39 protein-coding genes and 1 pseudogene are annotated in these 43,147 nt (G+C 73.2%); 8 read left to right on the top strand and 32 right to left on the bottom strand.

Annotation, left to right across the window (positions count from 1 at the left end; all coding sequences use genetic code 11):
* Positions 1 to 2,301 (top strand): hypothetical protein (locus GB864_RS07995; RefSeq protein WP_160423854.1); only part of this gene is annotated, 2,301 nt, incomplete at its 5' end.
* Here the strand turns inward: GB864_RS07995 and GB864_RS07990 are convergent.
* A complete protein-coding gene (locus tag GB864_RS07990; protein ID WP_160423852.1) occupies positions 2,298 to 3,305 on the bottom strand; it encodes a tocopherol cyclase family protein in 1,008 nt (335 codons plus the stop codon). The two genes, GB864_RS07995 and GB864_RS07990, sit on opposite strands and share 4 nt — an antisense overlap.
* 136 nt (positions 3,306 to 3,441) lie before the next feature.
* On the opposite strand from GB864_RS07990, the gene GB864_RS07985 reads away from it, so the two are divergent.
* Positions 3,442 to 4,587 carry an epoxide hydrolase family protein gene (locus GB864_RS07985; RefSeq protein ID WP_160423850.1) on the top strand — a complete coding sequence of 382 codons (1,146 nt, stop codon included), beginning with the start codon at positions 3,442 to 3,444 and terminating at the stop codon, positions 4,585 to 4,587.
* Between the two features lie 94 nt (positions 4,588 to 4,681).
* Here GB864_RS07985 and GB864_RS07980 read toward each other — a convergent pair whose 3' ends face one another.
* The 5 genes from GB864_RS07980 to GB864_RS07960 form a co-directional block, all read right to left on the bottom strand.
* The gene (locus GB864_RS07980) at positions 4,682 to 7,303 is read right to left on the bottom strand and encodes a phosphoenolpyruvate carboxylase (protein WP_160423848.1); all 2,622 of its coding nucleotides are present in this window, start codon (positions 7,301 to 7,303) and stop codon (positions 4,682 to 4,684) included.
* On the bottom strand, positions 7,303 to 8,487 hold the full coding sequence (locus GB864_RS07975) for a UDP-N-acetylmuramate dehydrogenase (RefSeq protein WP_160423846.1): 1,185 nt from the start codon (positions 8,485 to 8,487) through the stop codon (positions 7,303 to 7,305). Before GB864_RS07975 ends, GB864_RS07980 begins: the two co-directional genes overlap by 1 nt.
* A gap of 7 nt (positions 8,488 to 8,494) precedes the next feature.
* On the bottom strand, positions 8,495 to 8,914 hold the full coding sequence (locus tag GB864_RS07970) for a MaoC family dehydratase (RefSeq protein WP_160423844.1): 420 nt from the start codon (positions 8,912 to 8,914) through the stop codon (positions 8,495 to 8,497).
* Complete coding sequence (locus GB864_RS07965; protein ID WP_160423842.1) at positions 8,914 to 9,360, bottom strand: FAS1-like dehydratase domain-containing protein; 447 nt, start codon at positions 9,358 to 9,360, stop codon at positions 8,914 to 8,916. Before GB864_RS07965 ends, GB864_RS07970 begins: the two co-directional genes overlap by 1 nt.
* 165 nt (positions 9,361 to 9,525) lie before the next feature.
* A complete protein-coding gene (locus GB864_RS07960) occupies positions 9,526 to 10,134 on the bottom strand; it encodes a PDDEXK family nuclease (RefSeq protein ID WP_160423840.1) in 609 nt (202 codons plus the stop codon).
* Positions 10,135 to 10,877: 743 nt separating this feature from the next.
* On the opposite strand from GB864_RS07960, the gene GB864_RS07955 reads away from it, so the two are divergent.
* Positions 10,878 to 11,660 carry an SGNH/GDSL hydrolase family protein gene (locus GB864_RS07955; protein WP_160423839.1) on the top strand — a complete coding sequence of 261 codons (783 nt, stop codon included), beginning with the start codon at positions 10,878 to 10,880 and terminating at the stop codon, positions 11,658 to 11,660.
* 15 nt (positions 11,661 to 11,675) lie between these two features.
* Here GB864_RS07955 and GB864_RS07950 read toward each other — a convergent pair whose 3' ends face one another.
* From GB864_RS07950 to GB864_RS07920, 7 genes and pseudogenes are all read right to left on the bottom strand, one after another.
* Positions 11,676 to 12,860, bottom strand: a complete 1,185-nt coding sequence (locus tag GB864_RS07950; RefSeq protein WP_160423837.1) for a hypothetical protein — start codon at positions 12,858 to 12,860, stop codon at positions 11,676 to 11,678.
* Between the two features lie 47 nt (positions 12,861 to 12,907).
* Positions 12,908 to 13,420, bottom strand: a complete 513-nt coding sequence (locus tag GB864_RS07945) for an FBP domain-containing protein (RefSeq protein WP_160423835.1) — start codon at positions 13,418 to 13,420, stop codon at positions 12,908 to 12,910.
* A 301-nt stretch (positions 13,421 to 13,721) separates the two neighbouring features.
* Positions 13,722 to 14,363, bottom strand: a pseudogene (locus GB864_RS07940) (bile acid:sodium symporter family protein); the annotation flags it as partial.
* Positions 14,364 to 14,512: 149 nt separating this feature from the next.
* Positions 14,513 to 15,889 carry an LLM class flavin-dependent oxidoreductase gene (locus tag GB864_RS07935; RefSeq protein WP_160423834.1) on the bottom strand — a complete coding sequence of 459 codons (1,377 nt, stop codon included), beginning with the start codon at positions 15,887 to 15,889 and terminating at the stop codon, positions 14,513 to 14,515.
* Entirely contained in the window at positions 15,886 to 16,515 is a 630-nt protein-coding gene (msuE, locus tag GB864_RS07930) for an FMN reductase (protein ID WP_160423832.1), read from the bottom strand. The genes GB864_RS07935 and msuE overlap by 4 nt, the downstream gene beginning before the upstream one ends.
* A gap of 140 nt (positions 16,516 to 16,655) precedes the next feature.
* Positions 16,656 to 17,183 (bottom strand): hypothetical protein, encoded by a 528-nt coding sequence (locus tag GB864_RS07925; protein WP_160423830.1) that lies wholly within the window; start codon positions 17,181 to 17,183, stop codon positions 16,656 to 16,658.
* Positions 17,184 to 17,279: 96 nt separating this feature from the next.
* Entirely contained in the window at positions 17,280 to 18,473 is a 1,194-nt protein-coding gene (locus GB864_RS07920) for an MFS transporter (protein WP_160423829.1), read from the bottom strand.
* 201 nt (positions 18,474 to 18,674) lie between these two features.
* On the opposite strand from GB864_RS07920, the gene GB864_RS07915 reads away from it, so the two are divergent.
* On the top strand, positions 18,675 to 18,956 hold the full coding sequence (locus tag GB864_RS07915; protein WP_160423827.1) for a hypothetical protein: 282 nt from the start codon (positions 18,675 to 18,677) through the stop codon (positions 18,954 to 18,956).
* 99 nt (positions 18,957 to 19,055) lie between these two features.
* Here the strand turns inward: GB864_RS07915 and GB864_RS07910 are convergent, their stop codons facing one another.
* From GB864_RS07910 to GB864_RS07880, 7 genes are all read right to left on the bottom strand, one after another.
* The gene (locus GB864_RS07910; RefSeq protein ID WP_160423825.1) at positions 19,056 to 19,481 is read right to left on the bottom strand and encodes a DUF2255 family protein; all 426 of its coding nucleotides are present in this window, start codon (positions 19,479 to 19,481) and stop codon (positions 19,056 to 19,058) included.
* A 98-nt stretch (positions 19,482 to 19,579) separates the two neighbouring features.
* The gene (locus tag GB864_RS07905) at positions 19,580 to 20,779 is read right to left on the bottom strand and encodes a YihY/virulence factor BrkB family protein (protein WP_160423823.1); all 1,200 of its coding nucleotides are present in this window, start codon (positions 20,777 to 20,779) and stop codon (positions 19,580 to 19,582) included.
* Between the two features lie 64 nt (positions 20,780 to 20,843).
* Positions 20,844 to 21,653 carry a hypothetical protein gene (locus GB864_RS07900; RefSeq protein WP_160423822.1) on the bottom strand — a complete coding sequence of 270 codons (810 nt, stop codon included), beginning with the start codon at positions 21,651 to 21,653 and terminating at the stop codon, positions 20,844 to 20,846.
* A 183-nt stretch (positions 21,654 to 21,836) separates the two neighbouring features.
* Positions 21,837 to 23,354 (bottom strand): L-arabinose isomerase, encoded by a 1,518-nt coding sequence (gene araA / locus GB864_RS07895; protein ID WP_160423820.1) that lies wholly within the window; start codon positions 23,352 to 23,354, stop codon positions 21,837 to 21,839.
* 45 nt (positions 23,355 to 23,399) lie between these two features.
* On the bottom strand, positions 23,400 to 25,028 hold the full coding sequence (locus tag GB864_RS07890) for a xylulokinase (RefSeq protein WP_160423818.1): 1,629 nt from the start codon (positions 25,026 to 25,028) through the stop codon (positions 23,400 to 23,402).
* Positions 25,025 to 25,756, bottom strand: a complete 732-nt coding sequence (locus tag GB864_RS07885) for an L-ribulose-5-phosphate 4-epimerase (protein WP_160423816.1) — start codon at positions 25,754 to 25,756, stop codon at positions 25,025 to 25,027. Before GB864_RS07885 ends, GB864_RS07890 begins: the two co-directional genes overlap by 4 nt.
* A gap of 223 nt (positions 25,757 to 25,979) precedes the next feature.
* Positions 25,980 to 26,999, bottom strand: a complete 1,020-nt coding sequence (locus GB864_RS07880; RefSeq protein ID WP_160423814.1) for a LacI family DNA-binding transcriptional regulator — start codon at positions 26,997 to 26,999, stop codon at positions 25,980 to 25,982.
* Between the two features lie 224 nt (positions 27,000 to 27,223).
* On the opposite strand from GB864_RS07880, the gene GB864_RS07875 reads away from it, so the two are divergent.
* Genes GB864_RS07875 through GB864_RS07865 form a run of 3 tightly spaced genes read left to right on the top strand, consistent with a single transcriptional unit; the run spans position 27,224 to position 29,584 of the window.
* Positions 27,224 to 27,628, top strand: coding sequence for a globin domain-containing protein (locus GB864_RS07875; protein WP_160423812.1), 405 nt, complete (start codon positions 27,224 to 27,226; stop codon positions 27,626 to 27,628).
* A 4-nt stretch (positions 27,629 to 27,632) separates the two neighbouring features.
* Entirely contained in the window at positions 27,633 to 28,835 is a 1,203-nt protein-coding gene (locus GB864_RS07870; RefSeq protein WP_160423810.1) for a globin domain-containing protein, read from the top strand.
* Positions 28,832 to 29,584, top strand: a complete 753-nt coding sequence (locus tag GB864_RS07865) for a DivIVA domain-containing protein (protein ID WP_160423809.1) — start codon at positions 28,832 to 28,834, stop codon at positions 29,582 to 29,584. The genes GB864_RS07870 and GB864_RS07865 overlap by 4 nt, the downstream gene beginning before the upstream one ends.
* A gap of 60 nt (positions 29,585 to 29,644) precedes the next feature.
* Here the strand turns inward: GB864_RS07865 and GB864_RS07860 are convergent, their stop codons facing one another.
* The 12 genes from GB864_RS07860 to GB864_RS07805 all read right to left on the bottom strand — a co-directional run bounded on the left by GB864_RS07860 (position 29,645) and on the right by GB864_RS07805 (position 42,713).
* Entirely contained in the window at positions 29,645 to 31,393 is a 1,749-nt protein-coding gene (locus GB864_RS07860) for a beta-galactosidase (RefSeq protein ID WP_160423807.1), read from the bottom strand.
* Between the two features lies 1 nt (position 31,394).
* On the bottom strand, positions 31,395 to 32,024 hold the full coding sequence (locus tag GB864_RS07855) for a bifunctional 4-hydroxy-2-oxoglutarate aldolase/2-dehydro-3-deoxy-phosphogluconate aldolase (RefSeq protein WP_160423805.1): 630 nt from the start codon (positions 32,022 to 32,024) through the stop codon (positions 31,395 to 31,397).
* Positions 32,021 to 33,007, bottom strand: coding sequence for a sugar kinase (locus tag GB864_RS07850; protein ID WP_336603921.1), 987 nt, complete (start codon positions 33,005 to 33,007; stop codon positions 32,021 to 32,023). The genes GB864_RS07855 and GB864_RS07850 overlap by 4 nt, the downstream gene beginning before the upstream one ends.
* Complete coding sequence (kduI, locus tag GB864_RS07845; RefSeq protein ID WP_336603920.1) at positions 33,004 to 33,849, bottom strand: 5-dehydro-4-deoxy-D-glucuronate isomerase; 846 nt, start codon at positions 33,847 to 33,849, stop codon at positions 33,004 to 33,006. Before kduI ends, GB864_RS07850 begins: the two co-directional genes overlap by 4 nt.
* Positions 33,850 to 33,874: 25 nt before the next feature.
* Entirely contained in the window at positions 33,875 to 34,639 is a 765-nt protein-coding gene (gene kduD / locus GB864_RS07840; RefSeq protein ID WP_160423803.1) for a 2-dehydro-3-deoxy-D-gluconate 5-dehydrogenase KduD, read from the bottom strand.
* Positions 34,636 to 35,532: a fumarylacetoacetate hydrolase family protein gene (locus GB864_RS07835; RefSeq protein ID WP_336603919.1), complete on the bottom strand. Its 897-nt coding sequence runs from the start codon at positions 35,530 to 35,532 to the stop codon at positions 34,636 to 34,638. Before GB864_RS07835 ends, kduD begins: the two co-directional genes overlap by 4 nt.
* Positions 35,529 to 36,713 (bottom strand): glycoside hydrolase family 88 protein, encoded by a 1,185-nt coding sequence (locus GB864_RS07830; RefSeq protein ID WP_160423801.1) that lies wholly within the window; start codon positions 36,711 to 36,713, stop codon positions 35,529 to 35,531. Before GB864_RS07830 ends, GB864_RS07835 begins: the two co-directional genes overlap by 4 nt.
* Positions 36,714 to 36,751: 38 nt before the next feature.
* Entirely contained in the window at positions 36,752 to 37,423 is a 672-nt protein-coding gene (locus GB864_RS07825) for a ferredoxin-NADPH reductase (protein ID WP_160423799.1), read from the bottom strand.
* A 3-nt stretch (positions 37,424 to 37,426) separates the two neighbouring features.
* Complete coding sequence (locus tag GB864_RS07820; protein ID WP_160423797.1) at positions 37,427 to 38,353, bottom strand: carbohydrate ABC transporter permease; 927 nt, start codon at positions 38,351 to 38,353, stop codon at positions 37,427 to 37,429.
* Positions 38,353 to 39,303, bottom strand: a complete 951-nt coding sequence (locus tag GB864_RS07815) for a carbohydrate ABC transporter permease (protein WP_160423789.1) — start codon at positions 39,301 to 39,303, stop codon at positions 38,353 to 38,355. The genes GB864_RS07820 and GB864_RS07815 overlap by 1 nt, the downstream gene beginning before the upstream one ends.
* Positions 39,304 to 39,374: 71 nt before the next feature.
* On the bottom strand, positions 39,375 to 40,661 hold the full coding sequence (locus GB864_RS07810; RefSeq protein WP_160423788.1) for an extracellular solute-binding protein: 1,287 nt from the start codon (positions 40,659 to 40,661) through the stop codon (positions 39,375 to 39,377).
* 69 nt (positions 40,662 to 40,730) lie between these two features.
* A complete protein-coding gene (locus GB864_RS07805) occupies positions 40,731 to 42,713 on the bottom strand; it encodes a DUF2264 domain-containing protein (protein ID WP_160423787.1) in 1,983 nt (660 codons plus the stop codon).
* 191 nt (positions 42,714 to 42,904) lie between these two features.
* On the opposite strand from GB864_RS07805, the gene GB864_RS07800 reads away from it, so the two are divergent.
* Positions 42,905 to 43,147, top strand: a 243-nt coding sequence (locus GB864_RS07800) for a hypothetical protein (RefSeq protein ID WP_419672779.1), incomplete at its 3' end; no start/stop codon positions are given.

The following is a 43,147-nucleotide window of genomic DNA, read 5'->3' as shown; positions in this document are numbered from 1 at the left end:
TTCGCCATCCCCGTCGCCGTCGGCGATCCCGATGCGCCCACCGAGACCTACCGGGTGCGCATCCGGATCGCCGACGGCGACGACCTCGTGCGCAGCCCCGACGAGCCGGTCGACACCGAGTTCGCCGTCATCGTCGATCGCGCCGACCACGTGCTCACGCGCGTGCTCCCGCCGGAGAGCTTCCAGAGCGGCGAAGGCTGCACGATCGACGGCGAGTTCGTGCCGATGACCGACCCCCGGAGCGAACCGTGCCGCACGATCGAGGACTCGCCGGTCTCCCTCACGACGATCAACGACCCGTCCGAGGCCGGTGCGACGAACTCGGGCACGACGACGGGGACGCGCATCGGCGACTGGATCTTCTTCGACCTGCTCTTCCCCCCGGGGTTCGGCGGGACGACGACCTTCGTCGATCCGGTGTCCGAGGCCGAACTCCTCGGCGACGCCGGGTCGTTCCTCGAGCCGCTGCTCGAGTTCGCCGACGCGGCGCACTCGGCCGCTCCGACGATCGTCGACCTCGATCGCTGGGCCGTCGAGCATCCGGATGCAGTGGAGCCGCTGCTACAGGACGAGCTGACGGCCCAGCGTCGGGCATTCGAGATCCAGGCCTGGTACACGCAGTACGGCTCGTACCGCGCCGCCCCGGTGAGCACGGGCGAGCGGACCCTCGACGAGATCCGCGACGCGCTCGCCGCGGTCGATCTCCCGACGGAGAACGGCGGGCTCGCCGGCTTCGACGGCTGGCTCGCGCAGCCGACGCTGCCGCTGCTCGCGGTGGCGGAGCCGATGCCCGCTGCGCGCGTCTCCGTCGAGATCACGGCCTTCGGCGCCGCCCCTGCGGCCGACCCCGACCAGCCCGGACTGCTGCACGGGGTCCCCGATTCCCTCCTCGCCGGGGAACCGGGCTCGGCGCTGCCGTCGCTCGACCTCGATCTCGGCGGACGCAGCGTGTTCGCCAGTGGGCCGACGACGATCTGGCCGGGTTTCGAGGACGTCGGGACCGGCGCACTGCCGACGAACCCGCCGGCCTTCCGCAACCTGTACAGCTTGTCGCTGCCAGTGCCCACCATCGGCACCGCACGCGAGCCGCAGGCCTCGACCTCGACGGCCGGATGGTCGGACCAGCTCAGCGGCGGCATGCGCTCGGAGCTCCGCTTCGGAAAAGTCGAGTCCCTCGACACGACGCGGACGATCATGATGGGCGGCGTCGCGACGCAGACCTCCCTCACCTCGGTGTTCCTCGCCGAAACCGATCGGATCGACGTCACGGACCTCGGCAGTGCGCCGCTCGGTGCGTACGGCGCGGGCACGACCACGTGGGTGCGCGACTCGGACGGCGGGGCCGTGGAGCCGGCCGTGCTCCCCCGCACGCTCACCGGCAGCGGAGTCGCCGACTCCGGCACGCGGTTCGTCGGACCGATCGACGCGCTGCTCGGCTCCGGCGGCGGGCTCCGGCTCGATGGGGCGGACCGCGACGACGATCGGCCGCTCATCGACGCGGTCCGCGTCCGGGTGGATGCTCCGGGCGGGAACGCCGAGGCTGCCGGGCGCATCGCCGCCGTCGCCGCCGAACTCGAGGCCGCGGGCTTCGAGGTCGTCCCGGTCGCCGGGGCGCAGACCGCAGAGGTCGAGGTGTCCGTCGCCACAGGGCCGATGGTCAGGGAGACGCAGGCCGCGGGCCGGCCGCCGTTCGGCACCGTCGTGCAGCAGTGGACCGTCATCCCGGCGGCGAGCCGCGCCGCGGTCGACCCCGTCGCCGTCGTCGCGATCCGCGCCGCCGCCCTCGTCGCCACTGTGCTGCTCGCCATCGCGGAGCGGGCGGGGCTGTCCCGACGCCGACGCGAGTCGGAGGTGCTCGTCGCGCGCGGCTGGAGCCGCGGACGCGTGCGCCGCCGCCTCGTGCTGCGCGGGATCCCGGTCCTCCTCGTCCTGGTCGTCGGACTCGAGCTCGCGCTGCTGCGCCCCGCGTCGGCCGGCCCGGCCGCGTCCGTTGCGTCGGCCGCGCTGCTCGTCACGGGCGCGATCCTCGCCGCCGGCGTCATCCTCGCGACCCGCGCCCTCCCCGCGCCCGCCTCCGCTTCCCGCGAGTGGGCAGGTCTCGCGGGTGCGGACCGCCCGGCACCCGCCGCACCTACCCACTCGCAGGAGGAATCGGGCGACGGGCCGACCGAGCCGAGCGGGGACGGCGAATCCGGCACCGACGCGTCCGACGGAACCGACGCGTCCGACGGAACCGGCAGTGCCGCACCCGACGGCATCGATCGCTGGGAGGCCTACCGCCGCCCGGAGGCGAAGGGTTAGAGCGCGAGCAGGCGGTCGGTGTCGCCGACGACCTCGAGGCCAGCGCACGCCGCGGTTCCCTCGAGCAGCACCCGGCCGTCGCGGTCGACGTGGCGCAGCACGACGGTCGCATCGAGGGTCTCCTCGACGCGCTGGTGCATCTGCGTGCGCACCGGCGCGTGCAGGAGGCCGCCGCGGACGCGTCGGGCATCCAATTGCAGGATGCCGTCGGGCCCTTCGAGGCTCCACCGGATGCGGTCGTCGTCGATCTGCAGCGTTCGCTCGCGTGCGCGGTTCCACGTCGCCCAGCGGTAGAGGCGACCGCCGTGCCGGAACCCGACGATGAACCCGCGGAACGCCGTGCCGAGCCACGGGATGATCGCGACGGACGCGACGAGCGACGCGTCGGACCCGTCGCCGACGCCCGCGTCGACGTGGTTGCTCGCGAGCCAGACGTAACCGGACGGGAACGCCGAGCCCCAGTCCTTCTCGACGTACCCGCGGCCGCCGTCGAAGGAGACGGGCGCGCCCTCGACGTCGAGGGTGCCGGTGAGGCCGTGGCCGAACGAGACGACGCCGTGGAAGCACTCGAGGAAGGGCACCATGCCGTACCAGCCCATGATGCCGGGCTCGCCGAACGTCACGGGCCACGGTTCGAGCGGACCGGCGAAACCGACGCTCCCGCGCAACTGCGGCAGGTCGAGTTCCGCCCCGGCAGCGGAGAACCGGTTCGCGCCGACGCACACGTCGAAGCCGCGCTCGGCCGCGTCGAACTCCTCGATCGGGAACCGGTGGTACCAGGAGCGCCCGGTCAGCCCGTCGAGCACCTGCACGAAGGCCTCGTCGCGCTCGCCGCGGGCATCCGCGAGCCCTTTGAACACCCCCGGGATGACGGCCCAGCGCGCCGCGCGATCCTCGCTCACGAGCTTCACGTACCAGCCCTCGAAGAACCCGTGCCGGACTCCGCGCCCGTGGAACCCCTCCGGGTGGCGCACCCCGCGCAGCCACGCAGCCGGCGATCGCATGCTCGCAGGGTACTCCCCGCCCGTACTGCGGCCGGCGCCGCGCCCGGCGGGCCGCCAGACGCCTGAGCCGGATGCCTCCCGCCGCGCCCCCCGCTGCCTACACTCGCCGGCGGGAGCGGAACGGAAGGAACCGAGCATGGACCTCGAACCGTACGAACTCGCGATCCCCGACGCCGAGATCCGAGACCTCGCCGAGCGGCTGTCGCGCACCCGATGGCCGGCCGACCTCGTCGACGACTGGTCGCGCGGCACGCCCGTCGCCGAGGCGAAGGCCCTCGTCGACCGGTGGCTCGACGGCTTCGACTGGCGGGCGCAGGAGGCGCGGCTGAACGCCCTCCCGCAGTTCCTCGCGCACGTCGACGGGCAGCCGATCCACGGCTTCCACGTGCGCTCGCCGCGCGACGACGCGACGCCGCTGCTGCTCTGCCACGGCTATCCGAGCAACTGCGTCGAGTTCTCGCGGATCCTCGCGGACCTCGCCGATCCGATGGGCGGAGCGACGGGTGGGGCGACCGCGTTGCACGTCGTCGCGCCCTCGATCCCCGGTTACGGCCTCTCGACCCCGCTCGTCGGCACGGGCTGGGACATCCCCCGCGTCGCGCACGCCTTCGACGACGTCATGCTCGCGCTCGGCTACGACCGCTTCGCCGTCTTCGGCGAGGACGTGGGCGCCGGCGTCGCCGAGCAGCTCTGCCTGGATGCCGGCGAGCGCGTCGTCGGGATCCTCGGCGCCACCGACCCCGGGGCGATCGCGACCGAGTACACCCCGCCGACCGACCACCTCACCGACGAGGAGCATCGCCGCCACGACGCCGCGAAGGCGGCCCGCGCCGAGGACTTCGGCTATCTCGCACTGCAGACGACGCGGCCGCTCAGCGTCGCGTTCGGGCTCGCGGATTCACCCGTCATGCAGCTGACGTGGATGGCCGAGAAGTTCCACGAGTGGACGGATCCGGTCGGCGCACCGTCGGCCGAGGGCGTCGACGTCGACGACCTGCTCGCGCTCGTGAGCGTGTCGTGGTTCGGCGGCGCGGGCGACGGTGCCGCGAACCAGCTCTACGACACCGCGCACTCGGCGGCCGCGTGGGGCCGCCACCACGACCGGCCCCAGGGCATCACCGCCTTCGGGGACGAGCCGCTCATGCGGCGCATCCTGAACGGCGACGACCACCTGACAGGCTGGTACGAGCATCCGAAGGGCGGGCACTTCCCCGCGATGGAGCGCCCCGCCGAGCTCGTCGGCGACCTGCGCGCGTTCTTCGGCTCGCTGCAACCGGCGTGAGACGACGGCGCCCACCGGTCGAGTAGCGACGCAGGAGCGTATCGAGACCGCGCCACCGGGTCTCGAGACGCTGCGCTACTCGACCGACGACGGATCACCCGGTGTTCTGGAGTCCGGCCGCGACGCCGTTCACCGTGAGGAGCAGCAGTCGACGCGACTCGTCGGTCGGCACCTCGGGGTCGATCGTGCGGAGCCCGCTCAGGGCGCGCAGCTGCAGCAGCGACAGCGCGTCCACGTAGGGGTTGCGCACGCGCACCGTGCGCTGCAGCACCGGACGGCGCTCCAGCAGCTCGGTCGCGCCGTGGGCGCGCAGCACCTGCTCGCGGGTGAGCGCGAGCTCGCTGCGCACGAGGTCGGCGAGGTCGTCGCGGTCGCCCAGGGCGAGATAGCGCTCCGCGATGCGGGCATCCGTCTTCGCGAGCGACATCTCGATGTTGTCGACGAGCGCCCGGAACAGCGGCCACTCGGCGTACGCCTCGCGGAGCAGTTCCTCGTCGTCGATCGCGGCGAGCGCGGAGCCGACGCCGTACCAGGCGGCGAGATTGATGCGCGCCTGCGTCCAGCCGAACACCCACGGGATCGCCCGCAGATCCTCGAGGGACTCGAGCGAGAGGCCGCGGCGCGCGGGCCGGGATCCGAGCGCGAGCAGGCCGAGCTCCTCGACGGGCGTGACCTCGGCGAACCACGGCGCGAAGCCGGGCGCGTGCACGAGTTCGTGGAACTTCGCCCGGGAGACCCGGTCGAGTTCGACCGCGAGGTCCGCGAAGCGGGTGCGGCCGTCGCGGTTGACCGCCTCGTTCGACGGGCTGCCGGCCAGGAGCGCGGCCGTGCCCATCTGCTCGAAGTGGCGGGCCGCGATCGACGGGTCGCCGTAGCGGGCGAAGATGACCTCGCCCTGCTCGGTGATCTTCAGCCGGCCGTCGACCGTGCCCGGGGGCTGCGCGAGCACCGCCTCGTTGGCGGGGCCGCCGCCGCGGCCGAGCGAGCCGCCGCGGCCGTGGAAGAGCGTGAGCTCCAGGTCGTGGCGCTCCGCCCACTCCGCGAGGCGCGACTGCGCGGCATCCAGCGCGAGGATCGCCGACACGGGGCCGACGTCCTTCGACGAGTCGGAGTAGCCGAGCATGACCTCGAGCTTGCGGCCGGTCGCCTCGAGGCGGGCCTGCACCTCGGGCAGCGTCAGGTACTGCTCGAGGATCTCCGTCGACGCGTTGAGGTCGTCGAACGTCTCGAACAGCGGGATGACGTCGAGCGTCGGCGCGGAGCCGTGCTCGGCCCGGACGATCTCGTTCAACGCGTACACGTTCGCGAGGTCCTCGGGGGACTGCGTGAACGACACGATGTAGCGGCGCGACGCGTCGACGCCGTAGCGGCGCTGCAACCGGTCGATCGTGCGGAAGACCGAGAGCACCTCCTCGGTGAGCTCCGAGCGCTCACCGCCGGAACGGATCTCCTCCAGTGCTCCGCGGTGCACGGCCGAGTGCTGGCGCACCTCGAGTTCGGCGAGGTGGAACCCGAAGGTCTCGACCTGCCAGATGAGGTGCTGCAGCTCGCCGTACGCGCTGCGGCGGGCGCCGCCGGTCGCGAGCGAGTCCTGCACGACGCGCAGCTCCTCGAGCAGCTGCGACGGGTCGGTGTAGGCGAGTTCGTCGCCGAGCCGGGTCGACGCGATGCGCGCCGCGATGAGCAGCACGGCCCGGCGGTGGGGTTCGTGCGGGGCACGGGCGCCGATGCGCGTCGAGAGCCGGGCGGCGACGCCCTCCTGACGGTCGAGCAGTTCGAGCAGCCCCGCCGAGGCGGGCGCGTCGGCCTGGTCGAGGGTGAGGGAGCGGCCGATGCGGTCGGCGGCGCGCTCGAGGCCGAGCAGGATGTGCTCCGCGGCGATGTCCATCGCCTCGCCCGTGACGGCGGCCGTCACGTGGGGGTTGCCGTCGCGGTCGCCGCCGATCCATGTGCCGAAGCGCACGAACGCGGGCGCCTTCGGCGCGTCGAGCCCGGCGCGCTCGCCCTGCAGGCGGTCGTCGAGCAGACGGTAGACGTGCGGCACGACCTGGAAGAGCGTCTGGTCGAACACGCTCATCGCCGTGCGCACCTCGTCGAGCGGGGTGGGCCGGGTCGTCCGGACGGGCGCCGTGCGCCAGAGGACGTCGATCTCCTCCAGCATCCGGCGGTCGAGCTCGCTCGTCGAGAGCGCGCCGGGCTCGGCGATCTCCCGCTCGTCGAGCAGCTCCGCGAGACGGCGGATCGCCGAGGCGATCGCACGGCGGCGCGCCTCGGTCGGGTGCGCGGTCAGCACCGAGTGGAAGCGGAGGCCGGCGAGCCGCTCCGCCACGCCGTCGGCGCCGACCTCGTCGCCGAGGCGCGCGAGCGCGCCCGCGAACGTGTCGCGCGAGGCGTCCGTCGCCTCCCGGCCCTTGAGGACGCGCACCCGGTGGTGCTCCTCCGCGAGGTTCGCGAGGTGGAAGTACACGGTGAACGCGCGGGCCACCTGCCCGGCGCGCTCGTCCGAGAACCCCGCGATGAGTTCGCTCGCGTGCTCGAGCGCCTCGCCGTCGCCGTCGCGTGCGGCGATCGTCAGCCCGCGCAGGCGCTCGACGTCGTCGAGCAGCCCGTCGCCGCCCGCCTCCGTCAGCACCCGCCCGAGCAGACCGCCCAGGTGTCCTACGTCGCGGCGGAGCGCCGCATCCGGATCGTCGTCGCCCAGCGGCACCGAACCCATCAGTCCTCCTCGATACCCACCCACACCGGCTCGGGGACGAGCCGGATGCCGTATTCCGCCTGCACCCGCGCCTGCACGAACCGGGCGAGCTGCACGAGCTCCGCGGCGCTCGCGCCGCCCCGGTTGGTGAGGGCGAGGGTGTGCTTCGACGAGATCGCCGCACGCGAGCCCGGCAGGGCGAAGCCCCGACGGATGCCCGCATGCTCGATCAACCACGCCGCCGACACCTTCACGAGCACCGGCGAGCCCGCGTCTTCGCGGGATTCGACGGCGGTCATGGATGCCTGGTAGGCGCGGAACTCGTCGAGCGGAGTCGCGGTGGTGGAGCCGAGCGCGATGACCTCGGGCGCGGCGTCCGGTTCGAGGTACCAGCGGGGCGCGTCGGACGGCAGCGTCCGGGCGATGTGCTCGTCCACGATCGGATTGGTGAAGAAGGAACCGGCACTCGCGGTGTCGGGGTCGGCGGGGTCGAGGACCATGCCCTTGGAGCGCCGGAGCGCGAGCACCGTCTCGCGCACGGCGCTGATCGAGACGCGGTCGCCGAGCTGCACGCCGAGCGCGTTCGCGAGCTGCGCGTACGCGACGGGGGCGCCGAGCGCCTCGCCGAGCACGGCCTGCTCGCCGGCGGTGTCGTGCAGCTCGAGCTCGATCGACACGACGACGCCGCGGTGCCCGTGCTTGAGCACCGACGAGCGGTAGCCGAGCTCGAGCTCGGCGGCGGGCATCCGGACCGGCGCGAGCTCGCCCTCGGCGAGGAACTCGATCGCGGTGAGGACGCCCCCGAGCTCCTGCCCGTACGCGCCGATGTTCTGCACCGGCGCGGCGCCCGCGAGTCCCGGGATGCCCGAGAGCGCCTCGAGTCCCGACCAGCCGGCGGAGACGGTGTGCGCGACCAGGTCGTCCCACACCTCGCCCGCCTGCACGCGAAGCCGGACCGTGCCCGAGCGAGCGCCCGGCAGCTCCTCGATGCCCTTCGTCGCGACCCGGATGACCGTGCCCGGCACGGGCTCGTCGCCCACGAGCAGGTTGGAGCCGCCGCCGAGCACGAGCCAGCCGTCGGGGTCGTCCCACGCGGCCGACGCGAGGTCGACGAGGTCGCGCTGGGTTGTCGCCGTGACGAGGTGCTCAGCCGGCCCGCCCACCCCGAGGGTGGTGAGGTCGGCCAGGCGCACGTGCTCGGTCATGGATGCCTCAGGACAGCCGGACGCGCGCCTGCGCCTTGCCCAGCACGGTCGCGTTGTCGAACGTGACGGTCAGGTCGATGCGTGCGATGCCGGCCTCGGGCTCGAGCGCGCCGACCTTCGCGACGACGGAGACGACCGCGCCGAGCTCGGGGTCGACGACGACCGGGCGAGTGAAGCGCACCTGGTAGTCGAGCACGCGGCCGGGGTCGCCGGCCCAGTCCGACACCGGCTGCACCGCGAAGCCCATCGTGAGCATGCCGTGGGCGAGCACGCCCGGCAGGCCGACGGCCTTCGCGACCGAGTCGCGGTAGTGGATGGGGTTGAAGTCGCCCGAAGCGCCCGCGTAGCGCACGAGCGTGTCGCGGGTGATCGGGTACGTCGCCTCGGCGACGACGTCGCCGATCGTGAGGTCGTCGAGTGCGGGCATCAGTCGTCCCCTCGCACGACGAGGCTGGAGATCGCGGTGACGACGTGGTCGCCGTCGGCGTCGGTCACGGTCGTCTCGGCCGTGACCATCGAGTTGCCGCCGAGCGTCTTGACCGCGGTGACGGCGAGCTGCGCGAACAGCTCGTCGCCCGCGACGACGGGGCGGGTGTAGGTGAAGCGCTGGTCGCCGTGGACGACGCGGCTGAAGTCGATGCCGCCGTCCTCCTCGGCGAGGAGCTGGGCGAGCGTGTGCTCCTGGACGACGACCGGGAAGGTCGGCGGAGCCACGACGTCGGCGTAGCCCGCGGCGCGCGCGGCCTCGACGTCGAAGTGCAGCGGGTGCTCGGCGAGCACGGCGCGCGCGAACTCGCGCACCTTCTCGCGCCCCACGAGGTAACCGGGAACGGGCGGGAAGACCCGGCCGACGAGTTCGGGGTTCACAGACACGCCCGCCAGGTTACCCGCTGCGCGGCGCGGCCCTCGCGGCGACCGTCACACGCGGCCGTCGCCTCACGCCCCCTGGCCGCATCCTGCCCCCCTGCTCTTCCCTTCTCGTTCCTTTTCGCGAGTGGGTGGGTACCGCGGGTGCGGCCCGCCGCACACCCCCGACACCTACCCAGTCGGGGGGTGCGCGTCCGGCGTCCTCGGGCGGGGCGGGTTCCGGACGCCCGGACGCGGCACCGGAGAGCGGGTCGGAAAGCACGGCGAGTACTCGATGGCCCCGGCCCAACCCCGTCGACGCAGATTCCGGGCGATCCGTTCGACGAGTTCGCGCGGCCGCGCGAGATCCGCGGACGTCACCTCCGTGACGTGGAAGCCGAGCGACTCCAGTTCCGCCTCGCGCGTGCGATCGCGACGCCACTGCTGCTGATCGGTGCGGTGGTGGTCACCCTGGTATTCGAGGATCTCTCCGTACTCGTCGAACAGCTGATCGACTCTCGCGACGAAGTCCCCGGCACGATCGTGGATGTCCACATTGACCCGCGGTGCGGGCAGACCGGCCAGCACGACCAGCGCGCGGAGCACGGACTCGGGCGGGGACTCGGATGCGGGGTCGCGAAGCCCCAACGCGACCAGCAGCTTCCGACGGTGACGTCGGCCGGGATGACGAGCGAGCGCCTCGACGAGCTGCTCCTCAGGCACGCGATCCGCGACCGCGACGAGCTCCGGCACGGTCAGGACCTGCGCCAGATCGCACCAGGTCCGGCCCGCGGAGGTCACGGCGATCCCATCGAGCTCGACACGGTCGTGCGGATGGATGCGGAGTCGTCGGCTCGAGATGCCGATGCGGCGCGGCCCGCGCACGTCGGGAGGGACCGCGACGTCGATCTCGTCGCGAGCGGTCGGATCGACTCGCGTCGGCACCGGCAGCCCGTGCAGTACGGCCGCGGTCGCCCCGGCGATGACCGCGGCGCGTGGAGAGGCGAGGAGCGCGGCCCGCGCGAGCGTCGGCAGATCGGGGTCGATCGGAACGCGGACGCCTCGATACCGGGCATCGAGGTCGGCAGCGCGCAGTCGCCCCGCGGCGACGCCGGCGCGCAGGGCCGTCGGTGTGGTGAACGGCGCATCGCGCAGCGATGCGGGGAGCGGTCGTCGAGAGGTCATCCGCGCATCGTCGACGGGGCCGACCGGCACGGCCATCCGGATGCGCACGAATGTGCACGGGCCGGAAGATGCCCCGACTGGGCAGGAGCTCCGCACCGCCCTCCGAGTGGGTACGTATTGCGGGTCGGGACGGCACATCACCCGCGGTACCTACCCACTCGCGGGATCCGTGCCGGCCTCAGCACTCGGGGGACGGCGCGGGACGTTCTCGGGAACGGGGCGGGCCGCGGGCCGCGCACCCTGCTCCGAGTGGGTAGGAACTGCGGGTGCGGAGTGCGCCCGACCCGCGCTGCCTACCCACTCGCGATGGGGTGGAGGGAGGGGATCGGGGCCGCGCAGGGCGGCGTAGGGTCGAAGGCATGGATGCAAGTGCGGTGCGGTCGTTCGCGGCCATCGGGGACTCGTTCACCGAGGGCATGGGCGACGAGCTTCCCGACGGCACCCCGCGCGGCTGGGCCGACTTCGTCGCCATGGCGCTCGCCGCCCACGCGCGGGAGCCGATCGGGTACGCGAACCTCGCCATCCGCGGTCGCAAGCTCGGACCGATCCTCGACGAGCAGCTCGACGCGGCGATCGCCCTGCGACCGCAGCTGCTGTCGATGAACGGCGGCGGCAACGACATGATGCGGCCGAAGATCTCCATCCAGGAGACCAGCGGACGGCTCGAGGCCGCCGTCGACAAGGTGCTCGCGGCCGGACCGACGATGCTCATGCTGAGCGGCGCCAACCCGTCGCGCAACCTGCCGGGCGGCCGGCTCATGCGCAAGCGCGGCGACGCGCTCTCCGACGCGGTGGCGGTCTGGGCCGCTCGCAAGGACGGCGTGGTCTACGTCGACAACTGGCATGACGAATCCATCGAGGACCTCGCCTACTGGTCCCCCGACAAGCTGCACCTCAACGCGCTCGGCCACACGCGCGTCGCCTCGAACGTGCTGCACGGCCTCGGCGTCCCCGTGCCGGCATCCTGGGGCGTCGACGAGGTCGAGGATGCGATCGCCCACGGCAACCGCCCGGGCGCGATCACGTACTACCGCGAGTTCGTGCTGCCGTGGATCGGCCGACGGCTCACGGGCCGCTCCTCCGGCGACGGCCGCGTCGCCAAGCGCGCGACCCTCATGCTCATCGAGCCGCTCGCGCTCTGAGCCGACGCGCGAAGCTCAGACGGGGTCGGACTCGACCGGGTCGGACTCCACCGGATCGGACTCGACCGGGAACAGCCCCGCGTCGCGGTCGTCGAGCGCAGCCGCGACCGTGCGGAGGAGGACGACGAGCCAGGCGACGAACAGCGCCGCGACGATGAGCTCGGTCGCCGTGAGCGTCGTACGGCCGACCGGCCGGAACAGCAGCACGGCGAACGTGAGCAGCAACGCGAACGCCCAGCCGGTCGCGACGAGCGGCCGGCCGATCCCGGGCAGGAGCCACGGCAGGCCGACGAGCAGGGCCGCGACGAGCACGATCAGGGCGGCCGCGGCGAGGTCGTGCACGATGCCGCCGCGGTCGGCCGGCAGGAGGCCGAGCACGACGAGGCAGACGCCGACGAGGCCGACCGCGACCGCGACCGGCCGCGCGCCGCGACCGGCCGCAGCCCCCCGGCCGGACGCCCACCGTTCGAGTTCGCCGCCGATGAACCGGGAGAGTCCGGCCAGGACGAGTCCGCCGATGACGAGCGCGAGGTCGAACGCCCAGCCGGATACGTCCGCGGCGACGCCGAGCGGGAGGAGGTTGGCGCGCCACCGTGCCGGGTCGGCCGAGCTCAGCATGCTCGCCAAGGCGCCGCACGCGAGGAGCACGACGAGCAGGTTCGCGAGCTTCGCCGGATCCGTCGCTCTCGCCGAGAGGTACGGCAGGTAGGCGGCGACCGCAGCGACGCCGCCCGTGACGATCGCCGTGGGGACGGCGGAGACCGACGTCCCGACGAAGGCGAGCGAGACCACGTGGGCCGCCCCGAGGACCGCCAGGAAGACGATCGCGGCGTGCGTGAACGCGAGCGCGCCGAGGTCGATCGAACGCGCGGTGCGGCCTGCCGGCCGGCGCGACCCGAATCGCGCCGGCACCCGCGGGGAGAGTGCGCCGGCGACGAAGGCCGTCGCTGCGACGGCGGCCGCGACCACGCCCGCCGTGCTGCCGAGGGCGCCGAAGCCGATGAGCGGCACCGCCTGGCCGCCCGTGGAGAGGTAGCCCACGATGAAGCCCACGACGAACCCCATGCCGGCGGCGAGGATCCCACCGGCCTCGACCGCCGTCGCGGACGGCAGCACGCGCTGGAGCGTCGGCAGGAGCGGAGCGGTCTCGTCGTCGCCCGGCGTCGCTCCCGCGGCGCCCTGCACGCGATCTGCACCCACCGACCCGACCCCCGGTCTCCCGCGCCCCCGCGCGGATCGGGTCGAGTCTAGGACGGCGAGCCGGGCCGACGGCCCAAGACGTCGGCGACGAACCCGCGGACACGTCCGACGTAGCGGTCCGCGCGCTCCGCGGCGAGGCCGACCGGCCGGACCTCGGAGGGCGCGAGCGGCACGGGCAGGCCGATGTTCTCGTGGCATTTCAGATCGGCGCACAGGTACGTGCCGACGGTGTCGCCGCGCTCCCCGGCGTCGCCCGCGCGGCGCGCCGCGAACATCCGCACCTGGTCGGCCGGCTGCTGCGTGTGGCAGAACGCGCACATCGCGGCGCGGAATCGCGAGCCGGGCGGCGCGGCCGCCTTCAGGACGATGCCGACGGGCTCGCCGTCGAAATCGGCCACGAAATAACCGCGCTGGGCGAACTTCGCGTCGCGCCAGCCGAACGCGGTCACGCGGTCCCACTCGAGCACGAGGAACTCGAGGGGCGCCTCGATCTCGTCGAGTTCCCGCGCGGTCGCGTTGCCCAGCACTTCGGGCAACGTCTCCTGGGTGATCGGCTGCATCCGTTCGAGTGTAGAAGAACCGACGGCGGGGATGCCCCGATCGGCGGACTTCCGCCCGCCCCGGGGCGCCGGGCCCGGCCCGCTCAGCCCCGGGCGTCCGCTGCGGACTCGCTCCGCGCCGGCGAGCCGTCCTCGGCGCCCGCGGCCCCGCGCCCGCGGATGAGGAAGCCGAACCCGAGCGCGACGAAGAACATGAGCACCCCGTAGACGGCGGCGGGCAGCTCAGCTCGATGCTGCCGAGCACGGTCTGCGCGATGACGATCGCGAGGGTCGCGTTGTGGATGCCGATCTCGAACGAGGACGCGATGGCCTGCGGCCGTCCGACGCGGAGCCATCTCGGCACGAGGTAGCCGATCGTGAGCGAGATGAGGCAGAACAGCACCGTGACGCCCGCGAGGCCGAGGGCGTGCTCGGCGAGGACGTCGAGGTTCGCGATGATCGCGCCGATGATGACGACGACGAGGATGACGACGGAGGCGATGCGGACGGGCTTGTCCATGCGGTCGGCGAAGCCGGGTTTCCACCAGCGCACGAGCATCCCGAGCACGACGGGGCCGAGCACGATCGCGAACACCTCGAGCGTCTTCGCGAACTGGAGGCCGAGGCCGTCGTCGCCGGGCAGGAACAACGCGATGGCGAAGTTCGTGATGAGGGGCAGGGTGAAGACGGCGAGCACCGAGTTCACGGCGGTGAGCGAGATGTTCAGGGCGACGTCGCCGCGGAAGAGGTGGCTGAACAGGTTCGCCGTCGTGCCGCCGGGGGAGGCGGCGAGCAGCACGAGCCCGACGGCGAGCACGGGCGGCAGCGAGAACGCGTAGACGAGCCCGAACGCGACGGCGGGGAGCACGACGAGCTGGCAGACGAGGGCGATGAGCACCGCCTTCGGCTGCGTGGCCACGCGCGCGAAATCGCGGGGGGTGAGTGAGAGGCCCAGGCCGAACATGATGATGCCGAGGGCGACGGGCAATCCGATGGAGGTCAACGCTGATCCCATGCCGGTGAGCCTAGGGGTTCGGCGTCGCCGCAGGGAATCCCCGGATCGGGGGACGGGACGGCTCGGACCCTGCGGCGGCGCCCGAAGGGCGGGTCGGCTCAGAACCGCGGGACGCCGGGCAGTCCGCGGCGCTCGGCGAGGCCGAGCCGTTCCCGCAGCGTGCCCTCGCCGTACTCGTCCGGCACGAGGCCGAGTCGAGCGAGCTCGGGGACGACCCCGAACGCGAACGCGTCGAGCTGCGCGGGCACCGAGGCGGGCGCGACGAGGAACCCGTCGACCGCGTCGGCGTCGGCCCAGTCGGCGAACTCGGCGGCGATGTCGGCGGCGGTGCCGACGATCATCGAGGCGGGCACCGAGACGGCGGCGACGAGGTGGCGCAGGGTGGGCGGGGCGTCGCCGCCCACGATGCGGCCCGTGCGCTGGGCGACGATCTCCAGCAGTTGCTCCCCCGTCGCGTCGAAGCGCGCCGCGGTCGCCCGGTCGACGATCGCGTCGGGATCGGCGGGCAGCCGCGCGCCCACGACGGTCTCGAGGTGGGCGATCGAGCGGGTGCCCGCGCCGCCCGCGGTCGCGACGAACGGATCGTCGTCGTCGACGGGCAGCAGCCTGCTGAGCTCGTCGGCGATGGCGCGGGCGTGGGCGCGGGTCTCGCCGATGACCGGCAGCACGCGGGCGACGAGCTTGACCTCGCGGTCGTCGCGACCGGCCTCGAAGGCGTAGCCGCGCACGAGCGCGCGGGTCTCGCGGGCGTCGTCGAACGAGCCCGCGCCGACGACGACGACGTCGCCCTGCGCCGCCGCGAACGGCAGCATCTCCGGAGCCGCGCACTCGTGCACGAGCACGGGATGCCCCTGCTGCGGTCGGACCGTCTCGAAGCGTGCGGCGAACTGCAGGTGCTCCCCCCGGACCTCGACGGCCCGGACGCCGTCGGCGCCGAGCAGGCCGGCGCCGACCGCGCTCGTATCCGGGGCGTCGACGGAGTCCCAGAGTTCGGTCACCGCGGCCGCGAACTCGAGCGCGCGAGCCTGCCGACCGGCTCGCGCTGCGCGCGGATCGAGCCCGTGCGCTGCGGCCTCCCGGGCACCGGGGTCGCACGCGAGGCCGAGCCCGGCGCGACCGCCGGAGAGCACGTCGAGCGAGGCCGCCGCACGGGCGATGGCGACAGGGTCGGCGACGGCGGCGTTGACGCTCGCCACGAGGCCGATGCGCTCGGTCGAGCCCGCGAGGAACGATGCCGCGGCGATCGGGTCGACGCGGTGGCGGACGGCGGGGTCGCGTCGGCCGCCCTCGGCCGCCCCGGGCGGGACGGCCCCGAAGAGGAGCAGGTCGATACGAGCGGCCTCGGCGGTCGCGGCGATCCGCCGCAGGGCGACGGCGTCGCGACTCGGATCGCGATGGGCTCCGCCGAGCCGCCAACCCGCCGGGTGCGCGCCGAGCGGGTGGACGTCGACGCCCAGGATGAGGTGCTCGCTCACCACGTCGAGACGTACTCCGAGCGGGCCGCCGCGGGCAGCACCGTCGAGCGCACGAGCGGCAGCCCGCGCTCGACGGCCTGCGCGATGCGCGCCTCGAGCCCGGGGTCGCTCACCTGGTAGTCGACGAAGTCGGTGTCGCGCGCGTAGACGCCGATGGGCAGCGTGAGGGCCTGGAAGAACGAGAAGAGCGGACGGAACTGGTGCTCGAGGATGAGCGCGTGCCGGTCGCTGCCGCCGGTGGCCGCGAGCAGCACCGGGGTGTCGATGAGGGCGTACTGGCCGACGAAGTCGAAGACGTGCTTGAACAGGCCGGTGAACGACGCCCGGAAGACGGGGCTCGCGACGATGAGGACGTCGGCCGACTCGATCGTGCGCAGAGCTTCCTCGGCTCGCGGGGTGAGCTCGGCGCGGCTCAGCACGCCCGCGAACTCGCGGCCGACGTCGGAGAGCTCGAGCAGCGTCGTCGCGACGACGGGCGCGCCCGGTTCCGCGAGGGCGGGTTCGGCGGCCAGCGCGGCGGCGAGCTCGGCCTGCAGGCGGGCGGCGAGCGCCGTCGTGCGGCTCGGGTTCGAGATGCTCCCCGAGACGGCGACGATCGAGATCGTGGATCCGTTTGCCTTCGTCATGCCTCGACGCTAGAGATCGGCTCCGGACCTGTCGAACAGGGGTCGACCCGAGGCGCAACCTCTCGACACGGGGCGTCACACGGCCCCGTCACGAGCCCGTCGCGAGCGCCCCTCGCACGGCCCCGCGGCGGGCCCCGGACTCAGTGCAGGGCGCCCTTCAGCACCACGAAGACGAGGCCGAAGCTCGCCGTGCCGAGGGCGCCGAGGATCCGGATCCAGAAGCCGCTGCCGCGGCGCAGGAACGCGATGTAGCCGAGCAGCAGCAGCACGATGATGCCCGCCCAGAGCGCCAGGTTGTTGGCCAACTCGTCGGGCACGAGGCGCGTCACCCCGATGACGAGGAACACGCACGGCACGAGCGCGGAGCTCAGCATCCCGAACGAGTGGCGCAGGGACGCCTCGAACGCCGGGCGGACGCGGGACTGCTGCCCTTCGGCGCCGCCGATCCGGGAGAGGGTTCCCGCGTAGACGTGCGATCCCCAGAACACCAGCACCGTGACGGCGACGGCGACGAGCACCTGCAACGAGGTCTCGCCGTGCGCGGACGAGACCGCGATGAGGCCGCTGACGAGGATCGTGCCGTACACGGCGGCCTCCGTCGCGAACCCCTGCTGGAACCGTCGATGCAGGTCGAGCAGGGTCCGGTCGGCCGGGTGGTCTTCGTCCATGCGGCGATCCTGGCACGCGTGCCGGGCATCGAGCCGGAGCCGGAGCGGGCCGTCCCGAGCGGGCCCTTCCGAGCGGCCCCGTACCGGCCCCTCGGCTCAGTCCGCGGACGCCCGGGGCGCCACGCCGCGCGGCGACGCCTGCGCCGCCCCCGCGAGGCCGATGCCCGCGCACACGAGCACGGCGACGAGGATGCCCGTGGTCGGGCCCGCGGCGCCGATGACCTGCCCCGCCAGGATCGTGCCGCCCGCGTTGCCGACGGCGAAGGCCGAGATGACCCACGCGTTCGCCTCGTTGCCGTGGTGCTCCTCGACGAGGGCGGGCGTGAGGGCGAACACCTGCGCGAGCAGCACGGGCAGCGTCAGGCCGGCGAGCGCCGCGAACACGAGCCAGAGCCCCACTGGCGCGAGGGCGATCGCCGTCGGCAGGTAGCCCGCGGCGAGCACGAGCCCGAGCCGGCGGACGAGTCGCTCGGGCGGGGCGCGGAAGGGGAATCGCGCCGCGAGGAGGGCGCCCACGAGCGCTCCGAGCCCGTTGAGCGCGATCGCCCACGAACTGAGCGCGGGCTCCCCCGCTGCTTCGGCGAACGCGCTCGCCGTGATCGTCAGCGCCCCGACCGAGACGGCCATCGTGACGACGAGCACGAGCAGCCGCCGGAACGGCGGGCTGCCGAGCGGGGAGCCGTGCGCGTCGCCGACGGGCGGCAGGATCGGCTCCGCGCGTCGGATGCGGGGGTGGATCGCGAACGCGACCGCTCCGACGAGACCGACCGCCGCCATCGCGAGCACGTTGCCGTCGGCGCCGAAGACGAGGATGCCGCCGGCCGTCAGCAGCGGGCCGACGACGAAGGCGATCTCCTGCACGGCCGCGTCGACGGCGTACGCCGAGGTGCGCTCGCGGGGATCGGGGAAGAACGCGGGCCAGAGGCTCCGCAGCACCGACTCGAGCGGCGGCGTCGCGAGGCCCGCGACGAGGCCGGCGACGAGCGTCGCGACCGGACTGACCGACACGGCGAGCGCGGCCCCCGCGAAGCCCAGGGTGGCGGCCGCCGCCGCGCCCACGAGCACGGGGCGTCGGCGGCCGGTGCGGTCCACGATTCGCGCGAGCACCGGCTGCCCGACCATCCCGCCGACGATGTAGACCGCCGTCAGCGTCGAGGCGAAGCCGTAGCCGCCGCCCGCGTCGAGGACGAGCCGCACGAACGCGAGGGCCGCCATCGACGACGGCAGGCGCCCGACGAAGGACGTGGCGAGGAGGTAGGGAACGCCGCGGACGGCGAGGACGTTGCGCATCGTCATCCATTCGACCACGTGCGGGGGCGGGTGACCGTCGAACGGACGGCGGGACGTCGTGCATCCTCGTCCGTTCGACCACGGGCCGGGCGTCCAGGAGCGGGAGTGTGCGGCATCCCGAGCCGGTGCGCAAGGGGGTTGCCGGGTTCGCGGCGGCCCGGAATCGTGGTTGGTCCGATACCGACGGAAGGGAGCAACCGAATGCTCACGCTGACCGAGAACGCCCAGCACGCGGTGAAGGAGCTCGTCGAGCGCAGCAACGGCGCCGAGGGCGCCGGACTGCGGATCGACGCCGAGGCGCCCGGGTCCGACCGACTCGGGGTGGCCGTCGTCCCGGCCCCCGAGCTGCGGGACGCCACGATCTCGGAGGGCGGTGCGAACGTCTACCTCGGGATGACGGCCGCGACGTTCCTCGACGACAAGGTGCTCGACGCCCATGAGCAGGACGGGCGGGTCGAGTTCGAAGTGCTGCCGCAGGTCTGATCCGGCCTGCGCTTCCCCCGCGACCCCGGTGCGCACGCGCGACCGGGGTCGCGGTGCGTCCGGGCGAAGCACGGGGCCCGGCGCGACCGCGCGACGGCGTCAGAGGGCGAGCGGGTCGAAGCCGGTCGGCGCGGCGCCGCCGGCCCGCGGGATCGCCTCGACGCGGACCGTGACGAGCTTCGAGTCGGGACCGACGACCTCCGCGAGACGCTCCAGCCCGTACTGCGCGTACTTCGCGCGGTACGCGGCGGCGACCGCGGTGGGGTCGGCGTCGAAGGCCTGGAAGCAGCGCACCTCGCGCACGAACGACTCGCCGACGCGCAGCCGCCCGTCGCCGAACGTCCGGGAGGGGCGGTACCACCCGCCTTCGGCATCGTGGGAGGTGCGCACGTAGAGGTCGGCGCCGACCCGCACCACCCAGCCCGTGATCGGCGGGTGCAGTTCGTGGTGCTCGTCGTAGGTCGCGAGCTCCACCTCGTCGGCGGTCGCGATCTCCTCGATCTCCCACTCGTTCCAACCGGTCATCCGTTGCCTCCCCGCTCCGGCGCCTGGCGATCGCACAGTGTCCCCCGGTGCGGCCGCTCCGGCACAGTCAAGCACGAGCACGCCGGAGCGGTCGTGGATCAGCTGCGGTCTCCGCCGAACCGGGCACCGATCGCGGCGGCCGTGGCGGCGAAGAGGGCCGCCGCGCCCAGTACGGCCGCGCTCCGCGCCCCGCGTCGACGACCGGCCTCCTCCGCGGCCGCAGCGCGCTCGTCCTCGGGCGCGCGCACGGGACGGCGGGCGGCTTCCGCGTCGAGCCGGAGCCGCCTCCCGGCTTCGACATCGGCGAGTTCGCGGAGCGCGAGCTTGCGGATCGCCGCGTCGTCGCGCACGGGCGCGGCGAGCCGGTCCTCGGCCGTCATCCCCGACTCGAGCTCGCGGACCCGCTCGACCTCGGCGTTGAGTTCGGCCCCGAGCAGGAGGGCGAGGTTCACGATGTAGACCCAGAGCAGGAAGACGATGACGCCGGCGAACGCGCCGTAGGTGCGGTCGTAGTTCGCGAAGTTGCCGACGTAGAAGCCGAAGCCGAGCGTCGCGATGCCGAGCACGATCACGGCGAGCAGTACGCCGGGGAGCACCCAGCGGAAGCCCGCGGCCTTGCGGTTCGGGCTCGCCCAGTAGAGCAGGCCGATGCCGAGCAGCAGCGCCAGCAGCAGCACCGGCCACTTGAGGAACTCCCACACGGTCTGCAGGGTGCCGCCGAGGCCGAGGTAGGTGCCGATGACCTCGGCGATCGGCCCCGAGATCACGAGCGCGAGCGCCACGAAGACGATGACGAGGATCATGCCGAGGGTCGTGGCCAGCTGCACCGGGCGGAGCTTCCAGATGGGACGCCCCTCCTGGATGCCCTGGATGCGGTTCATCGCCCGGCCGAATGCTCCGACGTACGCGGAGGCCGACCAGACCGCCAGGACGAGTCCGATGACGAGCGCCCACCCGATCGCCGGCGCGGAGGCGAACTGCTCGATCGGCGCGCGGACGAGATCGGCGGTGCCGCCCGGCGCGATCTCGTCGACGACGTCGAGCAGGGCGTCCGTCGCCTCCTGGTCCTGCCCGAAGAGACCGAGCAGCGAGGTCAGCGCGAGCAGCGCGGGGAAGATCGAGAGCACGGCGAAGTACGTCAGGCCCGCTCCGAGATCGGTGCAGCCGTCGGCGGTGAACCCGCGCAGGGTGCGCTTGAAGGCGTACCCCCAGGACGCGCCCGACAGCCGCCACGGCCACCGGGGCCCGACCGCCCGGCCGTGCCGATGCGTCGCCGCCGAACCGCGTGCCTCCGACATGCCGCCTCCCCGTCATCCACCCTGCCCCGGGCGGAACGAGGACGGCAAGGGGGTTGCCGCGACGTCAGCGACGGCGGTATGGGCCGTACTCGTCGTTCGGATCCAGCGGCATCGTGCGCTCGAGCTCGGGGTCGAGCCCACCGAGTTCGTCGTGCTCCACGAAGGCGTTCGCGCCCCAGGGGGCCGGGAACTCGCCGGTGGCGGGCTCCTCCTCCTCTTCGCCCGTCGGGGCGACGTAGGTGCCGCGAGCGCGCGGCGGGCCGCCGGCCTCCGCCCAGTCGACCGCGAAGACCGCGTCCTCGTCGTCGTCGTCGACCGTCGGGGCGTCGGCGCCGCCGACGATCGGGATCGCGCCGGTCGTGAGCCCGACGGCGAGGAACGGGCCGGTGGCGGTCGACACGGGCTCGCCGACGGCCGGGAACTGCCCCGTGGCCGCCGGGTCGGCGACGGGCGCGATCTGCGCTGCCGCCGCGTAAGCGCCGAGCCCGCCGACGACGGGCAGCGGGCCCGTGGCGACCGGGACCCCGGGCTGCGACGCGGTCGCGAGGTAGCCGCCGGGTCGGGCCCCGACGCCCACGCCGAGCGCGGGCTGCGCGACCTCGGGGACGGTTTGGGCGGGCTCCGCTGCGGCGGGTGCGGTCGGGATCGGGACGGCGGACTCGTTCGCGGGCTGCGCGGCGCCGGGGCGGAGCAGCGCACCGAGCGCCCAGCCGACGAGCCCCAGGCCGAGTCCGATCATGACGGCGCCGATGCCGGATTCGAACAGGGCGCCGCTGAACTCGAGTTCGGTGAGACCGCCGATGACGACGGCGATGAGGCCGGCGAGCGCGATCAGTCCGCCGACCGCGACGAACGGCACGGTGAGCTTCGACATCGGGCATCCTTCGGGGGACGATGGCGGCATCGGCGGACGACGGGACGGCCGCGATGCCGATTGGGGGCGGGGGCTCCCAGGGTAGCGCCTCGATCCGCTGCTCGCGTGCTCCGCGTCGGAGGGCGTGGACGGACGGACGACGCGCCGAGGGCGGGCCGTCGGCCGGCCCTCGGCGCGCGTGGTTCAGAGCCCCTGCGCGAGGCGGTAGTACGCCTGGTTCCAGCGCACCTCGTCGCGGAAGCCGCGCACGGTGGTGTCCTCGTCGATGACGAGCAGTTCGGTGCGGGCCATCTCGGCGTAGTCGCGGAACACCTCGACGCCGACCGCGGTCGTCATGACCGTGTGGTGGGCCGCTCCGGCGGTGAGCCACGCGGCGGCGCTCGTGCGGAAGTCCGGGGCGGGCTTCCACACGGCCCGGCCCACGGGCAGCTTGGGCAGCGGCGCGGACGGCTCGACGTTCTCGACGACGTTCGCAGTCAGTCGGAACCGGTCGCGGACGTCGCTCAACGCGACGACGAGGGCGGGGCCCGGGTCGGCGGTGAAGACCAGGCGCACCGGATCGTCCTTGCCGCCGATGCCGAGCGGGTGGATCTCCAGGGACGGCTTGGCGGACGTCAGCGAGGGGGAGACCTCGAGCATGTGCGCGCCCAGGATCACCTCCGACCCGGGGGTGAGGTCGTAGGTGTAGTCCTCCATGAGGGAGGCGCCGCCGGGCAGGCCGGCGCCCATGACGTTGGCCACCCGCACCAGGATCGCGGTCTTCCAGTCGCCCTCGGCGCCGAAGCCGTATCCCTCGGCCATGAGGCGCTGCACGGCGAGGCCGGGCAGCTGCTTCAGGGCGCCGAGGTCCTCGAAGCTCGTCGTGAACGCCGAGAACCCGCCAGCCTCGAGGAACGAGCGCAGGCCGATCTCGATCGCGGCGCCGTCGCGCAGCGACTGGCGGCGTTCCCCGCCGGCCTGCAGTTCGGGGACGACGTCGTAGAGCTCGTCGTACTCGGCCACGAGGGCGTCGATCTCAGCCTCGGTCGCGGCCTCGACCGCCTCGACGAGCTCGTTGACGCCCCAGGTGTTGACCTGCACGCCGAACACGTGCTCGGCCTCGGTCTTGTCGCCCTCGGTGACGGCCACGTAGCGCATGTTGTCGCCGAAGCGGGCGAGCTTGAGCGTCTTGGAAGCGGCGAAGCCGGCCGCGGCGCGCTGCCACGTCGCGACGTCGGCCTGCACGGCCGGGTCGGACACGTGACCGGCGACCGTCTTGCGCGCCACGCCGAGCCGCGTCTGGATGTACCCGAACTCGCGGTCGCCGTGCGCGGCCTGGTTGAGGTTCATGAAGTCGAAGTCGATCTCGCCCCACGGCAGTTCGACGTTCGCCTGCGTGTGCAGGTGCAGGAGCGGCTTCTGGAGCGCGTCCAGGCCCGCGATCCACATCTTCGCCGGGCTGAACGTGTGCATCCAGGCGACGAGGCCGATGACCGAGTCGTCGGAGTTCGCTTCCAGCACCGCCCGGCGGATGGCGGCCGAGTCCGTGAGGACCGGCTTCCAGACGATCTTCACGGGCACGGCGGCGCCGAGCTCGGCGGCCACGGCCTGGGACTGCTCGGCGACCTGGCGGAGGGTCTCCTCGCCGTAGAGGCCCTGGCTGCCGGTGAGGAACCAGACCTCGTAGCCGTCGAACGAGGTGGTGAGCGGTGTACGCGTCATGTGGGATGCCTTTCGGTGTCGGTGGGGATCGGTGGAGGCTCCGCGCTACAGCGCGCGGACGGCCGCGGCCTCGGCGGCGAGGCCGGCGCGATAGCGGTCGAGATAGGCGGCGAACCCGGCGACGTCGGCCGGATCGGGGTCGGCCACCGCGACGGGCGCGTCGGCGAAGACGCGCTCGTCGAGGTAGGCGCCGAGGCCCTGCCCGTCCGCGGCGGCCGGGAGGTACGAGGCGAGCACGGCGATGCCCCAGGCGCCGCCCTCCGACGCCGTCTCGCCGACGGCGACCGGCGCGTCGAGGGCGCCCGCGAGGAAGCGCTGCGCGACGCCCGCGGTGCGGAAGACCCCGCCGTGGGCGAACATGCGGTCGAGCCGCACGCCCTCGCCGTCGAGCACGCGCATGCCGAGCGCGAGCGTGCCGAACACGCCGTAGAGCTGCGCCCGCATGAAGTTGGCCAGCGTGAACCGGGACTCCGGAGTGCGGACCACGAGGGGCCGCCCCTCGACGAGGTCTGTGATCGGCTCGCCGGCGAGGTAGTTGTACGCGAGCATCCCGCCGGCGTCGGGCTCGCCCGCGAGCGCCTCCTGGAACAGCGCCTCGAACACGGCGTCGCCGTCGATCGGCGTCCCCGCCGCGACCGCGAAGCGCTCGAACAGCCCTGCCCAGGCGGCGAGCTCGCTCGCGCCGTTGTTGCAGTGCACCATCGCGACCGGGTCGCCGGCCGGCGTCGTCACGAGATCGAGCTCGTGGTGGACGCGCGCGAGCGCTCCCTCGAGCACGACCATGGCGAAGATCGACGTGCCCGCGCTGACGTTGCCGGTGCGCGGGGCCACCGCGTTCGTCGCGACCATGCCCGTGCCGGCGTCGCCTTCGGGCGGGCACAGCGGGATGCCCGGACGCAGCGCGCCCGTCGGATCGAGGAAGGCCGCGCCCTCCGCCGTGAGCGCACCGGCCGGCGCACCCGCGGGCAGCACTTCCGGCAGCAGGTCGGCGAGCGAACCGGCGAGCGCCGTGCCGGCCGCGAGGCCGTCGTAGACCCCGAGCAGACGGGCGTCGTAGGCGGGCGCGGCGCCCGCCGCCGGGGCGGCGATCGGGAACATCCCCGAGGCGTCGCCCACGCCGAGCACGTCGCGGCCCGTCATACGGCGGTGCACGTAGCCGGCGAGGGTCGTGATCGAGCGGATGTCGGCGACGTGCGGCTCCTCGTCGAGCACGGCCTGGTGCAGGTGCGCGATCGACCAGCGCAGCGGGATGTTCACCCCGAAGTTCTCGCTGAGCTCGGCCGCGGCGGGGCCGGTCGACGTGTTGCGCCACGTGCGGAACGGCACGAGCAGCTCCCCCGCGCCGTCGAACGCGAGGTACCCGTGCATCATCGCCGAGACGCCGATCGCGCCGAAGGTCTCGGGCACGACCCCGTAGCGGCCGCGCACCTCGGCGACGAGCTCGGCGTAGGCCGCCTGCAGCCCGGTCTCGACCGCGGCGAGGGAGTACGTCCAGCGCCGGTCGACGAACTCGTTCTCCCACTCGTGGCCGCCGACCGCGAGCACGAGGGTCGGGTCGTCGGCGTCGACGAGACACGCCTTGATACGGGTCGAGCCGAACTCGATGCCGAGGGCCGTGCGGCCCGCGAGGATCGCCTCGCCCGCGGCATCCGGGTCGGTCGCCGTCCCGCTCATCGCGCCGCCTCCTCATCCCGACGGGCATCCCCCGACTGCCCGTACACGTTCTGGTAGCGGTGGTAGAGGGCGTCGATCGACTCCTGGGGGATCGGGACGAGCGGGCCGGCCGCACGGGCGTGGTGCACCGTGCGGGCCACGTCCTCGACCATGACCGCCGCCTTGACGGCATCCTTCGCGTTCACGCCGATCGTGAACGGGCCGTGGTTCTGCATGAGCACCGCCCGCGAGCGGTGCCCGCTCAGCGTCTCGACGATGCCGCGTCCGATCGAGTCGTCGCCGATGATCGCGAACGGGCCGACCGGGATCGGTCCGCCGAACTCGTCGGCCATCGCCGTGATCACGCACGGGATCTCCTCGCCGCGCGCCGCCCACGCCACCGCGTAGGTCGAATGCGTGTGCACGACCCCGCCCACGCCGGGCAGGTTGCGGTACACGTAGGCGTGCGCCGCGGTGTCGCTCGAGGGGCTCCGCTCGGACCCCGGCGTGCCCGGCACCACGTCGCCGTTCAGGTCGCACAGGATCATGTTCTCGGGCGCCAGGTCGTCGTAGGAGACGCCGGAGGGCTTGATCACGAACAGGTCCGCGCCGGGCACGCGGCCCGAGACGTTGCCGCCCGTCCACACGACGAGCCCGTAGCGGACGAGTTCGGCGTGCAGGCCGGCGACCTCCTCGCGCACCCGCGCGATCGCCGCGTCGAGTCTGGCCGTCCGTTCCGTGTCGGTCATGTTCCCTCCAGTTCGCTGGTGCCGCAGGCTCGGCATGACGGGCGACGATCGCGGTGGACGGCGCAGTGCCGCTCGCCCGTTCTCTTCGTCGAGACCGTCAGGACCGGCCTGGATGACGGCCCGCGCCGGGTGCCCGGGCCGCAATTGTTCGCGCTAACAATAGTAGATCACGAGCACGTTCCCGGGTGGGGTTCCGCTCGGAACCAACGGGACGGACGGACGCTCAGCGGCGCGGAGCGGCGGTCGAGGCCCGCAGCATCAACCGCGGCGCGATGCTGTCGTGCTCGGCGTACTCCTCGCCGTCGATCGCCGCGATGAGGATCCGCATCGCGAGCGCGCCGAGCGAGTCGAAGTCCTGTCGGACCGTCGTGAGCGGCGGCAGGAAGTGGCGCGCGTCGGGCAGGTCGTCGAAGCCGACGACGCTCACGTCGCCGGGCACGTCGATGCCCCGCTCGGCGAGGCCGTGGACGACGCCGAGGGCCATCTGGTCGTTCGCCGCGAACACCGCGGTCGCGTTCGACGCATCGAGCGACGAGCCGAACGCGTAGCCGAAGTCGCTCGTCCAATCGCCCACCGTCGGCGGCGTGATCGCGAGCCCGGCGTCGGCGAGCGCGTCCCGCCACCCCTGCGCCCGCGCCCGGGCGTCGAACCAGTCCTGCGGCCCGGCGAGATGCACGATCGATCGGTGGCCGAGCTCGATGAGGTGCATCACCGCCGCCATCGCCCCGGCGCGCTGGTCGACCGCGGCGGTGTGCATCTCCGGATCGGACTCGGCCTTGATGACGAGGGTCGGCAGGCCCTCCCGGTGCCGACGCAGCCGATCGAGCGACGACGACCGCGGAGCGATGACGCAGAGGGCGTCGACCCCCTGCGCGACGAGCGCGCTCAGGCCGGCGTCGATGCCGGCCGACGGTTCGTCGGAGATCGAGAACGCGCTGATCGCATAGCCCGCGTGCCGCGCCGCGCCTTCGAGGGCGCGCAGTGTGCTGTTCGGCCCCCACTGGAGCGGGCTGTCGACGAGGACGCCGATCCGCATCGTGCGGTTCGTCGCGAGCGCCCGGGCGATCGACGATCGGGTGTAGTTCATCTCGTCGATCGCGCGGAGCACGCGCTCGCGCGTCGCGGGACGGATGTTGGGATGCCCGTTGAGGACGCGGGAGACCGTCATGTGCGAGACGCCCGCGAGGTCGGCGACGTCGTAGATGCTCGGGCGCTGCCGACCCGGCCGCTCCTGCTCCGTCATGGTGCTCCACATCGTAGGGCGTCGCCCCGGGCGGCGCCGTCGGCCCGCTCGATCGGATGGGTCGCCGGAACGGCCGATTCCGCCGACGATTGCTCAGCTCTGCCGGTCCTGCCCGACGAATGCGGTCCCGAACCCGAATTCCTTTGATCCGGGCGATTCCGTACTGCTAAGAAAGTCACGGCGCCTCCCCCGACGCCCTCCCCCGACCCGAACGGATCAAGCCAGTGACTTCTCTCGACGTGCACTCCGAACCCGAAGCTCAGAGCGACTACGCGGCCGTCGGCGGCGGCGCGGCGGTCTCCGTCGTCGTCAACCGGTTCTACGAACTGGTGCTCGCCGACGACTCGCTCGCCCACCACTTCGACGGCGTCGAGATGGCGCGCCTCAAGCGCCACCAGGTCGCGCTCGTCTCCCAGGTGATGGGCGGCCCGGTCGCCTACGAGGGCCGCGACCTGCGCACCGCCCACGAGGGCAAGGGCATCACCGGCGAGCAGTTCGGCGCGGTCGCCGGGCACCTCATCGCCGCCCTCGCCGAAGCCGGCGTGCCGGCCGAGATCATCGACCGCACGGTCGCCGCGGTCGCCGCCACCCAGCCCGACGTCGTCGAGGTCCCGTCGACCGAAGCGTGACCGCGTGGACACCGCAGCACTGAAGCACACCTGGTCCCTCGCCGAGTCGCTCGGCGACGAGGTCCCGCTCTTCTTCTACTCGCACCTCTTCTACACGCACCCCGAGATCCGGTCGATGTTCCCGGTCGCGATGGCGACCCAGCGCGACCGGCTCGTCGGCGCGCTCGGACGCATCGTGTCCAAGGTCGACCAGCTCGACGAGGTGGTCGCGTTCATCCAGCAGCTCGGACGCGACCACCGCCGGTTCGAGGTCATCGCCGAGCACTACGACGCCGTCGGCCTCTCGCTCCTGACGACGCTGAAGCACTTCCTCGGAGAGCTCTGGACCGCCGAGCTCGCCGCGGACTGGGCGGCGGCGTACGGCGTGATCGCGACGACGATGGTGCAGGCCGCCGAGGAGTCCGAGCGCACCAGCCCGGCATCCTGGGCGGGCCACGTCACCGCGGTCGAGCGCCGCAGCATGGATGTCGCGGTCGTCCACGTCCGGCCCGAGCCCGACCTCCCGTTCGAACCGGGGCAGTCGTTCGCGGTCGAGTCGCCCTACACGCCGCGGATGTGGCGCTACCTCAGCCCGGCCAACGCGCCCCGAGCCGACGGCTCGCTCGAGTTCCACGTGCAGCTCGTCCCGGGCGGCCAGGTCTCCGCGGCCATCGTGCGTCAGTTGCAGGTCGGCGACGTCCTGCGCCTCGGTGCGGCCGTCGGCAACGAGCTGACCCTCCGCGAGGAGGACCACGGGCGCGATCTCGTGCTCGTCGCGGGCGGCACCGGCTTCGCCCCGCTGCGCGCGCACCTCGAACGCATCGACCACGAGTGGCAGGCGACCGGGTACGCCCCGAACGTGCGGCTCTTCCACGGCGCCCGCGTGCCGTGGAACCTGTACGAGCACCCGCTGCTGCAGCGCCTGAACGCGCGGCCGTGGTTCACCTACACGCCCGTCGTGTCGGAGGACCCGAGCTACCCGGGACGCACGGGGCTCATCGGCGATGTCGTCGTCGCGGACGGCGTCGCCCCCGGGTCGCTCGTCATGGTGTGCGGCTCCCAGTCGATGGTGCAGCACACCGTCGCGCGGCTGCGCGCCTACGGCGTGCCGGCGTCCGACCTGCGCTTCGAACTGTTCGCCCGGCTCGACGACGTGGGCACCGCCCCGCACACGGGCCTGCCCGATCCCGCCTCCCAGCCCACTGCAGCGATGGAAAGCCCCCGATGATCCCCAGTTGGAACGACGTCGAGCCTCAGATCCCGACACCGCCCGCACAGGAGGGCGACCTCGTCGGGGCGGTGTCGCGGCTGCCGGAGATCGGCACCGTCGGCTTCCTCATGCGCCAGACCGGCGGCTACGACCGCCTCGAGGTCGACGAGTTCCTCTCGGAGCTCGGTCAGACGGTCGACGCGGTGCGCACGGCCCTCGAGCAGGACCGACGCGAGCTCGCCGAGCTGCGCGCCGAGAACCTGCGGCTGCTCGCCACGAACGATGCCGAACTCGAGCACGAGGTCACGCTCGGCGCCGTCGGCCTGCTCTCGCAGGCACAGGTCATCGCCGACAAGGCGGTCGCCGACGCCGAGCAGTACGCCCGCGATCTCGTGCTCACTGCGCGCGCCCAATACCGCGAGCGGATGGAGCAGCACGCGGCCGCGGCGCAGGAGGAGTCCGACCGGCCCGAGGCCGGAGCCCCCGCGGCGCCGGCTCCGTCGATCCCCGAGATCGAGTTCGTGCGCACGTACGCGCAGGTCGCGCAGATCCAGCTCCGTTCGGTGCTCGACGCGCTCACCGAGCAGGTCGATCGCCTGGGCACGCTGCCGCACCCGGAGCCGCTGCCCGTCGCGACCGTCGCGGCGGCCGAGTCGGCCCCGGCCGCCGCGACCGCCGACGAGTCGGCCTTCGACGGCGAGCCGGACTGGCTGCCCGCGGTGCCGCCGCGTCCGACGATGGGGCGCTCGACGTACATCACCCCGTAGCGCGGACGGAGGGTCCGTCCGGACGGACGGACCCTCCGCCTCGCCCGGTCGTCCGGCGGTCTACTCCTCCGTGGGCCCGAGGAGCGGACCGGGCACGAACCGCACGGCGGTCGCGACCGGCGCCTCCAGCTCCACGAGCGTCAGCGTGTTCGCCCCGGCGCGGAGCACCGGCGCGGGGACGTAGAGCGTCTGCTGCGGGCCGCTGCGCCAATAGCGGCCCAGCAGGAATCCGTTGACGAGGGCGAATCCCTTACCGAGCTCTCCGGTGTCGAGGAAGAGGTCGGACTCCCCGTCGACGACGAACTCGCCGCGGTACGCGAACGGCCCGTCGAGCGCCGCCTCGCCCGCGGTCGGGTCGCCGGCGGGTCCGCCGGGAGAGCCGGCCTCGTCGAGGACGATCGGCGTCGCCGTCCACCCGGTGAGCGGCGCCCCGTCGAGCGTCGGCTGCCCGAGGAGCCCCTTCGACTCGCCGAGCCGGTCGGCGTAGTTCACGCGGCCCTGCTCCTCGACGAGCAGTCGGAGCGAGCGCCCCGGCGGCAGCCGCAGCGACCGCTCGTGCCGGGTGCGCGAGAGCGTGCCGATCGGCACGCCGTCGAGCGTGGCCCACGCCTGGTCGCGCACGTCGTCGAAGGCCAGGATGCGCGGCCCCGGGGCATCCGGGAGTTCGGTCTCGTACGCGACGAGCGCGCCCAGGTGCCCGAGCTCCTCGAACGTCGGCGGCCGCTCGCCGGTGACCGGCTCGCCGAGGGTCCACGCCGCCGGGATGCGCTCGATCGCCACCTCGAGGGACGGCGCCGGCCCCGCGACGGCGGGCGTCTCGGCCGGCACGGCCGCGTACCGGGCGATCACGTCGCGGTAGGCGAAGTACTTCTCGGTCGGCTCGCCGCGCTCGTCGAGCGGAGCGTCGTAGTCGTAGGAGGTGACGATCGGCAGGTAGCGACCCTTGTCGTTGGCACCGTTGGTGAGCCCGTAGTTCGTGCCGCCGTGGAACATGTAGAAGTTGACGCTCGCGCCGGCGGCGAGCAGGGTCTCGAGCTCGGCGGCCGAGTCGGCGGCGGGCGTCGTGTGATGAGCGTTGCCCCACCAGTCGAACCAGCCGTCCCAGAACTCGGCGCACATGAGCGGACCCGTCGGCTGGTGGCGCCGCAGCACGGCGAGGCGCTCCGCGGCGCGCGAGCCGAAGGACCCGGTGAGGTGGGCGCCCGCGACGGCGCCGTCGGCGAGCATCCGGTCGGTGGGCTGGTCGATCGTCGTGAGCGGCACCGTGATGCCGGCCTCGCGCGTGACGGCGACGAGGTGCTCGAGGTAGGCGGTGTCGTCGCCGTAGGCGCCGTACTCGTTCTCGATCTGCACGAGCACGACCGGCCCGCCGTGTTCGATCTGCCGGGGCGCGACGATCTCGTACACGCGGCGCAGATAGGCGGTCGCTTCGGCGAGGTAGGCCGGTTCCGAGCGGCGCAGGCCGATTCCCGGGATGCCCGTGAGCCAGACCGGCAGGCCGCCGTTGTGCCACTCGGCGCAGATGTAGGGACCGGGCCGCACGATCGCGTGCAGCCCCTCCGCGGCGACGAGGTCGAGGAAGCGGCCGAGGTCGTTGGCGCCCGTGGCGTCCCACTCCCCGCGGCGCGGCTCGTGCGCGTTCCACGCGACGTAGGTCTCGATCGTGTTGAGCCCCATGAGCCGGGCTTTGCGGATGCGGTCCGCCCACTGCTCGGGGTGCACCCGAAAGTAGTGGAGCGCCCCCGAGAGGATGCGGTGAGGCTCCCCGTCGAGGAGGAAGTCGGTCTCGCCGACGGCGAAGGTCCCCACGTCAGCCCTTGCGCGCGGCGAGGAGGTCGGCGAGCCGCGCGAGCTGGGCGTCGTCCTCGAGGGCGGAGCCGACGGCGACGACGCGCACGCCCGCGTCGAGGAACTCCCCGGCGTTGCCGGCGTCCATGCCGCCCGTCGCGACGAAGCGCACCTGCGGGAACGGCCCGCGGACGTGCTTGAACCAGCCCGACCCGAGCCACTGCGCCGGGAACGCCTTGACCCACGTGAGCCCGAGCGCCACGGCCCGCTGCACCTCGCTCGGCGTCGCGACGCCGGGCAGGATCGGCAGGTCGGCCTCGGCGGCCGCGCGCACGACGAGGGGGTCGAGGCCCGGCGAGACGAGGTAGCCCGCGCCCGCGCCGGCCGCCTGGTCGACCTGCTCGGGCGTGATGACGGTGCCCGCACCGACGACGGCGCCGCGCTCGCGACCGAGCCGCGCGATCTCGCGGAGGGTCTCGACGTCCTCGGCGGACTGGATCGTCACCTCGACCGAGTCGAGGCCGAGGTCCCACGCGGTCGTCGCGACGCGCACGGAGCGCTCGAGCCCCATGCTGCGCAGGATCGCCATGAGCGGTGCCTGGGCGAAGAGGTCGTCGAAGAAGCCGGCGTCGGTCGCGGTGAGGTCGGTCATCGGAGTTCGCTTTCGTCGCGGCGCGGCTCGGCCGCGCGTTCGTCGTCGGGGAAGTCCCCCGTGGTCAGGAGGGTGAGTGCGGCGCGGTCGTGGCCGGCCGCCAGACGCTCGGCGGGCGCGGCCCCCGCGAGTCGGGCGGCGAGGTAGCCGCCGGCGAAGGCGTCGCCCGCGCCGACGGGCTCGACGACGTCCACGACGTGCGCCGGCACGAAGGTGGCGCCGCCGGCATCGAAGTGCGTCGCGCCGACGTCGCCGTCCTTGACGACGAGTTCGGCCGCGTCCGGCAGCTGGGCGCGGATGCCGTCGGCGTCGACCGCGCCCCACAGTCCCTCGGCCTCGTCGCGGCCGACGAACACGAGGTCGGCGCGGCGCGCGAGCGCGAGCAGCACGGGCCCCGCCGTCGCGGCATCCCAGAGCGCGGGCCGGTGGTTGACGTCGAAGCTCACGGGGATGCCCGCCGCGCGGGCCCGGTCGACGAGCCGGTCGAGGAACGCTGGCGCGGTGCCCGTGAGCGCCGCGGTGATGCCCGAGACGTGCACGATCGCGACGCCGTCGAGGTCGATCGCGTCGGCGTCGGCGGGGTCGAGGCACGAGGCCGCCGACCCGGCGCGGTAGTAGTGCACGCCGGCGCCCGGGTTCTTCACGTAGAGCCCCGTCGGGTGCGCGGGGTCGACGCGCACCTCGCGGAGGTCGATGCCCCGGCCCGCCAGCACCGCGGCGATGCGCCGGCCGAGCGGGTCGTCGCCGAGCCGGCTCGCCCAGCGCACGGGGTGCCCGAGCGCGGCGACGTGCGCGGCGACGTTCGACTCGGCGCCGCCGGCGTCGATGCGGAACGCCCGGGCATCCTCGACCGGCTCGGCGACGAGCGGCGACACCATCGCCATCGTCTCTCCCGCGGCGAGCAGGGCGCCCGTCGGGGCGCCCGCCGCACCGGGCCCGGTCGCGGGTCGGGCGGCGGGTCCGGTCGTCTGCGCGGGGGTCACTTGAGCTCGGTGACGGGCGCCGCATCCATGTCGTCGAACGCCTGGTTCTCGCCCGCCATCGCCCACACGAACGAGTACGCGGCCGTGCCGACGCCCGAGTGCAGCGACCAGCTCGGCGAGATGACGGCCTGGCGGTCGGCGACGACGAGGTGGCGCGTCTCGTCGCGCTCGCCCAGGAGGTGGATGACGCGGGCGTCGGCGGGCACGTCGAAGTAGAGGTAGCACTCGGTGCGGCGGTCGTGCGTGTGCGCCGGCATGGTGTTCCACATCGAGCCGGGGTGCAGCTGCGTGACGCCCATGACGATCTGGCAGCTCTGCACGCCGTTCTCGTGGATGTACTGGTTGAGCGTGCGGCGGTTGGAGGTGACCTGGTCGCCGAGCTCGCGCACCGTGCCCTCGCCGGGCGAGACGAGCGCGGCCGGGTAGGCGGTGTGCGCGGGCGCGGAGAACAGGTAGAACTGCGCGCCCGAGCCGACCCCGGCGTCCTCGAACACGACGTCGCGGATGCCGCGGCCCAGGTAGAGGCACGCGCCCGTGACGAGCTCGTAGACCTCGCCGTCGGCCGTGACGGTGCCCGCGCCGCCGACGTTGACGATGCCGAGCTCGCGGTGCTCGAGGAAGTACTCGCTGCGGATCTCCGGGTAGCCGGTGAGGGCGAGCGTGCCGCCGTCGGGCACGGCGCCGCCGAGCACGATGCGGTCGTGGTGCGTGTAGACGACGGTCACCTCGCCGGGCACGAACACGTCGGGCACGAGGTAGGTCTCACGGAGGTCCGCGGTCGTCATGCCCGGGATCTGGGCGGGGTTGGTCGCGTAGCGCTGCGGGATGTGCGTCTCGGTCACGGGTTCTCTCCTGGTTCGGTGCGGTTCAGCGGACGAGCCAGCCGCCGTCGACGGGGATCACGGTCCCCGTCACGTAGGCGGCGGCGTCGGAGGCGAGGAAGACGAAGGCGCCCTGCAGGTCGGCGGGAGTGCCCCAGCGTCCGGCGGGGATGCGCGCGAGGATCGAGGCCTCGCGATCCGCGTCGGCGCGGATCGGCGCCGTGTTGTCGGTGGCCATGTAGCCGGGCGCGATCGCGTTCACGGTGACGCCCGAGGCCGCCCACTCGTTCGCGAACGCCTTCGTCAGGCCGGCGACGGCGTGCTTCGACGCCGCGTAGCCGGGCACGAGGATGCCGCCCTGGAAGGAGAGCATCGAGGCGACGTTGATGATGCGGCCGTGCCCCTGCGCGAGCATCCGGCGGCCGGCCGCCTGCGAGAGGTGGAAGACGGAGTCGAGGTTGACGGCGAGCACTTCGTCCCAGTCCGCGGCCGGATGCTCCGCGGCGGGGGCCCGGCGGATGGTACCGGCGTTGTTGACGAGCACGTCGAGCCCGCCGAGGGCGTCGGCCGCCTCGTCGACGGCGGCGGCGAGCGCCTCGCCCGTCGCGGTCGCGAAGTCGCACTGCATGCGGTGCACCCGGCGGCCGGTCGCCTCGATGAGCGCGGCGGTCTCGCTCGCGTCGCCGCGGTCGAGCAGCGCGACGTCGGCGCCCGCCTCCGCGAGGGCGACGGCGGCGCCGCGGCCGAGTCCGCGGCTGGTGCCCGTGACGAGGGCGACGCGCCCGTCGAGCCGGAAGGTGTCGAGGATCATGCGAGTCCCTTCGATGCGTGCGCCGCCGGTTCCGGCGCGATGAAGCGGGTGGTGAGCATGCCGAGCCGCTCGATGCGGACGGTGACGGCGTCGCCCGGCGCGAGCGGCCGATGGGCCTCCGCGGCCTCCGGCAGCTTCTGCGGCGTGCCGGTCGAGATCACGTCGCCCGGCTCGAGGGTCATGACGCGGCTGACGTGGTGCACGACGTACGCGACGGAGAAGATCGTCGTCGCCGTGGACTGCGAGACCGTGACGACGCCGTCGCGCACGACCTCGACGAGGAGGTCCTGCGGGTCGCCGACCTCGTCGGGCGTCGTCACCCAGGGACCGAGCGGGGCGAAGCCGTCGAAGCACTTGCCCATGGCCCACTGGCTCTGCCGGCGCTGCCAGGCGCGGTCGGACACGTCGTTGAGGATCGTGTAGCCGCCGACGCAGCCGAGGGCGTCCTCGAGCGGGACGTTCGACGCCCGGCGGCCGATGACGACGGCGATCTCGCCCTCGTAGTCGACGTCGAGCGAGGCCGCCGGCACCACGACGGGGTCGTGCGGGCCGCCGAGCGTGTTCGGCGTCTTCACGAAGACGTCCGGGAACTCGGGGTCGTCGGTCGTCGGGTCGACGCCGTCGGGCACGTGCCCGCGGTAGTTGTAGCCGAGGCAGACGAGCTTGCCGGGGCGCACGGGCGCCTCGAGTGCGAGGCCGGCCAGGAGCGGGTCGCCGTCGTTCGCGGCCGCGACGGCGCGATCGGCCGCCGCGCGGGCCGCCGGGTCGCCGAGGGCGGCCTCGACCGAGACGACGCCGTAGGGCGCGAGATCGACGACACGGTCGACGCCGTCGACGTCGACCACGACCCCCGGCCGCGGCCCGCGGGGCGTGCGCAGGGCGACGAGCCTCACCAGTACTTCTTCCAGTCCGGGCGAGCGAGGCGCGTGAGCGCCTCGAGGTAGAAGTAGTCGCCCCAGAGCGTGCCCTCGTCGACCCCGTTCTGCTTCGGGAGGTCGTAGACGCTGTGCAGGATGAGCGCGTCGGCGTCCTCCGGCTCGGCGGGGGTGTAGTGCGTGACGAGCGAGGCGAGCATCGACGCGGCGCGCGCCGAGTAGTCGGCCGCGCGCGCGGCATCCGTCTCGACCGAGGCCAGTTCGAGCAGGCCGCAGACGGCGATCGCCGCTGACGAGCTGTCGCGCGGGGCGTCGCTGCCGTCGGTGTAGACGAGGTCCCAGAAGGGCACCTCGTCGGCCGGGAGGTGCGCGAGGAAGTAGTCGGCGCAGCGGCGCGCGGACTCCAGCAGCCGCTCGTCGCCCGTGACGGCGTAGTTCATCGCGAAGCCGTAGACGCCCCACGCCTGCCCGCGCGCCCAGCACGAGTCGTCGAACGCGCCCTGCTCGGTCGCCCCGCGCAGCGGCTCGCCCGTCTCGGCGTCCCAGTAGAACGTGTGGAACGTCGTGTCGTCCTCGCGCAGGATGTGCTCGCGGAGCTGCGCGGTGTGCCGCCGAACGGCGTCGGCGTAGCGCGGGTCGCTCGTCTGCTCGCCGGCCCACGTCAGCAGCGGCATGTTCATGAGGCTGTCGATGATCGTGCGGCCTCGCTGCGCGGGGTCGGCGAGGTCGCCCCAGGCCTGGATGATGCCCGCGGGCTCCAGGAAGCGGCGCATGAGGTGGTCGGCCGCGAGCAGTGAGGCCTCGCGGGCGGCCTCGTCGCCCGTCAGCCGCCACGCGGCGACCGTCGAGAGGGTGAAGAGGAAGCCGAGGTCGTGGGTGTCGAGGTCCTCCTCGGCGCGCACGCGGCGCCCGAAGTCCGCCGTGTCCACGAGGGCCGCGTCGCGGAACGACTCGTCGCCGGAGAGCTCCCAGGCGAGCCAGAGCATCCCGGTGCGGAAGCTCGTGGTCCAGCCGCGGTTGCCGCCCTCGCCGATCGCCCCCTCGGCGGGGCGGAGGCGGTAGCGGTCGTCGACGGTGGTGTCGCCGGGGTAGGACCCGCCGAACGCGGCGCTCGTGCGCCGGATCGTCGACAGGGCCGCCGCGATGGCGGCATCCGTCTCGGTGCTGGTGGTGCCCTGGACGGGCGGGGTCGACGTCATGGAGCAGATCCTTCGGATGGAACGGGCGGGCGGCGCCGTCAGGCGGCGACGGCCTCGTCGAGGTCGAGCACGGGGCGGAGCGTGAAGCGCGAGTTGGTCCACGCGAGATAGAGCACGACGGATGCCGTGATGCCGAGTCCGAGCGCCGGCGCGGTCGTGAAGACCGCGGCCTGCGCCGCGAAGGCGGCGAGCGAGACGGCGCTGAGGTACCAGCGGCGCAGGCCGAGGACGGCCGACGCGCGCAGCAGGTCGCTCCAGCGCGCCGTCGGGGCCTCCGACAGTCCGACGAGGGCGAGCAGCGCGACGATGCAGGTCACGAGCACGAGCACGGCGAGCAGCGGCACGACGAGCACGCCGATCGCCCCGCCCGAGAGCGCCCGCACGTCGACGAGCAGCACGGCCGCCAGGGCCGTGGCGCCCGCCCCGACCACGAGGGCGCGTCGCCAGGTGTCGCGGAGGCCCGCGCCGAAGGCCCGGAGCGTGCCGAGCCCGCCGACGCCGTGCTCCCGGAAGGCCCGGAAGGCTGCCGCGACGCCCGGCGCCGCCAGCGGCGTCGCGAGGGCGATCCACGGCCACGACAGTGCGGGGTCGGTCGTCATGAGCAGTAGCACGAGCGGCAGGCACGCCACGACGAGCAGCAGGTTCGTAACGAGCACGAGCGAGACGAAGCCGAGGATGCCGGCCCAGACCTGGTGGGAGACGCGCTGCACGATTCAGCCCTTCATGCCGCTGGTCGCGATGCCCTCGACGAAGTACTTCTGGCCGAGGAGGAAGATGATCGCGATCGGGATGACCGAGATCGTCAGTCCCGCGAACAGCAGGGCGTAGTTGGTGTCGTAGAGGTTCGAGACGAAGCTCTTCAGACCCAGCTGGATCGTCCACAGGTCGGGGTCGCGCAGATAGATGAGCGGTCCGAGGTAGTCGTTCCAGGTGTTGACGAAGGTCAGGAGCGAGAGGCTCGCGATGGCCGGGATCGACAGCGGCAGCATGATGCGGCGCCAGATGCCGTACTCGCTGAGGCCGTCGAGGCGGGCCGCCTCGCTCAGCTCCTCGGGGATCGTCTCGTAGTACTGCTTCATCAAGAAGACGCCGAACGCGCCGAACGCCTGCAGCAGGATGATCGACCAGAACGTGTTCGACACCTTCAGGTCCGACAGCAGGATGAACTGCGGGATCATGTACGACTGCCAGGGCACGGCGATCGTGCCGACGTAGACGAGGAAGAGCACGTCGCGGCCGGGGAAGCGCATCCGGGCGAAGCCGTATGCGGCGAACGAGCCGGTGAGCACCTGGAGGAACGTCACCGACACGGCCAGGAACAGGGTGTTCCGGATCCAGGTCAGCATGTTCGACTCGGTCCAGATGTCGACGTAGTTCTGCCACACGAACGTCTCGGGGATCCACACGATCGGGACCGAGAAGACTTCGTTGGCCGTCTTCAGCGAGCTCATGACCATCCAGAAGAACGGGGCGAGCAGGCCGATCGCGGCGATGGCGAGCAGGACGTACATCAGGATGCGGCCGGCCGGCCGCAGCTTCGAGGCGCCGGCGGCGCGACGGGGGCGGGGCGCGCTCGAGCCGAGCTTGCGGAGGCCGCCGGGTCGCTCGATCGTCACCATGGCTTCGGTCAGGTTCGACATCAGACGCTCCTCCGCTTGTTCCAGAAGAACTGGATGATCGTGACGACGATGCAGAGGAGGAACAGCACGACGGCCGCCGAGGAGGCGTAGCCGAACTGGGACTCCTCGAAACCCTTGCGATAGATGAACTGCGAGAGCACGAGCGTCGCCTGGCCGGGGCCGCCGTCGGTCATGACCAGGATCAGGTCGAAGACCTTGAACGAGTTGATGGTCAGCATGACGGTGACGAAGAACATGGTCGGCCGCAGGCACGGCAGCGTCACGTTGACGAAGCGCTGCCAGGCGTTGGCGCCGTCGACGCGCGCGGCTTCGTAGAGCTCGCGGGGCACGGTCTGCAGGCCGGCGAGCAGCAGGATCATGTAGTAGCCCATGTCGCGCCACGTGCTGACGATGACGACGGCGGGCATCGCCCACTCCTGGGAAGTGAGCCACCCGGGCGGGTTCTCGATGCCGATCGCCCGGAGCACCTCGTTGATCGGGCCGTAGTCCGGGCTGAAGAGCAGGTTCCACACGACGGCGATCGCGACGATCGACGTGATGTAGGGGAAGAAGGCGGCGGTGCGGAAGAACGCGACGCCGCGCAGCTTCTGGTTGAGCAGCAGCGCGAGGCCCAGCGAGACGGCGATCGTCAGCGGGATGTGCAGCGCCGAGTAGTAGAGCGTGTTCCAGAAGGCGGTGTGGAAGCTGCCGTCGCCGAGGAGGCGCTGGAAGTTCGCGATGCCGACCCAGTCGGCCTTGCCGAAGACGTTCCAGTTCGTGAACGCCATGTAGAAGAGGATGAGCACCGGCACGAGCGTGAGGAATCCGAAGCCGAGGAAGTTCGGCAGGATGAAGCTCCACCCGATGAGGGCGTTGCGGCGTCGCAGTGCGGAGCGGCGCCGACGGGGCGGCGGTGCCGCGGAGGCCGCGGGCGTCGCGATGCCCGTCTCCGGGGCGGCGGTGGTCGTCATGGACGTGTCTCCAGGGTGGGAGGGACAAGGGGGGCGGCCGACCCGGCCTCGCCGGGCCGGCCGCCGGATGGTCAGTCGGTGCCGACCTCGTTGGCGACGCGGTCCTCCGCCTCGGCGATGGCGGTCTTCACGTCGACCGAGCCGGACATGACGGCCGTGTGCAGGTCGCCGAGGATGCCCTGGACGGCCGCCGTCTTGTTCGACGTCGGGTTCTCCGGGAACGTGTCGTGCGTCGACCAGGCGAAGGCCGAGAGCTCGTCGGTCGGGGCGCCGTCGACGGCGAAGTACGTCTCGACGACCGCGTCGTTCGTGAGGGCCGGGGTGATGCCGATGCCCGCCAGGAGCTGGGCGGCCTCTTCGCTCGCGGCGAAGGTCAGGAACTCCTTCGCGGCGGCGACCTTCTCGTCGTCGATGTTCGCGTTGATCGAGAAGCCCGTCGGGTCGCCGAAGGTCACCGGGGTCTCATCGGTGCCCGTGGTCGACGAGTCGAGCTGCGGGATGGGCGCCATACCCCACTCGAAGTCGTCGGCCTCGCCGGACGCCTGCTGCGAGATCAGCGTCGCCGTGAACCAGGTGCCCATGGGCAGCATCGCGGCGTTCTGCTTGCCGAACTCGCCCTGGTAGGTGAGCGAGTTCGCGCTCGAGGTGTTGAAGTCGACCTGCGCGCCGCTGTCCTGGAGGGAGAGCACGCGGTCGTAGTAGTCCTCGAGGTAGCCGTAGTCGCCGTCGAGGATGTCGGCGCCGGTCTGCGCGTTGGCGAAGCCCTGGACGACCGACTGCCAGCGGTGCATGTACGAGCCCTTGGCTCCGCCGAGGCCGGCGGTCAGGTCGGCGGCCGCCGCGTCGTAGTCGTCCCACGTCCAGGTGCCGTCGGGGTAGGCGACGCCGGCCTGGTCGAAGAGGGCCTTGTTGTAGAAGAGGACCCACGAGTCCTGGCGGTACGGCACGCCGTACTGCACGCCGTCGACCTCGTACGAGGAGGCGCCGCCGATGCCCTCGGGCAGTTCGATGTCGGAGACGTCGAGGAGCTGGCCGCCCTCCTGGAAGGTCGTGACGTACTTGACCTCCTTCTGCGTGATGATGTCGGGGCCGGAGCCCGCGGCGAGGTCGGCGGTGACGAGCGTGTTGTACTCGGCCGGGTCGTACTCCTTGAGCTCGATGGTGACGTCGTCGTTCTGCTCGTGGAACGCGTCGGCGAGCACCTGGAACTCGGGGGTGGTGTCGAGGCTCCAGCCGGAAAGGCTGAGCGTGACCGGGCCGCTGGGCTCGGTGGTGGCGGAGTCGCCGCTGCTGCAGGCGGCGAGCGAGAGCGAGGCGACGACGGCGAGGCCGACGACGACCGCGAGCTTGCGCTTCATTGTTGGGTTGCTCCTTTGCAATTGCACGGTTCTGAAGGTGCCGGGCTCCCGGGGGACCCCGAGGTGGTGCTACCGGTCCGCGTCCGCGGGTCCGGAGTGCGTGAGGCGGGTGCTGGTCGCCTCGCCGTCGGGCCAGGAGACCGCGACGGAGGACTGCGCGGCGTCGATCGCGACGCCGGGGATGGCGGTCGCGGCGGGCGCCGCGCCGAGTTCGAGGAGCACGGCGCACCAGGCGCCGGGCACGACGGGCTGCTCCACGACGGGCGTCGCGGCGAGCGGACCGAGGGGGCTCGCGTCGCTCGAGCGGATGACGCGGGCCGCGCCGTCGCCGAGCAGCGAGCGGACGCCGCTGCGCAAAGCGCCGAGTCGCACCTCGGCGGCGCCGGCCTCGGCGGAGGCGGCGACCTCGTCGCCCGCGAGCGGCCAGCCGCCGATGCGGAGCCGGAGCGAGGCGGCATCGACGCCGTCGGCGAGTTCGACGACCCGCACGAGGCGGACCTCCCACGGCCCGCGCACGAGCGAGCGCGTCTCGACCACGCCGGCCATGCGGACGTCGCCGGCGAGCCCGGCGCCGTGGCGATGCTCCGCCGGCCGGGGGTCGATCCAGTGGGCGCGGCTCGAGGACGCGGCGACGCCGAGACGCCCGCCCGCGTCGTCCTGGATGCGCGCCTCCAGGAGTTCCATCGCGGCGCGGTGCGTCGCTCGGTCGTCCTCGTCGACGAGGACGACGGCCTGGTCGAGCGGGGTCTCCCAGGCGTCGGCGTCGAGCAGCGGGCTCGTCGCGGTCGAGTAGCCGAAGCGGGCGTAGAGCGGGGAGTCGCCCACGAGCGAACCGGCGAGGGCCTTGTCGGTGCCGTGGTTGACGATGCGCACGATGCCGTCGTCGGCGGTGCCGGAGACGACCCAGCCCGCGGCGCGGACGACGCGCAGCTCGTCGGCCGTCTCGACGGGCAGCGCCTCGGACGCGGCGGCCCACACGGGGTGGTCGGCCGGCAGCGCGATGCCGAGCAGGCCCTTGACCGCCCAGTAGGGGGAGCCGGGACCGGAGTAGGACTGTGCGAGCGTGCGCCATTCGCCGTGCCAGCCCATGGTGAGCACGTCGTCGGCGTCCGGGGCGCCGTTGGCCTCGAAGTGGGCGACGATCGCGTTCGCCGCGCGGCGGAGGCGGCCGAGGGAGAGGCTCGGCACGTCGGCGATCGCGCCGACCCAGAACGGGGCGGCGGCCGCGTAGCGGTAGATGAGGCTGCGGCCCTGGATGAGCGGGGAGCCGTCGGCGCCGACGAGCGCGATCGCGTCCAGCAGGTAGCGGTCGAGGGCCAGGACGTCGGCGGCGGTGCGCCCGGCGGCGAGCTCCTCGGCACCGGTCATGCGCGACCAGAGCACGGGGTAGACGTGCAGCGCCCAGCCGACGTAGTGGTCGAACGCGCGCTCGGGGCCGTCGGAGAGCCAGCCGTCCTCGTGCACGAGCGAGTCGTGCAGCGCGAGGTCGGCGGCGATGTCGTCGGCCGACCAGGGGCCGCCGACCGAACGCAGGAAGGTCTGCACCACGACGCGGAACCAGAGCCAGTTCGTCTTGGGGTACGTGTCGTCGCCGACGACGGGCGCCAGGTAGTCGATGAGCCGGCCCTGGGTCTGCGCGTCGAGGCGGTCCCAGATCCACGGGCGGGTGAGGTCGAGCACGAGGGCGAGCGAGGCGGCCTCGACCTTCGCCTGGGCGTGCTCGTCGAGACGCACCCAGCGGTCGGCGGCGTCGGGGTCGACGCCCGTGACGATGCCCTGCGCGTAGAAGTCGATGAGATCGTCGACGCCTTCGCCGCGGGCGCCGGCGATGCGGAAGCCCGCGAGGAGGAACGTGCGGGCGAAGCCCTCCAGACCGTCGACTGCGCGGCCGTAGCCGCCTTCGGCGCCGGGGAACGTGATGCGGCCGTGGCCGGTGCTCGCGTAGCGCTGGGCCGCGGCGAGGAGGCGGTCGGCGTACGCGACCCACTCGTCCCGCGACCAGTCGACGCGCGTGTTCGCGTCGGCGTCGGTGCGCTGCAGCTGGACCGTCATCGGTGCTCCCGTTCCTCAAATCGCCATTGAAGCGAGGCCCGCCGAGGCGAGCGTTTTGGAGCGTAGCAACCGTTTTCGATCGATGCAAGTTGCATTCGGAACCGTTATGATCGTTTATGATCGATTGACGGAGTGCGAATGCGAAGCCCTTCGACCCTACGCAACGATCCTTCGACGGAGAGGCGATCACCATGAGCACGGACACCGCCGAGCGGCGCGCACCGGCCTTCCGGGGCGCGCTCGCCGACGAACTGCGCCGACGGCACGGCACGGCCGTCGACGACCTCGTCGGCCTGCTCGCACGGACGCTCGTCTCCCCCGACGCCGCGCTGCCCGTCCCGCCCGCCCGCGACCTCGGTGTCTGGGGCCCCGGCGGCACCGCCGACCGCCTCGCGCTCGACGCCGTCGCCGAACGCGCCGACGCCGAGCGCGGC

Source organism: Agromyces seonyuensis, from assembly GCF_009789225.1.
GTDB classification, from domain to species: Bacteria; Actinomycetota; Actinomycetes; order Actinomycetales; family Microbacteriaceae; genus Agromyces; species Agromyces seonyuensis.
The sequence above is the reverse complement of the archived record's forward strand: the minus strand, read 5'-3'. Positions and strand labels throughout refer to the sequence as shown.

Excerpts from the sequence above, each read along its gene's own strand:
- GB864_RS07990 (WP_160423852.1), bottom strand. The coding sequence starts at position 3,305 with ATGCGATCGCCGGCTGCGTGGCTGCGCGGGGTGCGCCACCCGGAGGGG.
- GB864_RS07985 (WP_160423850.1), top strand. The coding sequence starts at position 3,442 with ATGGACCTCGAACCGTACGAACTCGCGATCCCCGACGCCGAGATCCGA.
- GB864_RS07980 (WP_160423848.1), bottom strand. The coding sequence starts at position 7,303 with ATGGGTTCGGTGCCGCTGGGCGACGACGATCCGGATGCGGCGCTCCGC.
- GB864_RS07975 (WP_160423846.1), bottom strand. The coding sequence starts at position 8,487 with ATGACCGAGCACGTGCGCCTGGCCGACCTCACCACCCTCGGGGTGGGC.
- GB864_RS07970 (WP_160423844.1), bottom strand. The coding sequence starts at position 8,914 with ATGCCCGCACTCGACGACCTCACGATCGGCGACGTCGTCGCCGAGGCG.
- GB864_RS07955 (WP_160423839.1), top strand. The coding sequence starts at position 10,878 with ATGGATGCAAGTGCGGTGCGGTCGTTCGCGGCCATCGGGGACTCGTTC.
- GB864_RS07945 (WP_160423835.1), bottom strand. The coding sequence starts at position 13,420 with ATGCAGCCGATCACCCAGGAGACGTTGCCCGAAGTGCTGGGCAACGCG.
- msuE (WP_160423832.1), bottom strand. The coding sequence starts at position 16,515 with ATGACGAAGGCAAACGGATCCACGATCTCGATCGTCGCCGTCTCGGGG.
- GB864_RS07925 (WP_160423830.1), bottom strand. The coding sequence starts at position 17,183 with ATGGACGAAGACCACCCGGCCGACCGGACCCTGCTCGACCTGCATCGA.
- GB864_RS07920 (WP_160423829.1), bottom strand. The coding sequence starts at position 18,473 with ATGCGCAACGTCCTCGCCGTCCGCGGCGTTCCCTACCTCCTCGCCACG.
- GB864_RS07915 (WP_160423827.1), top strand. The coding sequence starts at position 18,675 with ATGCTCACGCTGACCGAGAACGCCCAGCACGCGGTGAAGGAGCTCGTC.
- GB864_RS07910 (WP_160423825.1), bottom strand. The coding sequence starts at position 19,481 with ATGACCGGTTGGAACGAGTGGGAGATCGAGGAGATCGCGACCGCCGAC.
- GB864_RS07905 (WP_160423823.1), bottom strand. The coding sequence starts at position 20,779 with ATGTCGGAGGCACGCGGTTCGGCGGCGACGCATCGGCACGGCCGGGCG.
- GB864_RS07900 (WP_160423822.1), bottom strand. The coding sequence starts at position 21,653 with ATGTCGAAGCTCACCGTGCCGTTCGTCGCGGTCGGCGGACTGATCGCG.
- araA (WP_160423820.1), bottom strand. The coding sequence starts at position 23,354 with ATGACGCGTACACCGCTCACCACCTCGTTCGACGGCTACGAGGTCTGG.
- GB864_RS07890 (WP_160423818.1), bottom strand. The coding sequence starts at position 25,028 with ATGAGCGGGACGGCGACCGACCCGGATGCCGCGGGCGAGGCGATCCTC.
- GB864_RS07885 (WP_160423816.1), bottom strand. The coding sequence starts at position 25,756 with ATGACCGACACGGAACGGACGGCCAGACTCGACGCGGCGATCGCGCGG.
- GB864_RS07880 (WP_160423814.1), bottom strand. The coding sequence starts at position 26,999 with ATGACGGAGCAGGAGCGGCCGGGTCGGCAGCGCCCGAGCATCTACGAC.
- GB864_RS07865 (WP_160423809.1), top strand. The coding sequence starts at position 28,832 with ATGATCCCCAGTTGGAACGACGTCGAGCCTCAGATCCCGACACCGCCC.
- GB864_RS07855 (WP_160423805.1), bottom strand. The coding sequence starts at position 32,024 with ATGACCGACCTCACCGCGACCGACGCCGGCTTCTTCGACGACCTCTTC.
- kduD (WP_160423803.1), bottom strand. The coding sequence starts at position 34,639 with ATGATCCTCGACACCTTCCGGCTCGACGGGCGCGTCGCCCTCGTCACG.
- GB864_RS07830 (WP_160423801.1), bottom strand. The coding sequence starts at position 36,713 with ATGACGTCGACCCCGCCCGTCCAGGGCACCACCAGCACCGAGACGGAT.
- GB864_RS07820 (WP_160423797.1), bottom strand. The coding sequence starts at position 38,353 with ATGTCGAACCTGACCGAAGCCATGGTGACGATCGAGCGACCCGGCGGC.
- GB864_RS07815 (WP_160423789.1), bottom strand. The coding sequence starts at position 39,303 with ATGACGACCACCGCCGCCCCGGAGACGGGCATCGCGACGCCCGCGGCC.
- GB864_RS07810 (WP_160423788.1), bottom strand. The coding sequence starts at position 40,661 with ATGAAGCGCAAGCTCGCGGTCGTCGTCGGCCTCGCCGTCGTCGCCTCG.
- GB864_RS07805 (WP_160423787.1), bottom strand. The coding sequence starts at position 42,713 with ATGACGGTCCAGCTGCAGCGCACCGACGCCGACGCGAACACGCGCGTC.